The 57,671-nt window shown below is 58.6% G+C and carries 55 protein-coding genes, 3 tRNA genes, 1 other RNA gene and 1 pseudogene (1 of these 60 running past the window's edge); 23 read left to right on the top strand and 37 right to left on the bottom strand.

Annotated features, from left to right (window positions below; translation table 11 throughout):
* Positions 1–490, top strand: partial view of a hypothetical protein gene (locus L3X40_RS10700; RefSeq protein WP_237365630.1) — the 3' portion only. The gene continues 185 nt to the left of window position 1, outside the view; the window shows 490 of its 675 coding nt (coding positions 186–675); its start codon lies beyond the left edge, outside the window; its stop codon occupies positions 488–490.
* Here the strand turns inward: L3X40_RS10700 and L3X40_RS10695 are convergent.
* The gene (locus L3X40_RS10695) at positions 487–1,047 is read right to left on the bottom strand and encodes a hypothetical protein (protein ID WP_237365629.1); all 561 of its coding nucleotides are present in this window, start codon (positions 1,045–1,047) and stop codon (positions 487–489) included. The two genes, L3X40_RS10700 and L3X40_RS10695, sit on opposite strands and share 4 nt — an antisense overlap.
* A 266-nt stretch (positions 1,048–1,313) precedes the next feature.
* Between L3X40_RS10695 and L3X40_RS10690 the strand changes: the two genes are divergently transcribed.
* Positions 1,314–1,712, top strand: coding sequence for a hypothetical protein (locus L3X40_RS10690; protein WP_237365628.1), 399 nt, complete (start codon positions 1,314–1,316; stop codon positions 1,710–1,712).
* Between the two features lie 148 nt (positions 1,713–1,860).
* Here the strand turns inward: L3X40_RS10690 and L3X40_RS10685 are convergent.
* The 4 genes from L3X40_RS10685 to L3X40_RS10670 form a co-directional block, all read right to left on the bottom strand.
* A tRNA-Arg gene (locus tag L3X40_RS10685) sits at positions 1,861–1,937 on the bottom strand.
* Positions 1,938–2,005: 68 nt separating this feature from the next.
* On the bottom strand, positions 2,006–4,672 hold the full coding sequence (gene ppdK, locus L3X40_RS10680) for a pyruvate, phosphate dikinase (RefSeq protein ID WP_237365627.1): 2,667 nt from the start codon (positions 4,670–4,672) through the stop codon (positions 2,006–2,008).
* 91 nt (positions 4,673–4,763) lie between these two features.
* A complete protein-coding gene (glyS, locus tag L3X40_RS10675; protein ID WP_237365626.1) occupies positions 4,764–7,094 on the bottom strand; it encodes a glycine--tRNA ligase subunit beta in 2,331 nt (776 codons plus the stop codon).
* 111 nt (positions 7,095–7,205) lie between these two features.
* Positions 7,206–8,096 (bottom strand): glycine--tRNA ligase subunit alpha, encoded by an 891-nt coding sequence (locus tag L3X40_RS10670; RefSeq protein ID WP_445177176.1) that lies wholly within the window; start codon positions 8,094–8,096, stop codon positions 7,206–7,208.
* A 156-nt stretch (positions 8,097–8,252) separates the two neighbouring features.
* Between L3X40_RS10670 and L3X40_RS10665 the strand changes: the two genes are divergently transcribed.
* From L3X40_RS10665 to L3X40_RS10640, 6 genes are all read left to right on the top strand, one after another.
* On the top strand, positions 8,253–9,164 hold the full coding sequence (locus L3X40_RS10665; protein WP_237365625.1) for a TraB/GumN family protein: 912 nt from the start codon (positions 8,253–8,255) through the stop codon (positions 9,162–9,164).
* Positions 9,165–9,236: 72 nt separating this feature from the next.
* Positions 9,237–10,124 (top strand): TraB/GumN family protein, encoded by an 888-nt coding sequence (locus L3X40_RS10660; protein WP_237365624.1) that lies wholly within the window; start codon positions 9,237–9,239, stop codon positions 10,122–10,124.
* A gap of 111 nt (positions 10,125–10,235) precedes the next feature.
* The gene (locus L3X40_RS10655; RefSeq protein ID WP_237365623.1) at positions 10,236–10,874 is read left to right on the top strand and encodes a 50S ribosomal protein L25/general stress protein Ctc; all 639 of its coding nucleotides are present in this window, start codon (positions 10,236–10,238) and stop codon (positions 10,872–10,874) included.
* A gap of 26 nt (positions 10,875–10,900) precedes the next feature.
* Positions 10,901–11,473, top strand: coding sequence for an aminoacyl-tRNA hydrolase (pth, locus tag L3X40_RS10650; protein WP_237365622.1), 573 nt, complete (start codon positions 10,901–10,903; stop codon positions 11,471–11,473).
* 131 nt (positions 11,474–11,604) lie between these two features.
* Positions 11,605–12,705 carry a redox-regulated ATPase YchF gene (gene ychF, locus L3X40_RS10645; RefSeq protein ID WP_237365621.1) on the top strand — a complete coding sequence of 367 codons (1,101 nt, stop codon included), beginning with the start codon at positions 11,605–11,607 and terminating at the stop codon, positions 12,703–12,705.
* Positions 12,706–12,744: 39 nt separating this feature from the next.
* Positions 12,745–13,194, top strand: a complete 450-nt coding sequence (locus tag L3X40_RS10640) for a MaoC family dehydratase (protein WP_237365620.1) — start codon at positions 12,745–12,747, stop codon at positions 13,192–13,194.
* 5 nt (positions 13,195–13,199) lie between these two features.
* On the opposite strand, the gene L3X40_RS10635 is transcribed toward L3X40_RS10640, so the two are convergent.
* From L3X40_RS10635 to L3X40_RS10505, 27 genes and pseudogenes are all read right to left on the bottom strand, one after another.
* Positions 13,200–13,472, bottom strand: coding sequence for a DUF1467 family protein (locus L3X40_RS10635; protein ID WP_237365619.1), 273 nt, complete (start codon positions 13,470–13,472; stop codon positions 13,200–13,202).
* A gap of 9 nt (positions 13,473–13,481) precedes the next feature.
* Complete coding sequence (locus tag L3X40_RS10630; protein WP_237365618.1) at positions 13,482–15,122, bottom strand: ribonuclease J; 1,641 nt, start codon at positions 15,120–15,122, stop codon at positions 13,482–13,484.
* A complete protein-coding gene (locus tag L3X40_RS10625) occupies positions 15,123–15,902 on the bottom strand; it encodes a type III pantothenate kinase (RefSeq protein WP_237365617.1) in 780 nt (259 codons plus the stop codon).
* 11 nt (positions 15,903–15,913) lie between these two features.
* A complete protein-coding gene (locus L3X40_RS10620; RefSeq protein WP_272907944.1) occupies positions 15,914–16,615 on the bottom strand; it encodes a biotin--[acetyl-CoA-carboxylase] ligase in 702 nt (233 codons plus the stop codon).
* 8 nt (positions 16,616–16,623) lie between these two features.
* Positions 16,624–18,057 carry an NADH-quinone oxidoreductase subunit NuoN gene (gene nuoN / locus L3X40_RS10615; RefSeq protein WP_237365616.1) on the bottom strand — a complete coding sequence of 478 codons (1,434 nt, stop codon included), beginning with the start codon at positions 18,055–18,057 and terminating at the stop codon, positions 16,624–16,626.
* Complete coding sequence (locus L3X40_RS10610; RefSeq protein ID WP_237365615.1) at positions 18,057–19,610, bottom strand: NADH-quinone oxidoreductase subunit M; 1,554 nt, start codon at positions 19,608–19,610, stop codon at positions 18,057–18,059. Before L3X40_RS10610 ends, nuoN begins: the two co-directional genes overlap by 1 nt.
* Before the next feature lies 1 nt (position 19,611).
* Entirely contained in the window at positions 19,612–21,645 is a 2,034-nt protein-coding gene (nuoL, locus tag L3X40_RS10605; protein WP_237365614.1) for an NADH-quinone oxidoreductase subunit L, read from the bottom strand.
* Between the two features lie 8 nt (positions 21,646–21,653).
* Positions 21,654–21,959, bottom strand: coding sequence for an NADH-quinone oxidoreductase subunit NuoK (gene nuoK, locus L3X40_RS10600; protein ID WP_237365613.1), 306 nt, complete (start codon positions 21,957–21,959; stop codon positions 21,654–21,656).
* 109 nt (positions 21,960–22,068) lie between these two features.
* A complete protein-coding gene (locus tag L3X40_RS10595; protein WP_237365612.1) occupies positions 22,069–22,680 on the bottom strand; it encodes an NADH-quinone oxidoreductase subunit J in 612 nt (203 codons plus the stop codon).
* A gap of 124 nt (positions 22,681–22,804) precedes the next feature.
* Positions 22,805–23,290, bottom strand: coding sequence for an NADH-quinone oxidoreductase subunit NuoI (gene nuoI / locus L3X40_RS10590; protein WP_237365611.1), 486 nt, complete (start codon positions 23,288–23,290; stop codon positions 22,805–22,807).
* 3 nt (positions 23,291–23,293) lie between these two features.
* Positions 23,294–23,761 carry a hypothetical protein gene (locus L3X40_RS10585; protein ID WP_237365610.1) on the bottom strand — a complete coding sequence of 156 codons (468 nt, stop codon included), beginning with the start codon at positions 23,759–23,761 and terminating at the stop codon, positions 23,294–23,296.
* On the bottom strand, positions 23,758–24,801 hold the full coding sequence (gene nuoH, locus L3X40_RS10580) for an NADH-quinone oxidoreductase subunit NuoH (protein WP_237365609.1): 1,044 nt from the start codon (positions 24,799–24,801) through the stop codon (positions 23,758–23,760). The genes L3X40_RS10585 and nuoH overlap by 4 nt, the downstream gene beginning before the upstream one ends.
* Before the next feature lie 148 nt (positions 24,802–24,949).
* Positions 24,950–26,962, bottom strand: a complete 2,013-nt coding sequence (nuoG, locus tag L3X40_RS10575; protein WP_237365608.1) for an NADH-quinone oxidoreductase subunit NuoG — start codon at positions 26,960–26,962, stop codon at positions 24,950–24,952.
* Between the two features lie 130 nt (positions 26,963–27,092).
* Complete coding sequence (gene nuoF, locus L3X40_RS10570; protein ID WP_237365607.1) at positions 27,093–28,406, bottom strand: NADH-quinone oxidoreductase subunit NuoF; 1,314 nt, start codon at positions 28,404–28,406, stop codon at positions 27,093–27,095.
* Positions 28,407–28,578: 172 nt separating this feature from the next.
* Positions 28,579–29,244 carry a complex I 24 kDa subunit family protein gene (locus L3X40_RS10565; protein WP_237365606.1) on the bottom strand — a complete coding sequence of 222 codons (666 nt, stop codon included), beginning with the start codon at positions 29,242–29,244 and terminating at the stop codon, positions 28,579–28,581.
* Between the two features lie 125 nt (positions 29,245–29,369).
* The gene (locus L3X40_RS10560) at positions 29,370–30,587 is read right to left on the bottom strand and encodes an NADH-quinone oxidoreductase subunit D (RefSeq protein WP_237365605.1); all 1,218 of its coding nucleotides are present in this window, start codon (positions 30,585–30,587) and stop codon (positions 29,370–29,372) included.
* A 14-nt stretch (positions 30,588–30,601) separates the two neighbouring features.
* A pseudogene (locus tag L3X40_RS10555) lies at positions 30,602–31,246 on the bottom strand (NADH-quinone oxidoreductase subunit C); the annotation flags it as partial.
* 115 nt (positions 31,247–31,361) lie between these two features.
* A complete protein-coding gene (locus tag L3X40_RS10550; RefSeq protein WP_237365604.1) occupies positions 31,362–31,904 on the bottom strand; it encodes a NuoB/complex I 20 kDa subunit family protein in 543 nt (180 codons plus the stop codon).
* Complete coding sequence (locus tag L3X40_RS10545) at positions 31,895–32,269, bottom strand: NADH-quinone oxidoreductase subunit A (RefSeq protein ID WP_237365640.1); 375 nt, start codon at positions 32,267–32,269, stop codon at positions 31,895–31,897. Before L3X40_RS10545 ends, L3X40_RS10550 begins: the two co-directional genes overlap by 10 nt.
* Before the next feature lie 107 nt (positions 32,270–32,376).
* Complete coding sequence (locus L3X40_RS10540) at positions 32,377–33,192, bottom strand: inositol monophosphatase family protein (protein WP_237365603.1); 816 nt, start codon at positions 33,190–33,192, stop codon at positions 32,377–32,379.
* 110 nt (positions 33,193–33,302) lie between these two features.
* Complete coding sequence (gene efp, locus L3X40_RS10535; RefSeq protein ID WP_237365602.1) at positions 33,303–33,866, bottom strand: elongation factor P; 564 nt, start codon at positions 33,864–33,866, stop codon at positions 33,303–33,305.
* Between the two features lie 48 nt (positions 33,867–33,914).
* Positions 33,915–34,631, bottom strand: coding sequence for a thiamine phosphate synthase (thiE, locus tag L3X40_RS10530; RefSeq protein ID WP_237365601.1), 717 nt, complete (start codon positions 34,629–34,631; stop codon positions 33,915–33,917).
* Positions 34,632–34,758: 127 nt separating this feature from the next.
* The gene (locus L3X40_RS10525) at positions 34,759–35,655 is read right to left on the bottom strand and encodes a fructose bisphosphate aldolase (RefSeq protein WP_237365600.1); all 897 of its coding nucleotides are present in this window, start codon (positions 35,653–35,655) and stop codon (positions 34,759–34,761) included.
* A 60-nt stretch (positions 35,656–35,715) separates the two neighbouring features.
* Positions 35,716–36,873 carry a phosphoglycerate kinase gene (locus L3X40_RS10520; RefSeq protein WP_237365639.1) on the bottom strand — a complete coding sequence of 386 codons (1,158 nt, stop codon included), beginning with the start codon at positions 36,871–36,873 and terminating at the stop codon, positions 35,716–35,718.
* 47 nt (positions 36,874–36,920) lie between these two features.
* Positions 36,921–37,931: a type I glyceraldehyde-3-phosphate dehydrogenase gene (gap, locus tag L3X40_RS10515; RefSeq protein ID WP_237365599.1), complete on the bottom strand. Its 1,011-nt coding sequence runs from the start codon at positions 37,929–37,931 to the stop codon at positions 36,921–36,923.
* Positions 37,932–37,944: 13 nt separating this feature from the next.
* Complete coding sequence (tkt, locus tag L3X40_RS10510) at positions 37,945–39,912, bottom strand: transketolase (RefSeq protein ID WP_237365598.1); 1,968 nt, start codon at positions 39,910–39,912, stop codon at positions 37,945–37,947.
* A 155-nt stretch (positions 39,913–40,067) separates the two neighbouring features.
* Entirely contained in the window at positions 40,068–40,256 is a 189-nt protein-coding gene (locus tag L3X40_RS10505) for a hypothetical protein (protein WP_237365597.1), read from the bottom strand.
* Between L3X40_RS10505 and L3X40_RS10500 the strand changes: the two genes are divergently transcribed.
* From L3X40_RS10500 to L3X40_RS10480, 5 genes are all read left to right on the top strand, one after another.
* Positions 40,255–40,590, top strand: coding sequence for a cell division protein ZapA (locus tag L3X40_RS10500; RefSeq protein ID WP_237365596.1), 336 nt, complete (start codon positions 40,255–40,257; stop codon positions 40,588–40,590). The two genes, L3X40_RS10505 and L3X40_RS10500, sit on opposite strands and share 2 nt — an antisense overlap.
* 11 nt (positions 40,591–40,601) lie before the next feature.
* Positions 40,602–40,757, top strand: a non-coding RNA gene (gene ssrS / locus L3X40_RS10495) — 6S RNA.
* Between the two features lie 102 nt (positions 40,758–40,859).
* Entirely contained in the window at positions 40,860–41,582 is a 723-nt protein-coding gene (locus L3X40_RS10490; RefSeq protein WP_237365595.1) for a cation diffusion facilitator family transporter, read from the top strand.
* Between the two features lie 322 nt (positions 41,583–41,904).
* Positions 41,905–42,483, top strand: a complete 579-nt coding sequence (locus L3X40_RS10485; RefSeq protein ID WP_237365594.1) for a 5-formyltetrahydrofolate cyclo-ligase — start codon at positions 41,905–41,907, stop codon at positions 42,481–42,483.
* Positions 42,480–42,689 (top strand): DUF2842 domain-containing protein, encoded by a 210-nt coding sequence (locus L3X40_RS10480; protein ID WP_237365593.1) that lies wholly within the window; start codon positions 42,480–42,482, stop codon positions 42,687–42,689. Before L3X40_RS10485 ends, L3X40_RS10480 begins: the two co-directional genes overlap by 4 nt.
* Here L3X40_RS10480 and L3X40_RS10475 read toward each other — a convergent pair.
* Positions 42,678–42,754: transfer RNA gene (locus tag L3X40_RS10475), tRNA-Asp, on the bottom strand. The genes L3X40_RS10480 and L3X40_RS10475 overlap by 12 nt on opposite strands.
* 44 nt (positions 42,755–42,798) lie before the next feature.
* Complete coding sequence (locus L3X40_RS10470) at positions 42,799–43,953, bottom strand: AI-2E family transporter (protein WP_237365592.1); 1,155 nt, start codon at positions 43,951–43,953, stop codon at positions 42,799–42,801.
* Positions 43,954–44,104: 151 nt separating this feature from the next.
* On the opposite strand from L3X40_RS10470, the gene L3X40_RS10465 reads away from it, so the two are divergent.
* Complete coding sequence (locus tag L3X40_RS10465) at positions 44,105–45,586, top strand: FGGY family carbohydrate kinase (RefSeq protein WP_237365591.1); 1,482 nt, start codon at positions 44,105–44,107, stop codon at positions 45,584–45,586.
* 5 nt (positions 45,587–45,591) lie between these two features.
* Here L3X40_RS10465 and mutL read toward each other — a convergent pair whose 3' ends face one another.
* Positions 45,592–47,358, bottom strand: coding sequence for a DNA mismatch repair endonuclease MutL (gene mutL / locus L3X40_RS10460; RefSeq protein ID WP_237365590.1), 1,767 nt, complete (start codon positions 47,356–47,358; stop codon positions 45,592–45,594).
* Positions 47,359–47,509: 151 nt separating this feature from the next.
* On the opposite strand from mutL, the gene L3X40_RS10455 reads away from it, so the two are divergent.
* The 7 genes from L3X40_RS10455 to L3X40_RS10425 all read left to right on the top strand — a co-directional run bounded on the left by L3X40_RS10455 (position 47,510) and on the right by L3X40_RS10425 (position 53,861).
* On the top strand, positions 47,510–48,550 hold the full coding sequence (locus tag L3X40_RS10455) for a rod shape-determining protein (RefSeq protein ID WP_237365589.1): 1,041 nt from the start codon (positions 47,510–47,512) through the stop codon (positions 48,548–48,550).
* A 15-nt stretch (positions 48,551–48,565) separates the two neighbouring features.
* On the top strand, positions 48,566–49,480 hold the full coding sequence (gene mreC, locus L3X40_RS10450) for a rod shape-determining protein MreC (RefSeq protein ID WP_237365588.1): 915 nt from the start codon (positions 48,566–48,568) through the stop codon (positions 49,478–49,480).
* Positions 49,480–49,989: a rod shape-determining protein MreD gene (gene mreD / locus L3X40_RS10445; protein WP_237365587.1), complete on the top strand. Its 510-nt coding sequence runs from the start codon at positions 49,480–49,482 to the stop codon at positions 49,987–49,989. Before mreC ends, mreD begins: the two co-directional genes overlap by 1 nt.
* A complete protein-coding gene (gene mrdA, locus L3X40_RS10440) occupies positions 49,989–51,986 on the top strand; it encodes a penicillin-binding protein 2 (protein ID WP_237365586.1) in 1,998 nt (665 codons plus the stop codon). The genes mreD and mrdA overlap by 1 nt, the downstream gene beginning before the upstream one ends.
* On the top strand, positions 51,983–53,098 hold the full coding sequence (rodA, locus tag L3X40_RS10435) for a rod shape-determining protein RodA (RefSeq protein WP_237365585.1): 1,116 nt from the start codon (positions 51,983–51,985) through the stop codon (positions 53,096–53,098). Before mrdA ends, rodA begins: the two co-directional genes overlap by 4 nt.
* 125 nt (positions 53,099–53,223) lie before the next feature.
* A tRNA-Lys gene (locus tag L3X40_RS10430) sits at positions 53,224–53,299 on the top strand.
* Positions 53,300–53,432: 133 nt separating this feature from the next.
* Positions 53,433–53,861 (top strand): very short patch repair endonuclease, encoded by a 429-nt coding sequence (locus L3X40_RS10425; RefSeq protein WP_272907942.1) that lies wholly within the window; start codon positions 53,433–53,435, stop codon positions 53,859–53,861.
* Here L3X40_RS10425 and L3X40_RS10420 read toward each other — a convergent pair.
* Complete coding sequence (locus tag L3X40_RS10420) at positions 53,812–55,074, bottom strand: DNA cytosine methyltransferase (RefSeq protein ID WP_237365583.1); 1,263 nt, start codon at positions 55,072–55,074, stop codon at positions 53,812–53,814. The genes L3X40_RS10425 and L3X40_RS10420 overlap by 50 nt on opposite strands.
* Positions 55,071–55,259 carry a MerR family transcriptional regulator gene (locus tag L3X40_RS10415; RefSeq protein ID WP_237365582.1) on the bottom strand — a complete coding sequence of 63 codons (189 nt, stop codon included), beginning with the start codon at positions 55,257–55,259 and terminating at the stop codon, positions 55,071–55,073. Before L3X40_RS10415 ends, L3X40_RS10420 begins: the two co-directional genes overlap by 4 nt.
* Before the next feature lie 208 nt (positions 55,260–55,467).
* Here L3X40_RS10415 and L3X40_RS10410 point away from each other — a divergent pair, with 208 nt between their 5' ends.
* Positions 55,468–55,701 carry a hypothetical protein gene (locus L3X40_RS10410; RefSeq protein ID WP_237365581.1) on the top strand — a complete coding sequence of 78 codons (234 nt, stop codon included), beginning with the start codon at positions 55,468–55,470 and terminating at the stop codon, positions 55,699–55,701.
* A gap of 15 nt (positions 55,702–55,716) precedes the next feature.
* Positions 55,717–57,671: hypothetical protein (locus L3X40_RS10405; RefSeq protein WP_237365580.1), on the top strand; the 1,955-nt coding region annotated here is incomplete at its 3' end.

Below are 57,671 nucleotides of genomic sequence, written 5' to 3'. Positions count from 1 at the left end.
ATGGCCTGATCGTAAAGGCTGGAGTCAGATTGAAATGCTGGCCCGGCTGCCCGGCATCGTGAAGGACGCTTATGCGTCTTCAGGGTTGGATAATTCGGAAAGGTGGTCCCGGTTCGTCATCGGCTTCTATTCGCACAAGCTCCAGCGGGCGCTGGGAATGACCTTTTTCACGGCTGATTCTGGCGGCCCGAGCGACAAGAAGCCCTGGGTTCTCTATCCTGCCCCGGTGGTCCTGATGCCGCTCCTGGCGATGGGGGAGGTGTATGATGGACCGGTCAATCTGGCCGATCCGTCGTTCTTCGATCCGCACCGGGATGTCATGCCCATGGTGGAGGCTCAGCGCCGCAAATGCGGGGGCTGGGGCGGTATCGCGGAAGGATGCAGCGCCGTCGCTGGCGAGATCGTTCTTACTGCCGTGACCCGCGATGGGATCACACACACGGTTCTGCATGAATATCCCGATCAGGTCGGGCAGAAGGCGGCGGCTTAAGGCTCCTGAATGTAGCGTGGTAGTTTCTTCAATTCTGGGGGCCATTTTGGTTTTTCCAAAGAGCCTGAATAGGTGCTGACAAGGCTCTCAATGCCATCGCCTTGCGCCCCTAATTCCTTCTGGAGCGCCGCGCCGTAGGCCATGAGCATGTGGAGATGCGACGACATTTCCGCCAGCTTTTCAATCGTGAGGGTATCCTGATGGTATTTTAACCGCCCGCCCTTGCCACTCAATGAGAGCAAGCCGCCTACGCCTGCCTTCACTCCGAAAATGCCGTGAACGTAATAGTTCCGATAATCCACCATGACCCGATAGCCCGTCACGAAATGATCGATGTGCTGTCGGATGTGCGAAAATTTCTTGTCGCGCCCCGCCGCGCGCAAAGCGTCACAGAGAGGCTGGTTTTTGATTTCAGCGGCAACAGCCATCGCAGTTTCGCCTTCACCAAGGAGCAACTGCAAGATTTGTCGTGCTGACAACTCGCAGTGATTCCAGAAGAGCATGAACTCGATGAACCGGACGGAGAATTTACCTAAACCAATGCCTTCTTGGTTCATGCGCCCAGTTTCTCTACCAATATCCGCCTGATTGCGTCCGGGCGAGATTTCGGCGGGTCGTCCTGATCCGAAGCCCATTCGTCCAGGGCTTTCAACTGATCGGGTTCTATGCGCAAATGGATAGACACCGCTCCTGTCGGCGGCCTTCCCTTTTTTCTCGTACCAGTTATTGCTTGGGTCATTATTTTCTGGTACTCGAAAAAGCGAACCGAGGCAAGGAGGCTACCTTACCCCGGCTCTCACCACACAACCCCATGGAGGTTATAATGGCTACAGAAACTCTACACCCGGAATCCGATGAGGCAATGGCTGCCCGCATCGACGCAGTTCTCAAGCGGGTATTGCCGGATGACGGCCCCACCTATGTCATCACCGCGCCGCAACTGGAAACGATCAGGGAAGCGCTGGAGCATGGCGCGAAACTGGAAAAATTCGGGCACGCTGCCAACGCCACACTATACGCCATCGATGAGATGGAAGCCTTTCAGGGCCTGCCGGTCGTCGAGGATGATCGCATCAAGCAAGAGATGGGAAACTTCCTGCTCGACCGCCTGACCGCCGACGCACGGGCACTGGACCCGGGGCTGGAAAAATACGGCGACATATCCATGGCGCTGGACATGGTGGAGCGCCTCGCCGTCGAAGCGCAACCCGCCGCCGCCTAAAACTGCCCACCACCATCACCATGCGCCCTGGCTTCGGCTGGGGCGTTTTTTGTGAGCCGTCCATATCGGACATAGCGCGGACACGGATTCGCGGCGGACACAAGCACGCCCTAGAACTGTCGATAATCTCTTGATTTTAAAGGGAAAATGGTGCGCCCGGAGCGATTCGAACGCCCGACCCTCAGATTCGTAGTCTGATGCTCTATCCAGCTGAGCTACGGGCGCTTGGGAGTGCCGCAAATAGGCGGGGGCGCTGGTTCTGGCAACCCCCTTTTTGCCCATTTTCGTAATATTTATCCCCTGGCCTGCAATGCAGCCTGCGCTGCTGCGAGCCGTGCGATAGGTACGCGATAGGGAGATGCCGAGACGTAATCCAGGCCCGTTTTCTCGCAGAAAGCAATCGACGCCGGGTCGCCGCCATGCTCCCCGCAAATGCCCAGCTTGATGTCCGGGCGGGTCGCACGTCCGCGCTCCACCGCGAGTTCGATAAGCTGGCCGACGCCTTCAATATCCAGACTAACGAACGGGTCGCGGGGAAAGATGCCCTTGTCGACATATTGCGTCAGGAATCGGCCCGCATCGTCGCGGCTGATGCCGATGGTCGTCTGCGTCAGATCATTGGTGCCGAAGGAGAAGAACTCACCGACTTCCGCGATTTCTGCGGCTTTCAATGCCGCGCGAGGCAGCTCGATCATCGTGCCGACGAGATATTCTATGGTCCGGCCTTTTTCAGCAAACACCGCTTGCGCGGCATTGTCGACGACCGCCTTCATCAGTTCCAGTTCCTTGCGCGTGGCAACCAGCGGGATCATGACTTCAGGAATTGGCGCATCGCCCGATTCATTGGCAACATCAATCGCCGCTTCAAATATGGCGCGGGCCTGAATTTCATAGATTTCAGGATAAGTAACGCCCAGGCGACAGCCACGGTGGCCGAGCATGGGATTGAATTCATGCAGTTCGGCGGCGCGACGCTTCAAGGCGTCCACACCGATGCCTGCGGCTTCGGCCACTTCAGCGAACTCCGCCTCGCCATGGGGCAGGAATTCGTGCAACGGCGGATCGAGCAGGCGGATGGTAACAGGCAGGCCTGCCATCACACGGAAGATTTCGGTGAAGTCGCTGCGCTGTTCGGGCAGCAACTTGGCAAGTGCCTCCCGTCTGCCTTTCTCACTGTCCGCAAGGATCATCTGGCGGACAGCGGTGATGCGGGCGGCGTCAAAGAACATATGTTCCGTGCGGCACAGACCAACGCCCTCCGCGCCGAATTCGCGTGCGACCTGGCAATCCTGCGGCGTTTCGGCATTGGCACGCACCTTCAGGCGGCGGACCTTGTCGGCCCAGACCATCAGCGTCCCGAAGTCGCCAGCCAATTCAGGCTGCACGGTGGGAACTTCGCCCGCCATCACTTCGCCCGACGAACCGTCGATGGTGATGGTATCGCCTTCGACCAGCTTGCGGCCGCCGACATTAAGGACGCAGTTCTTCGCGTCGATGGACAGCCCGCCAGCGCCCGAAACGCAAGGACGGCCCATGCCGCGCGCCACCACGGCGGCATGTGACGTCATACCGCCACGCGCGGTCAGTATGCCCTTGGCCGCGTGCATGCCGTGAATGTCTTCCGGGCTGGTTTCGATGCGGACCAGGATGACCGCTTCGCCAAGTTCCGCCCGGCGCTCGGCAGCGTCTGCATCGAACACGATGATGCCGCTTGCCGCACCCGGAGAGGCGGGCAGCCCCTTGGTCAGCACATCGCGCGGCGCCTTGGGATCGAGCGTGGGATGAAGAAGCTGGTCGAGCGCGGCAGGGTCGACGCGGGCAATCGCCTCTTCTTCAGTTATCAGCCCCTCATTGGCCATATCGACAGCAATTTTCAGGGCCGCCTTTGCGGTGCGCTTGCCCGAACGCGTCTGGAGCATCCAGAGCTTGCCCTGCTGCACCGTGAACTCGATGTCCTGCATGTCGCGGTAATGGGTTTCGAGAATGTTGAAGACCTTCACCAGTTCGGCAAAGGTTTCGGGCATTGCCTCTTCCATCGACAGCGGCTTTGCCCCTGCCCGCTCCCGCGCCTGACGGGTCAGATATTGGGGTGTGCGGATGCCCGCGACGACATCTTCGCCCTGCGCGTTGATCAGGAACTCGCCATAATAGATGTTTTCGCCGGTCGCCGGATCGCGCGTGAAGGCAACGCCTGTGGCCGATGTGTCGCCCATATTGCCGAACACCATCGCCTGCACATTGACGGCCGTTCCCCAATCACCGGGAATGGAATTGATGCGGCGATACACTTTGGCGCGGTCGGCCTGCCAACTACCAAAAACCGCGCTGATCGCACCCCAAAGCTGATCATGTACATCAAGGGGAAAGGGTTTGCCCCATTCGTCCTGAACGATTTTCTTGTATTCCGCGACCAATGCCTTCCAGTCATCTGCGCTCATTTCGGTATCGAGCGCGTAGCCGTTGTTTTCCTTGGCAATCTCCAGCGCTTCTTCGAACGCACCATGGTCGAGGCCGAGGACGACGTCGGCATACATCTGAACAAAGCGACGATAGCTGTCCCAGGCAAAGCGTTCATCGCCACTGATGGCGGCAAGGCCCGCAACGGTTTCGTCATTCAGGCCAAGGTTAAGGACGGTGTCCATCATGCCCGGCATGGAAACGCGGGCACCCGAACGAACGGATACGAGCAACGGATCGGATGCATCGCCAAAACGCTTGCCGGTCACGCCCTCAATATGCGCGATGCCCGCCTTCACCTGTTCATAGAGGCTTTCGGGATAGGTTTCCCCTTCCTCGTAATAACGAGTGCACATCTCGGTGGTGATAGTGAAACCAGGAGGCACCGGCAGGCCGATGGAAGCCATGCCGTCCAGATTGGCGCCCTTGCCCCCAAGGAGGTTCTTATCGCCATTACCGCCGTCGGACACATTCCCACCGAAACGGTACACATATTTGGTCATCTAACTCTCATCCCTACATTGATGAAGTCAGGCCATGGGCCTGGAAGTTTAGGAAGTTTAGGGTTGTGACGCCCATGCGTTCGCCACCCAATCAACCTTCAATTCTTGAAAAATCAGCTACTTGATGGACGGCATTGCGAACACGTATGAGGATGCCCAATCTTGCCGTGCGTTTGTCCTTATCAGCGTCATTCACCGTCACCTTGTCAAAGAAGGCATCGATCGGCGCACGCAACAAAGCGAGCGCGGACATCGCGCCTTCGAAGTCCTCCGCCTTAACTGCATCCGCCGCCCGTGGTTCCGCCACGTCCAGCGCGGCGATAAGCGCAGCTTCTTCATTTTCCGGCGCATAGGGAAGGGAAATTGTGGGAGAGCCGTCGAATTGTTCCTTTTTCAGGATATTCGCGGCGCGGCGGTAGCCAGTGAGCAAGTTCGCGCCGTCCTCTGTCGCGACGAAGGATTGCAGCGCCTTCACGCGGGCGAGCAGGCGGACGAGGTCATCCTCTCCGCCGAGGGCGAATACGGCGTCGATGAGGTCGTGGCGGACTCCTGCTTCGCGTTGCTGGACTTTGAGGCGGTCGGCGAAGAAGTCGAGGAGTTCTTCCACGGCCGAATGATAGGCTTCAACAATTTGCTCATTTTCGGGCGTTAAATCTCGTCTCCGAAGAACTTCGAGCAAGATGCCGAGGTCAGGAGTCTTTCCTAGGGCATCGGATAGAGCAAGGTAGACGTCTTCTACAAAGTCAGTCTTGAGGGCTTTAACCTCTTGCTTATAATGTTGAAAGGAGGCGGCGATCAGAACGACCGTAAGATTTGCCCGTAACTCGTTAACTTGCAACAATTGTAGAATGGCTAGAGCTGCACGCCTCAGTGCAAATGGATCCTTCGAACCCGTGGGCGGCATTCCCTCACCAAAAAAGCCGACCAACGTATCCAGCTTATCCGCCAAGCTCACCGCCACTGTGACCGGATCGGTGGGCACGTCGTCGCCGTGCCCGACCGGCTTGTAATGGTCGCGGATGGCGTTGGCGACTTCCGCTGGCAATCCTTCGGCGCGGGCGTAATATCCGCCCATAAGACCTTGAAGTTCAGGGAATTCTCCGACCATTTCGGTGACGAGATCGGCCTTGCAGAGACGGGCTGCCTGTTCGGCCATGTTTGCCAGTTGCTCCCTCTCCCCTTCAGGGGAGAGGGTTGGGGTGTGGGGGCTGTCCTGCGAACTTGATGGAGCGCTGGAGGTGGGGACAGCCCCCTCTCCCAACCCTCTCCCCTGAAGGGGAGAGGGCTTTATGATGCCTTCTTCCACCAGCCATCGTGCCAATTTCGCTATGCGGTCGACCTTGTCCGCTACCGTACCCAGCTTTTCGTGGAAAACGATGCGGTCGAGTTTTTTCGCGTGGTCCGCCAGACTGGTCTTGCGGTCCTGTTCCCAGAAGAAACGGGCATCGGACAGGCGCGCGGCCAGCACTTTCTGGTTGCCTGCCACAATGGCTTTGCCGCCGTCATGCGCGTCAATGTTGGCGGTGCAGATGAAGGCGGGGGCGAGTTTGCCGTTTGCATCCTGCACCGCGAAATATTTCTGGTTGGTGCGCATGGTGAGCTGGATCACCTCTGGCGGGACTTCCAGAAATGCGGGGTCGAAATGGCCCAAAAGGGGCACCGGCCATTCGGTCAGACCCGCATTTTCGGCCACCAGTCCCTTGTCGTCCACCAGCGTCAGACCAGCGGCCTTGGCAGCAGCTTTTGCTTTTTCTTCAATAAGTTGCTGGCGTTCTTTCTGATCCACGATGACATGGCACAGACGCAGTTTTTCGGCATAATCATGGGCGTTGCCGATCGTGATCGCGCCCGGATGGTGAAAGCGATGGCCGACGGTAGCGCTGCCCGAACAGACGCCATCGATTTCGAAATCCACCACATCGTCGCCCAACAGCGCGATGATGCCCTGTAGCGGGCGGACCCAGCGGAGGCTTTCCGTAGTCTGGCTGGCCTTGCCCCAGCGCATCGATTTGGGCCAGGGGAAGGCGCGGACGATGGCGGGCACGATCTCCGCAATCACGTCCGCCGTGGCGCGACCCGGTTTTTCGATGACGGCAAAGAGGATCGCATTGCCCTTCGCATCCGCGCGCTCGACAAGCTGGTCACGGGTCAGGCCGGTGGACCGCAGGAAGCCTTCGAGTGCCTGCGCGGGTGCGTCGGCGCGGGGGCCTTTGCGTTCTTCCGTTACCGCTTGCGTTTCAAGCGGCAGGCCGTGTGCAATCAGCGCGAGGCGACGGGGCGTGACGTAACTCGTCAACCGCTCGGCCTTCAGCCCCGCTTCAGCCAGCTTTTCCGTGAACATGCGGGCAAGGTCATCCGACGCCTTCGCCTGCATGCGCGCGGGGATTTCTTCCGACAGGAGTTCGAGGAGGAAGTCAGTCATGACGGCCCCCACAGGCCGTCACCCCGGCGAAGGCCGGGGTCTCGTGCGGCAGGCTGTGTGCCATACTGCTGGAGATTCCGGCCTTCGCCGGAATGACGATGGAGATAATGGTCATTCCGCCCACCCGTTCTTGCGCATCCACGCCTCGCACGATCCTTTGGCCAGATCGCGGACCCGGCCCATATAGGCGGCGCGTTCGGCGACCGAAATCACGCCGCGAGCTTGCAGCAGGTTGAAGATGTGGCTGGCCTCGATCGCCTGATCATAGGCGGGGAGCGGCAGGTCCTGCGCTATGCAGCTCTTGCATTCGGCTTCGGCGTCGCGGAACCATTGGAAGAGCTTTTCGGTATCGGCGACCTCGAAATTCCATTGGGAGAATTGCTTCTCATTTTCGAGGAATACGTCGCCATAGGTGACGCCAGCATCATTGAATTTAAGGTCGTACACACTGTCGACGCCCTGAATATACATGGCGAGGCGTTCGAGGCCGTAGGTGAGTTCGCCCGCGACGGGCTTGCAGTCGAAACCGCCCATTTGCTGGAAATAAGTGAACTGTGTCACTTCCATGCCGTCGCACCATACTTCCCAGCCAAGGCCCCAGGCGCCGAGTGTCGGGCTTTCCCAGTCATCCTCGACAAAACGAATGTCGTGCAGCAGCGGGTCGATGCCGATTTCCTCAAGACTGCCCAGATACAGCGCCTGAAGGTCCGGCGGCGAGGGTTTCATGATTACCTGATACTGGTAGTAATGCTGCAAACGGTTGGGGTTTTCGCCATAGCGGCCATCCGTCGGGCGGCGGCTGGGCTGCACATAGGCGCAATTCCATGCGTCGGGGCCAAGCGCACGCAAAGTCGTGGCCGGGTGAAAAGTGCCCGCGCCCACGCGCATGTCATAAGGCTGAAGAATCACACAGCCCTGCCTGCTCCAATATGCATGGAGAGTCAGGATCAGGTCTTGAAAACTCAGGGGTTTCTTTTCGCCCACCTGCATTAGCCTTCGCATGTGCAACAGAAATGACTTTTCGCGCGCCGCTTTGGCGCATGGCGAGCGGCGGGTCAAGCCAAGCGAACAACTGGAGCGTCGTGAAAGTCCTTGATTGCTGGCGCGTCCGCGATAGACCCGGGCGACCGCATTTTCGCGCACAGGAGCCGATCCTTCATGAAATTTCCCGTTCCCGCCTTCATGCTGGCTTTTGCGCTTGCCCTGTCGGCCTGTGCAAGCGCCCCCGTCGCGCCGGTGCAAACGGTCGATCCCGCCAGCGCCGATCCAGCGCTGTGGGTGGTGAAGGATGAGGATACCAGCATCTATCTGTTCGGCACGGTCCATGTCCTGAAGCCCGGAACCGTGTGGTTTGACGATGAAATCGGCGAGGCATTCGACAAGTCGGACAAGCTGGTGACGGAAATTATCGAACCGGAGGCCGGATCGATGACCGCAAAGGTCGCATCGCTTGCGATCGATCTTGATGGGCCGCCGCTCAGTGAGAAACTGGATGCGGATGCCAAGGCCAAATATCTGGCGGCGATGACCACTGTCGGCATTCCTTATCAGGCGTTGGAGCGATACAAGCCGTGGATGGTCGGCATCACGCTGGCCATCGCGCCATTGGGCAAGCTGGGTTACGATGCGGAACTGGGCGCAGACAAGGTGCTGAACGCCGCGGCCAAGGCGGCAGGCAAATCCATAGGCGCCCTGGAAACACCCGAACAGCAGCTGGGCTTTTTCAACGGCCTGCCCGAAGACCAGCAAATCGCATTCCTGAATGCCACGGTCGATGGCCTGCCCGATGTAGACAAGGATTTTGGCGAGCTGGTCAATGACTGGAGTGCAGGCAACCCCGAAGGTCTTGCCGACAAAATGAATGAATCGCTGGAAGCAACGCCGGAACTGGCCGAAACATTGCTGTTCCAGCGCAATCAGAACTGGGCGGGACAGATCAAGACGATGCTGGATACGCCCGGCACGATATTCATCGCGGTCGGCGCGGGACATCTGGCGGGTGAAAAAAGCGTACAGGATTATTTGAAAGCGTTGGGGATACAGGCAACGCGGGTTCCTCACCACGAATGAACAGTGAGAAAGGCCTTCAATTGCTGTATGCCTGAACGTTGACCTCAGTTACTGGCGGCTTACATAGCAATAATGCGTCGTTATCTGCTTTTCTGGCTTGGGCTGGCCGCGTTTTTGGGCGCGTGCGGGACAGAGCCGAAGGATGGAACGGAAGCGCCCTCCCCCGCTTTGTGGACGATCGCAAAGGATGGCCACAAGGCATGGCTGTTCGGCACAGTCCATATGCTGCCGGAGGACGTAAGCTGGGAATCCCCCGCAATCACAAAGGCAGTGGCGCAATCCGACCTGTTGGTTCTGGAAGCGGCGGGACTGGAAAATGAAAAGCGCACGGCGGCGATATTCGAACAACTCGGCAGATCGCCCGACCTTCCCGGCATAGCGCAGCGCGTTCCGACAGAACGGCGCGCTGCGTTGCAAGCGCTGATGGCGCGGATGGGGGCCACAGAACAAACGCTTGCGCCCTATGAGAGCTGGGCGGCGGCCTTATTGTTGTCAGCAAGCGCGCAAGAGGATTTGAAATTGCGGGCGGGAGCGGGCGTCGAACGGTTGTTGAGCACCCGTTTTCTGGAAAAGGGCAAGCCTGTCATCGGCCTTGAAACGGTGGAAGGGCAGCTTGGTATATTCGACACTCTGCCTGAAGACGCGCAACGGGCGTTGTTGACACAGGTCGTTGAGGAGGCAGACAGCGCCACCGATCAATATCAGGCGATGCTGGCGGCCTGGCTGCGCGGTGATATTGAGCGGATCGGGGACACGTTCACCGCCGAATTCGGAAAAGCACCCGCGCTTGCCCATCCGCTGCTTTATGACCGCAACCGCAATTGGGCGCGACAGATAGACGCATTGATGAAGCGGCCCGGCACCCCCTTCATCGCTGTGGGCGCAGGACATCTGGTTGGCAAGAACAGCGTTCAGGCGATGTTGGTCAAGAAAGGGTTTGAGGTAAACCGCGTCGAATAGCTTGCTTTTTGATTGCTTTTCATGGGCAGCCTGCTAAACGCGCCGCTTCCTGTCATGGTCATCCCTGGAGGCGTGGCGGGTTTTGTTTATCTAGCTTTTGGAGACTAGCATATGAGCGATCAGCTTACGCTGTCGGCCGAGGCGCGCGAACGGGCTGGCAAGGGAGCCTCCCGTGCTCTGCGCCGCGAAGGTCGTGTGCCCGCCGTGATTTATGGCGACAATAAAGAACCTGTAATGGTCCATGTGGAGGAAAAGGCGCTTAACAAGCTGCTTGGAACCGGCCACTTCATGAATTCGGTCATCATGGTCGATGTCGGCGGCAAACCCGCCCGCACCCTGCCTAAGGATGTTGCGTTTCACCCGGTTACCGACCGTCCGCTGCATGTCGATTTCATGCGGATCGGCGCCCATTCCAGCGTGCATGTCGCAGTGCCCGTGCGTTTCGACAATGAAGAGGCGTCACCGGGCATCAAGCGCGGCGGCGTTCTGAACGTCGTTCGTCACGAGATCGAACTGGTCTGCGATGCAGGAAGCATTCCTGATGATGTCGTGGTCGACCTGACCGGCTATGAAGTCGGCGATTCGATCCATATCAGCACCGTCACGCTGCCTGCTGGCACGAAATCGGCGATCGAAGATCGCGATTTCACCATCGCCACCATCGTTGCTCCTTCCGCCCTGAAGAGGGCCGACAGCGAAGCCGGAGCGACTGAAGGCGAGAGCGAAGGCGAAGCGGAAGGCGGGGAATAACCTGCCCCTGACGGGGACGATAGGTCATGCAGTTATGGGCCGGCCTCGGCAATCCGGGCGCGCAATATGCGCTCAACCGGCATAATGTCGGGTTCATGGCCGCCGACGTCATTGCCGAAATGCATGGCTTTTCGCCGCCAAAGAAACAATTTCAGGGCTGGGTCGCCGAAGGGCGGCTTGGCCCTGAAAAAATCATATTGCTGAAACCTGCGACATATATGAACGAAAGCGGCCGCTCCATCGGCGCGGCCATGCGTTTCTATAAACTCGACGTACAGGACGTCACGGTATTTCATGACGAACTGGACCTTGCCCCCTATAAGGTGAAGGTGAAGCGTGGCGGAGGAACCGCGGGGCATAATGGCCTTCGATCCACCGAAGCGCATATCGGCAACGAGTTTCGCCGCGTGCGGATCGGCATCGGCCATCCGGGCGACAAGGCGAAAGTTCACAACTATGTGCTGGGCAACTATGCCAAGATCGAGATCGATGAACTATCCGACATGCTGGGCGCGATCGGTGCGGAAGCGGAATGGCTGGCACGCGGAGACGATGCGCGGTTCATGAATGACGTAGCGTTGCGGTTGCAGCAGGATTAAAGCCCTCTCTCCTTCAGGGGAGAGGGTTGGGAGAGGGGGCACAAGTCTCCTCATTGGTTGTAGCAAAGGGTCGGGATCGGGACTCCCCCATTCCCCGACCCTCTCCCCTGAAGGGGAGAGGGAGACGTAATATGGGTTTTCGTTGTGGCATCGTTGGCCTTCCCAATGTCGGAAAATCGACGCTTTTCAATGCACTGACCGAGACGCAGGCGGCGCAGGCGGCCAATTACCCTTTTTGCACAATCGAACCCAATGTCGGGCAGGTAGCAGTTCCCGATCCCCGGCTTGACCAGATTGCAAAGATCGGCGGCAGTGCGAAGATCATTGAGACGCAGCTTGCTTTTGTCGATATTGCCGGCCTTGTGCGCGGCGCATCGCGCGGCGAGGGATTGGGCAACCAGTTTCTGGCCAATATCCGTGAAGTCGACGCCATCGTCCATGTGCTGCGCTGCTTCGTCGATGATGACGTCACCCATGTGGAGGGCAAGATCGATCCCATCGCGGATGCAGAGACGGTCGAAACCGAATTGATGCTGGCCGACCTTGAAAGCTTGGAAAAGCGAGTTCCCAACCTGATCAAGAAGGGACAGCAGGGCGACAAGGAAGCGAAAGCCGCCGCGTCCGTTCTGGGGCAGGCGCTGGAATTGCTGCGCGAGGGCAAGCCTGCGCGGCTGACCAATCCAAAAGATGTCGAGGAAGAACGGTTGTTCGCACAGGCGCAATTGCTGACGGCAAAGCCTGTGCTTTATGTCTGCAATGTCGATGAGGGCAGCGCCGCCACTGGCAACGAGCATAGCGCGCGCGTCTTTGAAAAGGCGAAAGCCGAAGGCGCAGGCGCTGTGATCGTTTCAGCCGCAATCGAAGCCGAGATCGTAACTATGCCGCCAGAGGAACGAGCAGAATTTCTGACGGACCTTGGCCTTGCGGAAACAGGCCTGTCGCGTATCATTCGGGCGGGATACGAACTGCTCGACCTGATCACATTCTTCACCGTGGGGCCAAAGGAAGCGCGGGCATGGACCGTGCATAAGGGGTCGAAAGCCCCACAGGCCGCCGGCGCAATCCACAGCGATTTCGAAAAGGGCTTCATCCGGGCCGAAACCATGGCCTTTGACGATTATGTTCGCTGCAATGGTGAAGCAGGGGCACGCGACGCGGGCAAGTTGCGTGCTGAGGGCAAGGAATATGTGACACAGGATGGCGACATCATGTTGTTCCGGTTCAACGTATGAGCTTCACATCTGGCTCTTGCATGCTTAAACACTGACTTCATGCAATATTTCGAGGACATTGAAGTCGGGACGCGGGCAAGTTTTGGCGGTTATTCGGTCACTCGCAAAGAAGTGCTGGATTTTGCCGAACGATATGACCCGCAGCCTTTTCACCTGTCCGATGAAGAAGCCGCAAAAACTCATTTCGGACGTATCGCGGCAAGTGGGTGGCATACATGCGCAATGATGATGGCCATGTATGTCACGCATATGAAGCAGGATGAACACGCCGGCCTTGGTGCTGCGGGCGTTGACGAAGTGCGCTGGCTGAAACCTGTTTATCCGGGGGACACACTCCGCTGCGAAACGGAGGTCCTCGAAAAGACTGCATCACGCAGCCGCCCCGAAATGGGTAGTTTCCGCAGCAGAATGACGGTTTTCAATCAGCACGATATGCCGGTGCTGACGTTCATATCCATAGGTCTGATCAAGCGCCGACCGATGGAATAACTTCTTTATTCAGGCGGTGGCCCGAATATATTGAGATCCTGCGTTTCCACCCAGCCATTCACATAATTGACGTAGAAAAGTCCAAATATCACCGCCGCCAATATAGTAGCGCGCAACATGATCTTGCGCGGCTGGAAATTGGTCGGCGCACTGTCGGCGTGGCCAGGTAAGACCCCTTCACCATTATCATCAGGCGTGCGTAGACCAAAGGGCATCACCAGGAATGCCGACATCACCCAGATGAGCGCATAAATGGCGATGACCGATGTGATCTGCATGGATTTCGTCTATTGCCGGATCAACAGAACGTCAACAATAGGCTTCTTGCCGGTCCATCGCGTCGCCACCCTTCGCACCGTCAGACGTATCTTTTCACGCAGTTTTTCAATGTCATCGGGTCCGTCATTCACAGATTCCAGCACAGCATCGACCGCTTCGGCGAGAAAGGCTTCGCGATCTTCCTCGACCGGCACGCCCTGCAACCTGATTTCTGGTTGGCCAATCGGATTGCCCTGTCGGCCAAGCGCGACGGCGACACTGATCTGGCCGTTTGCCGCAATCTTGCGCCGTTCGTTCATTGTCGCGCCGTCGGCAGGCAGGATAACGTCGCCATCGAGGATCAGACGCCCCGTCGATTCATGACCTATAATTTCGGGCTTTCCGGGAGCCAGTCGGACAAGATCGCCGTTATTCTGAAATACCGCATCGGGGATTCCTGATTCCAGCCCCAGTCGCGCCTGTTCGGCCATATGGCGCAATTCGCCATGAACGGGAACCAGCATTTTGGGACGGATCCAGCCATACATGGCGACCAGTTCCGGTCGTCCGGGATGGCCAGACACATGAACATGCGCCTGCCGGTCGGTGGTCATGTCCACGCGCTTGGCGGCAAGGGCATTCTGGATCTTGCCAATGGCGATTTCATTGCCCGGAATCTGCTTGGACGAAAAGACGACAAGATCGCCGTCTTCCAGCTTGATGGGATGCGTGTTGCCCGCGACGCGCGCCAAAGCGGCGCGGGATTCGCCCTGACCACCCGTTGCGATGATCAGGACTTTACTGCGTGGCATGGTCATGGCTTCATCGAAATTCACCAGTTTCGGGAAATCCTTCAAATAGCCCGCCGCCTTGGCATGCATGATGATCCGGTCGAGCGAGCGTCCGGCAACACACAAGGCGCGCCCGGTTTCATTCGCCACCTGCCCCAAGGTTTGAAGTCGCGCGGCATTGGAGGCAAAGGTGGTTACCAGGACGCGGTTTTTCGCGCCGGAAATGACATCGAGCAGCCCGGCATGCACATCGCCTTCCGAACCGCTGGATTCGGGATTGAAAACGTTCGTGCTGTCGCACACCAGCGCCAGCACCCCTTCATCGCCAATGGCCGTCAGCTGTTCAGGCGTGGAGGGCACCCCCAGTAACGGGCGGTCATCCAGTTTCCAGTCGCCGGTGTGGAAAACATTACCATAGGGCGTTTCGATGATGAGCGCATTGCCCTCCGGTATTGAATGGGCAAGCGGGACGTACCGGAAACCAAAGGGGCCGAGGGCGAGGCTGCCTTCATTATCAATGATGTTGAGCTTGACCTTGTTGACCAGTCCTTCTTCCTCCAGCTTGCCGCGGATCAGCGCAGCCGTGAACGGCGTTGCGTAAAGAGGAACGCCAAGATCGGCGGCAAGATAGGGTATGGCGCCGATATGATCCTCATGCCCGTGGGTGAGCACGATGCCCAGCAGGTCGTCACGCCGCTGTTCGATAAAGCTCAGGTCGGGCAAGATCAGGTCCACGCCGGGATAGCCCGCATCGGAAAATGTCAGGCCAAGGTCCACCATGACCCATTTGCCCTGACACCCGTAAAGATTGACGTTCATGCCAATTTCTCCCGACCCGCCAAGAGCCAGGAAGAGAAGTTCGTCACCAGGTTTTGTCATTTAATTATTCAAGCTCCGCTCATGCAACAGCGCCAATCCCTGAATGGTGAGATCGGGCGCAATCGCATCGAAAATATCGGTGTGCTGATCGAACAGGACGGCAAGCCCCCCTGTCGAAAGCACTTCGGCCGAACGGCCAATTTCGGTCTTTAATCGGGAGACCAATCCCTCCATCATCGCTACATAGCCCCAGAAAACACCAACGTGCATCTGGTCTTCAGTTGTTCGGCCAATGACCGACTTGCTTTCCGGCGCCTCGATCGCAATGCGCGGCAACTTCGCCGCCGCCATCACCAGCGCGTCCAGTGACAGATTGATGCCGGGCGCGATAATGCCGCCCTTGTACGCGCCATTATAATCAATGACGTCGAATGTCGTCGCCGTCCCGAAATCAATGACGATCAGGTCGCCAGGATGCAGATGGTGCGCGGCGATGGCATTTACAACCCGGTCCGCACCGACCGAACCGGGCTCCTCGACATCAAGGGTGATACCCCACTCCACAGGCGCCTCACCGGCGATCAGCGCCTCCACCTTGAAATATTTGCTCGCCAGCACTTGCAGGTTATGGAGCGCACGCGGGACCACAGTGGCGATGATGACGTCGCTTACGTCGCCAATCGAATACCCTTCCAGGGTGAGAAGTTGATTCAGCCACACCGCATATTCGTCCGCCGTCCGCCGGGAATCGGTCGCGATCCGCCAGCGCGCGCGAATTTTGCCGTTATCGACCAGGGCGAAAACGACATTGGTATTCCCTGCATCGATGGCGAGCAGCATGTCCCTTGTCCTCAGATCAGAAAAATATCACCGGCATGAATGACATGACTGGTTCCATTCGCCAAGCGAAGGATCAGCGCGCCATCCGCATCGATGCCGGAAAAAAAGCCTTCGACAACCGTGCCGTCCGGAAGGTTTGCCCGCAATGCCGTCCCCTCACCATGGGCATATTTCAACCATTGCGCGCGAATGGGAGCAAGGCCCTGTACCCGCCAGATTTCCAGCCAGCGAGCGAATATATCGGCAAGTGTTTCAAGAAAATAGGCTGGCTCTATTGTACCTGCCCCGCTGGCGGCCAAGCTGGTGGCCGGACGATCCAGTCCCTCAGGATGGCAGGCGATGTTGAGGCCTATGCCTATCACGATGGCGTCACCCGTGCGTTCCAACAACATCCCACATAGTTTTGCTCCGTCCACCAACAGGTCATTGGGCCATTTAATGACAACCCGTTCAGGAGGCAGGTAAAGACAGACCGCTTCATGCACAGCCACTGCCGCGACAAACGCCAGCGTGCCGGCTGACGGATCATGTGGGCGCAGGCGGACGAGCGTGGAACAATATAGATTGCCTTGCGGGCTTTCCCAGTGTCGAGAGAGCCGCCCCCGACCAGTGCTCTGCTGCTCAGCCCGCAACCAGAACCCCTCTGCAACGCCCTGCTTCGTCAGAGCGAGCAGGTCGGCATTGGTGGAGCCGGTCTGCTTTATGGTGCGAATATCGGCCGTCAGAACAACGCCTGCGCAGCGGCTGCCGTCGCGCTGTCCAGCACGGGGTTGAGCAGGTAACCAAGAACGATGATCAGGGCGCAAACGGTGATGATGCCGTTTTCAATCACGCTGCCGCCGCGCCCATATTCGGGGGCGGGATCATCGAAATACATCGTCTTGATGATTTTCAGATAATAGAAGGCGCCGATGACCGATGCCGCAATGCCGATGACGGCAAGCGGAACGAGACCCGCGCCGACGGCGGCGTCGAACACCAGAAATTTCGCCCAAAAGCCAAAGAGCGGCGGAATACCGGCCAGGCTGAACATGAAAATGGCAAAGGCCGCCGCCAAACCCTTGCGCGATTGCGACAGACCCGAAAGGCTGGCGATATCCTCAACCGGATTGCCGTCGGCGTCGCGCATTTGCAGGACGCAGACGAAGCTGCCCAGCGTCATCACGACATATATGGCCAGATAGCTCATCACCGCCGCAATGCCTTCTTCCGTGCCCGCGGCCAGGCCGATCAGCGCGAAACCGATATTGTTGATCGAACTATAGGCCAGCAGGCGCTTGATATTCGTCTGCCCGATCGCCGCAACGCCGCCCAGCACGATGGATGCCAGCGCAAGGAAGATGATGATCTGTTGCCAGGCGCTGCTGCCCGGTCCCATGGCTTCGATGGCTACGCGGACGGTCAGCCCCATGGCTGCGACCTTTGGCGCACTGGCGAAGAATGCGGTGACCGGTGTCGGGGAACCTTCGTAAACGTCTGGTGTCCACATATGGAAAGGCACGGCGCTGATTTTGAAGGCCAAACCTGCCAGAACGAAAACGAGGCCGAAGAGTTCGCCGTTTGAAATGCCGCCCTGCATCGCCGCTGCGATACCGTCGAATCCGGTGGTTCCGGTAAAACCATAGAGCAGCGACATGCCGTAAAGCAGAATACCGCTCGCCAAGGCGCCAAGGACGAAATATTTCAGGCCCGCTTCGGCCGAACGGTTGTCCTTGCGCATGAAGCTGGCAAGCACATAGGCGGCAAGGCTGTTGAGCTCGAGTCCGACATAAAGCGTCAAAAGATCCCCCGCCGATACCATCATGCCCATGCCGATGGATGCGAACAGGATCAATACAGGATATTCCGCCCGCAAAGCGCCGCCCTGAGCAAAGAAACGCGGCGCGACCATGATGCAGACCGCAGCCGACACATAGATCAGCAGCTTGGCGAATGCCGCAAAGGCATCGGCGCGGAACAGGCCGTCAAAAGCAATGCCATGCGTCGTCGGGCACAGTAGCGCGACGCCCGCAGCGGCCAGCGCCAGCACGGAAAGCCAGCTGATCGCTTGCGTCGCCCGGTCCCCGACATAGGCGGCAACCATCAACAGGAGCAGCGCTGCCCCCGTCAGGATGAGTTCCGGCATCACCATCAGCAAAGAGGATGCTTCAAACATTAATGTGCTTCCCCTTCAGCGCCATGATGCGCCATTGGTTCGGCAGTCTTGGCCTCCCCCATCTTGAAATGCGCGTCACCAGCAGGCTTGGCCGATCCGGTTTGCGCAACCAGTGTCAGTACATCCTGCCGCATCGGCGCAAGGAAACTTTCGGGGTAAACGCCCATCCAGAGCACCACGGCAGCAATCGGCGCCAGCAGCCACATCTCCCGCATCGAGAGATCCGGCATGGCCGCTGCGTCCGCGTTCACCTGCTCTCCATAACATACGCGGCGATAGAGATAGAGCATATAGGCTGCACCCAGAATGACCCCGGTGCCACAGATCAGCGCAACCCAGCTGCTCGCTTTATAAATGCCAATCAGCGAGAGCAGTTCGCCGACAAAATTGCTGGTGCCGGGTAGTCCAACAGACGCCATGGTGAACAGCATGAAGAGAACGGCGTAGCGCGGCATATTGATCGACAAGCCGCCATAACGCGCAATTTCCCGCGTATGCAGCCGGTCGTAAATAACGCCAACGCACAGGAACAGTGCGCCCGAGACAAGACCATGGCCAAGCATGACCATGATCGCGCCTTCTATGCCCTGCTGGTTGAAGGCGAAGAGACCCGCAGTCACGATCGCCATGTGCGCGACGGATGAATAGGCGATGAGCTTTTTCATGTCGCTTTGCACCAGAGCCACAAGCGAGGTGTAGATGACAGCAACCATGGAAAGGCCAAAGACCAGCCAGACAAGCTGCGCCGACGCGTCAGGAAACATGGGGAGCGAGAATCGGATGAAGCCGTAACCACCCATTTTCAGCAGTACGCCCGCCAGAATGACAGAGCCAGCAGTTGGTGCCTGAACGTGTGCATCGGGAAGCCATGTGTGAACGGGCCACATAGGCATCTTCACCGCGAAACTGGCGAAGAAGGCGAGCCAGAGCCATGTCTGCGCCTGAGCTGGGAAGTCATATTCCAGCAGGACCGGGATCGATGTCGTGCCTGCCTCTCGCACCATCCACAGCATTGCGATCAGCATCAGGACGGAACCGAGCAGCGTGTAGAGGAAGAATTTATAACTGGCGTAAATCCGGTTCGCGCCGCCCCATATGCCGATGATGAGATACATCGGGATCAAACCGGCTTCGAAGAAAATGTAGAACAGAAAAATGTCCTGCGCGGTAAAGACGCCGATCATCAGCGTTTCCATCAGCAGGAACGCCGCCATATATTCGCCAACACGCTTGTCGATGCTGACCCAGCTTGCACCGATACAGATGGGCATCAGGAACAGCGTCAGCATGATCAGCATCAACGAAATTCCATCGATGCCCATAGCCCACGCGAAACGGCCGAAAATCGGCGCATATTCAGTAAATTGCCATTGCGGCGCATCAACAACCGTCTGGAAATTTGCCCAAAGGACAACACCCAGCGCGAGGTCAACCAGCGTTGCAGTCAGGGCAATCCACCGGGCCAGCTTCGCTTCAACGAAAAGGCAGGCGATCGCTGCCGCCATCGGAATGGCGAGCATCAGGGAAAGGATCGGAAAATCGAGCTGGTTCATGTCAGCGCACCATCGCCCAGGTTACTGCTGCGGAGAGGCCGATGAGCATCACCAATGCATAAGTGTAAAGATAGCCGGACTGTAGCTTTCGCGTATATTTGCCGCCAAAGACGACCGCAGCCGCCAGTCCGTCGGGACCGAAACGGTCGATCGTGCCTTCATCGCCCCGCTTCCACAGGACACGGCCAATGGCGAAGGCCGGCCTGACGAAAAGCACGTTGTACAGCTCGTCGAAATACCATTTGTTGAGCAGGAACAAATAGAGCAGGCGGAATTGGCTGATGAACCGTTCAGGCCAGCGATACGGCCGCATATAGGCCATGAAAGCAATGAAGAGGCCGATCAGCATAACCCCGCCGGGAGCGAGTTTCACCCACAGCGGCACGCCATGCATGGCGTGCATCAGATGTTCGTTAAAGGCGATACTGCCCTTCCAGAATTCCATGCCATGTTCGGCATCGACAAATGGCAGGTGGAAAATGAAGCCGGAGAAAATCGCGCCCAGTGCCAACACGCCAAGCGGGATCAGCATGCTCCACGGGCTTTCATGGGGGTGATAGCCGCCGGTGCCGTCTGGCGCGGCATGGTCGTGATGTTCATGCGCGGGGGCTTCGTCCTCGGGTTCCTCATGCTGACCATGGACAGCATGCTGGATATGCTCTGACGCGGCCCATCGCGCCTTTCCGAAAAAGGTCAGGAAGATGAGCCGCCAGCTATAGAAACTGGTGAGGAGTGCCGCGAATGCCCCGACATAGAAGGCGCCGATACCGCCACCGCCGGATGCATAGGCCGCTTCAAGGATCGCATCCTTCGAATAGAAGCCCGCAAAGCCAAAGACGTTGATGATTCCGACGCCCGTAATCGCCAGCGTGCCAGCCATCATGGCCCAGAAAGTGAGCGGGATTTCCTTACGCAATGCGCCATAATAGCGCATGTCCTGTTCATGATGCATCGCATGGATCACCGAACCCGCGCCAAGGAACAGCAGCGCCTTGAAAAAGGCGTGTGTGAACAGGTGGAACATCGCCGCGCCGTAAGCGCCGACGCCCGCGGCAAAGAACATGTAGCCAAGCTGACTACAGGTCGAATAGGCGATGACCCGCTTGATATCGTTCTGACATGTACCGACCGTCGCCGCGAACAGGCAGGTGGCCGCGCCTACAACAGTGACGACACCCAATGCCACGTCGCTGGTTTCGAACATGGGCGATAGACGGCACACCATGAACACGCCCGCCGTCACCATCGTCGCAGCATGAATGAGCGCGGACACGGGCGTTGGCCCCTCCATCGCATCGGGCAACCATGTGTGCAGACCAAGCTGCGCCGACTTGCCCATCGCGCCGATGAACAGCAGCAGGCACAGGATCGTCATTGTGTCCCAGCGATGACCAAGGAAGGTTATGGTCGATCCGGCCATGGCGGGGGCGGCGTTCAGAATTTCAGGGATGGAGACCGTCTGGAACACCAGGAACGTTCCGAAAATGCCCAGCATGAAGCCAAGGTCACCGACACGGTTGACAACGAATGCCTTGATCGCAGCAGCATTGGCGCTCGGCTTTTTGAACCAGAAACCAATGAGCAGATAGGATGCGAGACCGACGCCTTCCCATCCAAAGAACATCTGGATCAGGTTGTTGGCCGTCACCAGCATCAGCATGGCAAAGGTGAAGAGCGAGAGATAGGCGAAGAAACGCGGCTGATCCGGGTCTTCCTCCATATAGCCCCAACTATACAGATGGACGACCGAGGACACCGTCGTCACCACGACCAACATCACGGCGGTCAGCGTATCGACGCGCAGCGCCCAGGCAACATCAAGATCGCCAGATTTCAGGAATGTCAGCACCGGCTGTACATAAGCCTCTGTTCCGCCCGTCAGGAAGGACAGGAAGATCGGCCAGCTTAGCGCACAAGAGATGAACAGCGCGCCGGTCGTCAGTAGCTTGGCAGGCACATTGCCGATGGCCCGGTTGCCGAACCCCGCGATGATAGCCGCCAGCAACGGGAGAAAGACGATAAGCTCGATTGTCATGGGATAGCTCAGCCCTTCATCCGGTTGACGTCATCGACGGCGATGGTGCCCCGGCCACGGAAGTAGATCACGAGGATGGCAAGCCCGATGGCTGCTTCACCCGCAGCGACGGTCAGGATGAACATGGAGAAGACCTGCCCTACCAGATCACCCAGATAGGCGCTGAACGCGACGAAATTGATATTGACGCTAAGCAGGATCAGCTCGATCGCCATCAGGATGATGATCACGTTCTTGCGATTGATGAAGATGCCCAGCACGCCCATCACGAACAAAATGGCGCTGACCACCAGATAATGCTGGATACCGATCATGGTCGCATCCCCATAAAAGAGGCCGTCAGCCCAGCGAAGGCTGGGGTCTCAGGCCGTTGCGCGCTGAGGCATGAGATGCCAGCCTTCGCTGGCATGACGGAGTAGAGGTTCACAGCTCCACCCCCTGCCCTATCGGCTGATTGACGTTGCGCGTGGCGTCCTGGGGACGGCGACGCACTTGCTTGCCGATATTCTGAGCGCGCACTCCGCCGCGCACGCGGTGGGTGAGGACAATCGCACCAATCATGGCGACCAGCAGGATCAGGCCGGCCGCTTCGAAAAGGAAGATGTACCGGGTGTAGAGAAGCTCACCGATTGCCTGAATATTCGGGGTCTGCGCCGCGATAGGTGCCACACGCCCGCCAAGGTCGATCGCGCCCACTTTCCATGCACCAATGCCCAGCACCATCTCAGCGGCAAGAATGATCGCCATCAGCGTACCAAAAGGCAGATACTCGACAAACCCGGCGCGCAGTTCGGCAAAGTCGATGTTCAGCATCATGACGACGAAGAGGAACAACACCGCAACCGCGCCGACGTAAACGATGACCAGTAGCATCGCGATGAATTCCGCCTGCAAAAGCACCATGAGGCCCGCCGCGTTAAAGAATGCCATGATGAGCCACAGCACGCTATGCACCGGATTGCGGGCGAATATCGTCATCGCGCCGCTGGCGATGACCAGCGCGGCGAACAGATAAAAGGCGATGGCGTGAATCACAGAAACTCAACCCCCGTTCGTGTCGAGCGCAGTCGAGACACGCTGCGCTTGCTTTCCCTTGCCTTGCGTCCCTCGACTGCGCTCGGGACGAACGGATTCGAGGGTGTGATATGATGCGTGCCCATTAACGATAGGGCGCATCGGCGGCAAGGTTCGCGGCAATCGCCCGCTCCCACTTGTCGCCGTTTTCAAGCAGTTTCGACTTGTCGTAGATCAGCTCTTCGCGCGTCTCGGTCGCATATTCGAAATTCGGCCCCTCAACGATGGCGTCGACCGGGCAGGCCTCCTGACAGAAACCGCAATAGATGCACTTGGTCATGTCGATGTCGTAGCGGGTTGTCCGGCGGCTGCCGTCTTCGCGCGGTTCGGCCTCGATGGTGATTGCTTGGGCCGGACACACCGCCTCGCACAGCTTGCACGCGATGCAGCGTTCCTCGCCATTGGGGTAGCGGCGCAATGCATGCTCACCGCGAAAACGTGGGGACAGCGGGTTCTTCTCGAAGGGATAGTTGATCGTGGCCTTTGGCTTGAAGAAATATTTCAACGTCAGCCAATGGGCCTTCACAAACTCCCAGAGGGTGAAGGATTTGATGATGTGTCCGACGCTCATTTCTCAATCCACCCTCATCGTGGTGATCCTAGTTAGACGCACGGGACGGTCCAAGCGCCCGCGAACGTCAGCAATGCATGTTCCGACCACATTCAATTCATCGCTCGAACTTGGTATGGAGAACTCCATCCACATACGGTCATCAAGTGCACGTTTAATCGAGCTAAACTTGCCGATAACTTGCCCCCCGGGCTGTCCATGAATGGTGATTGATCGATCGGCGTTAAATTCCATGCCGCTGATCGACTTTCCATCCACCGGTAGCTGAATCATCCGAACCTGCGGCTTTTCAGCATCTCCAACGACCAAGGGCATAATGCCTTCAAAAGCGATTCCTGCCTCATTGAATTGAACCGAGCCAGCTTCTGCCTTCTCCCCAGCTCCAAAAAGGCATTCGATCCGGCCAACGACCGGCCCAGAAGGCGGTAGAGGAGGTGTCATTAGCATTGAGAAGATTACTGCTGGCGTCATCCCCCATACCTCGTCAGCATGAGGAAGCCCGAGACCAGGAAGACCCAGAAGAGCGACAACGGCAGGAATATCTTCCAGCCAAGACGCATGAGCTGGTCATAGCGGTAGCGGGGCACGGTCGCCTTCACCCAGGAGAAGACGAAGAAGAAGAACAATATCTTGGCGAAGAGCCAGATGATACCCGGCACCATGTAGAGCGGCGCCCAGTCGAAGGGCGGCAGGTAGCCGCCCCAGAACAGGATGGCATTGAGCGCGCACATCAGGATGACGTTGGCATATTCGCCGAGCCAGTAGAGAGCGAAGCTCATCGAGCTGTATTCGGTCTGATAGCCCGCGACGAGTTCGCTTTCCGCTTCGGTCAGGTCGAAGGGCGCGCGCGCGGTTTCGGCCATGGCGGAGATCAGGAACACCACCGCCATCGGGAAGAGCAGCGGGTTGAAGCCATGGCCGTTGATGAAGCCGTAATAGCCCTTCTGACTCTCAATGATGGTCGAAAGGTTGAACGACCCGGCCCACAGGACCACCGAAATCAGTACGAAGCCGATGGAGACTTCGTAGCTGATCATCTGCGCCGAGGCGCGCATCGCCGAATAGAAGGGATATTTGGAATTGGACGCCCAGCCCGCGATCACCACGCCGTAAACACCCAGCGAACTGATCGCGAGGATGTAGAGCAGGCCCACATTGATGTCGGCCAGCACCACGCCGACATCGAACGGTATGACCGCCCACGCCATCAGCGCCACGGTGAAGGTGATGATCGGCGCAATCAGGAACAAGGCGCGGTTCGCGGCAGACGGGATGATGGTTTCTTGCAGGAAGACCTTCAGGCCATCGGCAAAGCTTTGCAGCAGACCAAAGGGGCCGACCACGTTCGGCCCGCGCCGCAACGCCATCGCCGCCCAGATCTTGCGGTCGGCATAGATGATCATCGCGACCGCCAGCATCAGCGGCAGGGCAATAAGCAGAATGCCGATGATCGTGGCGAGCAGCCAGGCGCCTTCGAAGGGCAGGCCCAGGGTTTGGAAGAAAGCGGTCATAGCGCGAGCCGTCCATCAAAGCCCTCTTCCTTGAGGGAGAGGGTTGGGTGAGGGTGTGCGGCGATGAGGAAAGAACCGAAACGTCGACCCCCCTCACCCCGACCCTCTCCCCGCCGGGGAGAGGGAGAATAAAGTGCAGCGTTTTTCATCATTCCGCTGCCTCCGCAAATTCTTCGCCGTGCAGCAGTTCGGCCGAGCAGCGCTGCATGGTGGGACTCGCGCGGCAGATGCTGTTGGTGAGGTAGAAGTCCTTGATCGGATAGGCAAATTCACCCTCCGGTTTGATGGGCAGCTTGGGCGGCGCCCATTCATAACGCGCCAATCCTTCGAACCCCAATGCCGGGACAGCTTTGACCATTTCGGCGCGCAATCCCTCGAACGTGTCGAACGGCAGCGGACAGCCAAGCTTGTCAGACAGCGCGCGCAGGATCGTCCAATCCTCGCGGGCATCGCCCGGAGCGAAGACCGCCTTGTCGCCGCGTTGGACCCGGCCCTCCAGGTTTACATAGGTGCCAGCCTTTTCGGCATAGCTTGCGCCGGGCAGAATGACATCGGCGGCATGTGTGCCCTTATCACCATGATGACCGATATAGACTTTGAAGCTGCCTTCGAACGCCGAATAATCGACCTCATCCGCGCCAAGCGAGAACAGCAGCTTTGGCTTGGCGGCGGCCATAGCCTTGATGCCGCCGTCCATCGCATAGCCAAGCATCAGCCCGCCCATGCGTGCGGCGGCGAAATGCAGGACGTTAAAGCCGTTCCAGCCGTCCTTGACCAGTTTGAACTTGTCGGCCAGCGCCAGCGCCGCGCCGTGCGCGCCGTCCTTGGCAAGCACGCCGCCGCCAACGATCATCGCCGGACGCTGCGCACTCTTGAGCGCATCGCTCACTGCCTTGGGCAGCTTCGTCAGCAGGCTGGCGTCGTTGCCGAGCCATTCGATCTTGTAGGTAAGGTCGATTTCCGGGCCGATGGCGTAAACCTTCGCACCCTTCTTGATCGCCTTGCGGACACGCGTGTTGACCAGCGGCGCTTCCCAGCGGAGGTTGGTGCCAACGAGCAGGATCACGTCCGCCGTCTCCAGACCCGCGATGGTGGTGTTGAAATTGACCGCGGCAAGGTTCGACACATCATAGGCGAGGCCCGTCTGACGCCCTTCGAACATCGTGCCGCCCAGCCCCTTCACCAGTTCACGCGCGGCGAACATCGTCTCGCAATCGAGCATGTCGCCCGCGACTGCCGCGACGCTCTTGCCCGCGCTCTTGGCGGCCTTGGCGATGGCGGCGAAGGCGTCGTCCCAGCTTGCTTCGATCAGTTTCCCGCCCTTGCGGACATAGGGCTTGTCGAGGCGGCGGCGGACGAGGCCGTCCACGGCGTGGCGCGTCTTGTCCGACGCCCATTCCTCGTTCACATCCTCATTGATGCGCGGCAGCGCGCGCAGCACCTGACGGCCCCGGCTGTCGAGACGGATATTGGTGCCGAGCGCGTCCATGACGTCGATGGCGAGGGTTTTCTTGAGTTCCCAGGGCCGCGCTTCGAACGCATAGGGCTTGCTGGTCAGCGCGCCAACCGGGCACAGGTCCACCACATTGCCGGACAGTTCGCTGGTCACGGCATGTTCCAGATAGCTGGTGATCTGCATATTCTCACCGCGACCGATCGCACCGATTTCCTCGACCCCGGCCACTTCCTCGGCAAATCGGACGCAGCGGGTGCACTGGATGCAGCGGGTCATCACCGTCTTGACCAGCGGCCCCATATATTTCTCGGTCACCGCCCGCTTGTTCTCGTCATAGCGGCTATAGCCCTTGCCATAGGCGATGGACTGGTCTTGCAGGTCGCACTCGCCGCCCTGATCGCAGATCGGGCAGTCGAGCGGGTGGTTGATGAGCAGGAACTCCATCACCCCTTCGCGCGCCTTCTTCACCATCGGGCTGTCGGTGCGGATTTCCTGCCCCTCGGCGGCGGGCAGCGCGCAAGACGCCTGCGGCTTGGGCGGTCCGGGTTTCACCTCGACCAGACACATGCGGCAATTGCCCGCGATGGAGAGGCGCTCATGATAGCAGAAACGCGGGATTTCCTTGCCCGCAAGCTCGCATGCCTGCAACACGGTAGCGCCTGCGGGAACTTCGAGTTCTACGCCGTCGACGGTTAGTTTAGGCATTAGCTTGCCATCCCAGTAAATTCGTCATGCTGAACTTGTTTCAGCATCCATCCCGCAGTCAGAACCGAAGATGCGAGAGGAAGAATGGACCCTGAAACAAGTTCAGGGTGACGGAGGGGAAGAAAAATGGTCACTCCGCGGCCTCCATCATCGGGGCGCTGCCCTTATTCTCTTGAATCCGCCGTTCGATTTCGGGGCGGAAATGGCGGATGAGGCCTTGGATCGGCCAGGCGGCGGCGTCGCCCAGCGCGCAGATAGTGTGGCCTTCGACCTGCTTGGTGACTTCCTGCAAAATGTCGATCTCGCTGATGTCGGCGTCGCCTGTGCGCAGGCGCTCCATCACGCGCCACATCCAGCCTGTGCCCTCGCGGCAGGGGGTGCACTGGCCGCAGCTTTCATGCTTGTAGAAATAGCTGAGGCGCGAAATGGCGCGGACGATGTCGGTGGACTTGTCCATGACGATGACAGCGGCGGTGCCAAGGCCGGAGCCAAGTTCCTTGAGGCCGTCGAAGTCCATCGGCGCATCCATGATCTGCTTGGCCGGAACCAGCGGGACCGAGGAGCCGCCGGGGATGACGGTGAGCAGATTGTCCCAACCGCCTTTTATGCCGCCCGCATGACGGTCGATCAGTTCGCGGAAGGGGATGCTCATCGATTCCTCGACGACGCAGGGCTTGTTCACATGGCCGCTGATCTGGAAGAGCTTGGTGCCCTTGTTATTGTCCCGCCCGAAACTGGAGAACCAGGCCGCGCCGCGCCGTAATATGGTGGGCGCGACCGCAATGCTTTCCACATTGTTGACGGTGGTGGGGCAGCCATAAAGGCCCGCGCCCGCCGGGAATGGCGGTTTCAGGCGCGGTTGGCCTTTCTTGCCCTCAAGGCTTTCGATCTGCGCGGTTTCCTCGCCGCAGATATACGCGCCCGCGCCCCGGTGGACGAAGACGTCGAAATCATAGCCCGAACCGCAGGCGTTCTTGCCGATGAAGCCCTTGCCGTATGCTTCCTTGACAGCGGCGAAGAGGGTTTCAGCCTCCCGGATGAACTCACCACGAATATAGATGTAGGCGGCGCGGGCGCGCATGGCATAGCCCGCGACCAGCGCCCCTTCGATCAGCTTGTGCGGATCGTGGCGGATGATCTCGCGGTCCTTGCAGCTGCCGGGCTCGGATTCATCGGCGTTGATGACGAGGAAGCTCGGGCGGCCGTCCTTGCTTTCCTTCGGCATGAACGACCATTTGAGGCCGGTCGGGAAACCTGCACCGCCACGGCCGCGCAGACCGGACGCCTTCATGATCTCGATGATTTCTTCGGGCGTGTTTTCGAGCAGCTTCTTCGTATTGTCCCAATCGCCGCGCTTCATGGCAGCGTCGATATTCCATGGCTGGAAGCCATAGACATTGGTGAAGATGCGGTCCTTGTCGGAAAGGGGGGTGAAGTCGGTCATGCTCTCCCTCCCAAACCCTCTCCCTGAAGGGAGAGGGATATGAAGCCTTGCGGGCTTTGCCCGTTAGGCGAAGTTGGGTGAGGGTGTGCAAGGTTGAGGAAAGAGCCGAGGCGTCGAGCCCCCTCACCCCAACTCTCTCCCCGCAGGGGAGAGGGAGCATTAGTACACGCCATCACCACTGCCCCCTGTAATCGTGATTTTCCGTGACCATCTCTTTCAGGCAGGTCGGCCCGCCCTCAGGGCAGCTCGTCTGCCGCTCGATCTGCGGCCCGGCCTTCGGGCTTTCGCCCTTGGTCAGCGCGTCCAGTACGGCGTTCATGCTGTCGTAGGTCAGGTCTTCGAAATTATCGTCGTTGATCTGCACCATCGGCGCGTTGGCGCAAGCGCCAAGGCATTCGACTTCGGTCAGGGTGAACAGGCCGTCCGGCGTCGTCTTGCCTTTCACCAGCCCCTTGTTCTTGCAGGCCGCGAACACATCGTCGGAGCCGCGCAACATGCAGGGCGTGGTGCCGCAGACCTGCACATGATAGCGGCCGACAGGTGCGAGATTGTACATGGTGTAGAAGGTCGCGACTTCATAGACGCGGATATAGGCCATACCGAGCTGGCGGCCGATATATTCCATCACCGGCACGGGCAACCAGCCCTGCGTCTGCGTTTCCGCCCCCACCTGCCGCTGGGCAAGGTCGAGCAGCGGCATGACCGCCGACTGCTGGCGTCCCGGCGGATAGCGGGCGATGATCTCCGTCACCTTTTCGTCGTTCTCCGCCGTCCAGGCGAAATCGCCCCAGCGGGCGCGGACTTCGGCTTCGTCGGGGATTTGGGGTGCGTCAGCCATTCAGTTCACCGTCACCCCAGCGAAGGCTGGGGTCTCATGAGGTTGCGCGCCAATACCTGAGATGCCAGCCTGCGCTGGCATGACGCGGACGAAGGTGCGGGCTTGGGAGTCGCGTACGTCAGTCTTCACCGATCACACTCCCCGAACACGATGTCCATCGCGCCCAAAATGGCGGTCGCGTCGGCCAGCATATGGCCCTTGGTCATGAAATCCATCGCCTGCAAATGCGAGAAGGCGGTCGGGCGGATCTTGCAGCGATAGGGTTTGTTGGACCCGTCGCTGACCAGATAGACGCCGAATTCGCCCTTGGGGCTTTCGGTGGCGACATAGACTTCGCCGGCGGGGACGTGGAAGCCCTCGGTATAGAGCTTGAAATGGTGGATGAGCGCTTCCATCGAATGCTTCATCTCGCCGCGACGGGGCGGGACGACCTTGCGGTCCAGCGAGGCGATGGGGCCTTCGGGCATTTGTTGGAGGCACTGCTTCATGATCTTGGCGGACTGGCGCACTTCCTCAACGCGGACCATGAAGCGGTCGTAGCAGTCGCCATTGGTGCCGACCGGAATTTCGAAGTCCATACGGTCATAGACGTCATAGGGCTGCGACCGGCGCAAATCCCAGGGGATGCCGGAACCGCGGATCATCGGGCCGGAAAAGCCCCATGCGATCGCGTCGTCCTTGCTGACCACGGCGATGTCGACATTGCGCTGCTTGAAGATGCGGTTGTCGATGACCAGGCTCATCGCATCCTCGAACAAGCGAGGCAGACGGGTGTCCAGCCATTCGGCGATGTCGGTCAGCAGCTTGAGCGGTACATCCTGATGCACGCCGCCGGGCCGGTAATAGGCGCTATGCATGCGCGCGCCCGACGCGCGTTCGAAGAAGTTGAGGCAATCCTCGCGGATTTCGAACACCCACAGGTTCGGCGTCATCGCGCCCACGTCCATGACGTGCGACCCGATGTTGAGCATATGATTGCAGATGCGGGTCAGTTCCGCGAAAAACACGCGCAGATACTGGCCGCGCAACGGCACTTCCAGGCCCAACAGCTTTTCAATGGCAAGCACATAGCTGTGCTCCATGGCGAGCGGTGAGCAGTAATCGAGCCGGTCGAAATAGGGCAGCGCCTGCAAATAGGTCTTGTACTCGATCAGCTTTTCAGTGCCGCGATGGAGCAGGCCGACATGGGGATCGATGCGCTCGACGATTTCGCCGTCCAGTTCCATCACCATGCGGAGCACGCCGTGCGCGGCGGGATGCTGCGGACCGAAGTTGATGGTGTAATTCTGGATCTGCGTTTCGCCCGCAGCGTCGTGCGGCAGCGTTTCGGTTATGGAGGTCACTTCTTCTCCCCTCCTGCCTTGACCGGTGAGGGTGCGCCGGGCGCTTCGGGTTTCGCCTTTTCATCGCCGGGCAGCACATATTGCGCGCCTTCCCATGGCGACATGAAATCGAAGGTGCGGAAATCCTGTGCCAGCTTGACGGGTTCATAGACGACCCGCTTGGCTTCTTCCGAATAGCGCAGCTCGACATAGCCAGTGAGGGGAAAATCCTTGCGCTGCGGATGTCCCTTGAAGCCGTAATCGGTAAGGATACGGCGCAAATCGCGGTTACCGGAGAAGATCACGCCATACATGTCGAAAACTTCGCGTTCCAGCCAGCCAGCGACCGGCCAGATGTCCGTGATGCTGGGGACCGGCGTGTCCTCGTCGGTCGTCACCTTGACACGGATACGGTGATTTTTCGTGAGGCTGAGCAAATGATAACAGACCTCGAACCGCTCCGGTCGATCAGGATAATCCACGCCCGCGATTTCCATGAGCTGTTGATAGGCAAGGTCATCGCGCAGCTTCACCATCGCATCGGGCAGCGCGTCGCGGGTGACGGTGACGCTGATTTCGTCCACGGCATCAACCAGATCGACAATCGTACCGCCCAGCGCCGTGCGGATCGCGTCGGCCACGCCTTCATTGCTCGCATATTTGGGTGCGGGGTGGTTCATTTTTGAGACCCGATCACAACCCGTTCGTCCCGAGCGAAGTCGAGGGACGCTGGCTTGGCGCAAACGTGTCTCGACTTCGCTCGACACGAACGGAGGTTGGAACTTGCGAAACGGATCACCGTTCAATCGTCCCGATACGGCGGATTTTCCGCTGAAGCTGCATCACGCCATAGAGCAGCGCTTCGGCGGTCGGCGGGCATCCGGGGACGTAGATGTCCACAGGCACGATCCGGTCGCAACCGCGCACAACGCTATAGCTATAATGATAATAGCCGCCACCATTGGCGCAGCTTCCCATGGAAATGACGTATTTCGGCTCGCTCATCTGGTCATAGACCTTGCGCAGCGCGGGGGCCATCTTGTTGCAGAGCGTGCCCGCGACGATCATGACGTCCGACTGGCGCGGGGATGCGCGCGGGGCGACGCCGAAACGCTCCATGTCGTAACGCGGCATGTTGACGTGGATCATCTCCACCGCGCAGCACGCCAGGCCGAACGTCATCCACCAGAGCGAGCCGGTGCGGGCCCAGTTGAACAGATCCTCGGTCGAGGTGACGAGAAAGCCCTTGTCGTTCACTTCGCCTGTGAGCGACTGGAAATAGTCCTGATCCGGCAACGTGCCTGTTGGCGGCGGCGTGTGTGTGAGTTCTACTCCCAATCGAGCGCTCCTTTTTTCCACGCATAGACAAGGCCAAGCACCAGCTCTAATATGAAGATCATCATCGTCACCCAGCCTGCCCAGCCGATTTCCTCAAGGCTGACTGCCCAGGGAAAGAGAAACGCCGCTTCAAGATCAAAAACAATGAAGAGAATGGCGACGAGATAGAAACGTACGTCGAACTGGCTGCGCGGGTCCTCGAACGCCGGAAATCCGCATTCATATTCGGCCAGCTTGTCCGGGCTCGGCTTATGCGTGCCCGTGAGGCGCGATACTGCCATCGGCAAAAATACAAACAGGCTCGACAGCGCCAAAGCAACGCCAAGAAACAGCAGAATCGGCAGATATTGCGATAGATCGACCAAAGAGACTCTCACTTGCAGGATGTCTTGGGCGCGCTTTTAGGCAGATGAGCCACGAGGGGCAAGCCTGCCGCAGTGCAAAAAATGCGGAATATCGTGTATAGCTGCTTCTATCGCAAAGCCGAGGCAACAAGCTTGTGGAGTTTGCTGTGGATTACGTCATTCCCGGCAATAAATTCGCGCCGTTCGATACAGCGGTCACCGCCCCGGAAATCGGTCACGAACCCGCCTGCTTCTCGCACAAGCAACATACCCGCCGCCACGTCCCAGGGCGACAGGTCGCTTTCCCAGAATCCATCATACCGACCCGCCGCGACATGGGCGAGATCGAGAGAAGCCGCGCCGAAACGCCGGACGCCAGCAACTTCAGGAGCAACAGCACCAAAAATCCGCGTCCATTGCGACAAATCACCATGGCCCAGATAGGGAATGCCGGTCGCAATCAGCGAATCTGCCAGATCGCGGCGGGCAGACACTCTTAGACGCCGGTCCTGCTGCCAGGCCCCGCGATTTTTTTCCGCCCAATAGCTTTCATCGGTCAACGGCTGATAGACAAGGCCGGTCGTGATTTCGCCCCAGCCGCCGCCAAGCTTTGGTTCCTGCACACCAATGGAGATGGCGAAATGCGGGACGCCGTGCAGAAAATTGCTTGTGCCATCGAGCGGATCGATGATCCAGCGCGGCTTATCGGGATCACCCACGATCTCACCGCCCTCTTCCATCAGGAACCCCCAGTCGGGTCGGGCTTTCAGGAGTTCATCGTACAGGGTGCGCTCGGCACGCTGATCGGCCATAGACACAAAATCCGCCGGTCCCTTGCGGGAAACCTGCAGATGCTGAACCTCGCCAAAGTCGCGGCGCAGGCGTGGGGCGGCCTTGCGCGCGGCGCGTTCCATGACGGTGAGAAGGCCTGAATGGGATACCATATTAATCTCCCCCCTCCCGCTTGCGGGAGGGGTTGGGAGGGAATGTTACAGGAGAGCCATCCAACAGGCCCTCCCCTTGATCCCCTCCCGCAAGCGGAAGGGGAGACGGATCACTCCGCGCGCTTCACATATTCGCGTTCGTAGACATCGACCACGATTCTGGTGCCCGTTGTGATGTGCGGGGGAACCATGACACGCACGCCGTTATCGAGGATCGCGGGCTTGTATGATGCAGACGCTGTCTGCCCCTTCACAACCGCATCGGCTTCCACCACCGTTGCTTCGATGGTTTCGGGAAGCTGCACCGAAATCGGGCGTTCGTCGTACATTTCCAGCGTCACATCCATGCCGTCCTGCAAAAATGCCGCGGCATCGCCCAGCATGTCGAGCGGCAGGTTGATCTGCTCATAAGTATCCTTGTCCATGAAGACGAGCATGTCGCCTTCCGCATAAAGATACTGAAAATCCTTTGTATCGAGCCGGATGCGCTCAACCGTTTCGGCGGAACGAAAGCGCACATTATTCTTGCGTCCGTCGATCAGGTTTTTCAGCTCCACCTGCATATAGGCGCCGCCCTTGCCCGGCTGGGTATGCTGAATCTTCACGGCGCGCCACAGGCCGCCTTCATATTCGATATTATTGCCGGGACGAATGTCCACGCCGCTGATCTTCATCGCGCATCTCGCTTTTCAAGGATGTTAAAGAGCCGTTGGGCTGCGCCTCTATCCTTTAGGCGCGCGAGTGGCAAGGGGGAGGACCGCCCCAAAAGCCCGAACACCGGCAGCCGCCCCTTCTTCATGGTTCCACACCGCGCTGCTGACGGCGATGAAATCTGCCCCTGCATCGACCAGCGGCTTTGCATTGTCCGCCGTGATCCCGCCAATCGCCACGCAGGGGAGGCCGAACACGGTAGTCCACCATGAGAGAATCGACGGATCGGGGCGATGCGTGGTTTCCTTTGTCGTCGTGGGATAGAAAGCCCCGAAAGCCACATAATCGGCGCCCGCTTCGCCCGCTTCCATGGCGAGATGGCGGCTGTCATGACAGGTGACACCGATTTGCGCCGAAGGACCAAGCAGTTTTCGCGCCTCGCGCGCGTCGCCATCCCCCTGCCCCAGATGTACGCCATCCGCGCCGCATTCCTGGGCCAGGTCCATCCTGTCGTTGAGGATGAAAGCCACATCGCGCACGGCGCAGATGGGGATCAGCGTTTCGGCAGCCTTTAAAATGGCCTCGTCAGAGACGCCCTTGAGGCGCAACTGAAACGCCGCGACTTTCCCAGCATCCAGCGCCGCCGCCAACTTGTCCGCGAAAACAGCGTCAATGACAGGCGGCGAAATCAGGTAAAGCTGACAGGCGGGCCGCCGGTCCTTCGTGTCGAACCGCGTGGCGAAAGATGGGTCGAGCGGGATGTCATCGTCAAGGATTTCAGAGGTCATTGTGCCCGACTACCCTTTTCGTCATTCCCGCGAAAGCGGGAATCCATCTCCCTATGCGACGTTTCTGGATAAGGCCAAAGGAGATGGATTCCCGCTTTCGCGGGGATGACGAAATAATAATTATTCCTCAGGCGACCTTTTTCGTCGAAGCGGTGTAGATTTCGTCGATCGCGGCACCCAGTGACTCGTCAAACGCGGCGGCGCTCATCTGATGGCGCAGATCCTGCAGCAAGGCCCGGCTGAAGCTGGCGATCATGCCGCGATTCTTTGCAAGCTCCACGCAGGCCTCCGGACGACTATATCCGCCTGAGAGCGCGACCACCCGCAGCACGCGAGGATGATCCACCAATGGTCCAAACAGGCCAGCTTTGGCGGGGATCGAAAGCTTCAGCATCACCTTGTCATCGCCCGGCATCGCGTCAAGCGCCTTCAACAATTCTTCGAGCAGTATCTGATCGGCATCGGCCCGTTCCGGGCTTTTGATGTTCACTTCCGGTTCGAGGATAGGCATCAGACCGGCGGCAAGAACCTGTCTGCCAACTTCGAATTGTTGCTTCACGATTGCGGCAATGCCCTCACGATTGGCGAGATTGATGACCGACCGTTCCTTTGTGCCGAACATGCCCAGCCCCTTGGCCCGCCTCAGCAGCACATCGAGATCAGGCATCGGCTTCATGAGCTGAACGCCATTTTCCTCCGCTTCCAGTCCCTTGTCGATCTTGATGAAGGGAACCACGCCGCGTTCTTTCAGGAGAGCGGGAACAGGCTTGCCGTCCGCCTGGCCGTCCATGGTGCGTTCGAACAGGATTGCCCCGATCACCTTTTCGCCTGTGAAAACCGGCGAAGTGATGATCCGCGAACGCATCTGGTGGATCAGGCCGAACATTTCCTCCTCGGAGGACCATGCATCATCTTCAATGCCATAGCCTTTCAAGGCCTTGGGCGTCGAACCTCCGCTTTGGTCGAGCGCAGCGATAAAGCCGTTACCGCCTGCAATCTTGTTCATCATGTCCTGTTCGCGCATCTGTACACACCCTTTTGCTGTATTCGCATCGCCTCCCGACGACGGAAGTAAATAAAATTATCAGCCCATAAGCGCTTTGACGCCAGGAAGTTCCTTACCTTCCATCCATTCAAGAAAAGCGCCGCCTGCGGTGGACACAAAGCTGAAATCGCCTGCGACACCGGCATGGTTCAATGCCGCAACGGTATCGCCACCGCCCGCTACAGAAACAAGCGAACCTTCGCGGGTCAGTGCCGCGGCGGTTTTGGCGAGCGCTACGGTCGCTGCGTCGAAGGGCGGAATTTCAAACGCACCCATGGGACCATTCCACACCAGCGTCCTGCATATCTTCAACACGTCGGCCAGCGCCTCCACGGCAGCGGGACCGACGTCCAGGATCATTTCATCAGCGGCCACTTCGTGGACGTTGACTGTGCGGGTCGGCGGGTTGGCGGCGAACTCTTTCGCCACCACTACGTCATAGGGCAGATGTACGGTGCAATTCGCCGCAGCCGCAGCCTCAAGGATTGCCTCGGCAGTGTCCGTCAGATCATGTTCGCACAGCGACTTGCCGACGTCCACACCGCGCGCGGCGAGGAAAGTGTTGGCCATGCCGCCGCCAATGATCAGATGATCGACCTTGGTCACAAGATGCGTCAGCACGTCCAGCTTGGACGAGACTTTGGCGCCGCCAACAACCGCCGCGACGGGATGTTCGGGTGCTCCCAGCGCTTTTTGAAGGGCATCGAGTTCTGCCTCCATGGCGCGACCGGCAAAGGCGGGAAGCACATGGGCAATGCCCTCGGTAGAGGCATGGGCACGATGTGCAGCGGAAAAGGCGTCGTTGACATACAGATCGCCAACCGCCGCAAAGCGCTTCACCACTGCCGGATCGTTTTTTTCTTCACCACCGAAGAAGCGGGTATTTTCCAGCACGGCAATGTCGCCAGGCCGAAGTGTCGCCACCGCCTCCTTGTCGCCTTCCCAGTCAATATACCGCACGGGCCTGCCAAGCACCTGTGAAAGCGGTTCGGCAATTTGCGCGAGCGAAAATTCGGGAGTCGGTGCCTTGGGCCGACCGAAATGCGACAGGACAAGCACCTTCGCACCCCGGTCGGACAGTTCATTAATAGTGGGAACGGCTGCGCGGAGACGGGTATCGTCGCTCACCACGCCATCCTTCATCGGCACATTCAGATCTTCGCGGACGAGCACGGCCTTACCGACAATGTCGCCCATATCATCAAGTGTTTTGAATGACTTCACAGCCGTTTCTTCATCCCTACTTAAAGAAGGCCAGCAACCACATTGGTCGTATCGACCATGCGGTTGGAGAAGCCCCATTCATTGTCATACCAGCTGAGCACGCGCACCAGCTTGCCGTCGATCACCGCCGTTTCCAGGCTGTCTACCGTAGAGCTGGCCGGCCAGTGATTGAAGTCGATGGATACCAGCGGCTCGTCGGTATAGGCGAGCACACCCTTGAGCGGGCCGGATTCCGACGCGGCCTTCAGGAAGCCATTCACTTCCTCAATAGTCGTGTCGCGTTTGGGCGTGAAGGTCAGGTCAACCACCGATACGTTCGGCGTGGGCACGCGAATAGACGATCCATCGAGCTTGCCTTTAAGTTCGGGCAGCACTTCGCCCACGGCGCGGGCGGCGCCGGTGGTGGTCGGGATCATCGACATGGCGGCAGCGCGTGCGCGGCGTTTGTCGGGATGAATCTGATCCAGGATCTTCTGATCGTTGGTATAGGCGTGGATCGTGGTCATCAGGCCGCGCTCAATGCCGATCGTGTCATTCAAAACCTTGGCAATGGGCGCAAGGCAGTTGGTCGTGCAGCTTGCGTTCGAAATGACGATGTCGTCGGCGGTCAGGTCGCCATGGTTGACGCCAAAAACAACCGTGCGGTCGACGCCCTTGGCCGGAGCCGAAATGACCACCCGCTTTGCGCCTGCTGTCAGATGCTTGCCTGCTGAAGCCTTGTCAGCAAAAAAGCCGGTGCATTCGAGCGCGATGTCAACGCCGTTGGCCGCATGGGGCAGATTGGCCGGATCGCGCTCGGCGGTCACGATGATGCGCTTGCCATTGATGATGATGTCGTTGCCGTCAACTTCCACCGAACCGGGGAATGGACCGTGAACGCTGTCCCGCTTGAACAGCAGGGCGTTGGATTTGGCATCGGCCAGGTCATTGATGCTGACCAGTTCCAGATCGTGATCGGTACGTTCCAATATTGCGCGGGCCACAAGGCGGCCGATCCGGCCAAAACCGTTGATCGCAACTTTAACTGCCATCTCTTATTGCTCCTTATTGTCCAAGCGCCGAAACTATCTGTGGCGCAATCTTTGCGGCCGTGAGGCCAAAATAGTCGAACAGTGCTTCCGCCGGGGCGGATGCACCAAAACTGTCAATGCCGAAGCTGATGCCGTCAGGCCCGACATAGCGTTCCCAGCCAAAGGTCACGCCCGCTTCGATCGATACCTTCAATGCATCGGCGGGCAGCAGGTCGGCCTTATAGGCCGCGCTCTGTGCGTCGAACAGCGACCAGCACGGCATGGAAACGACGTCCGCGCCGATTCCCTTTTCCTCCAGCGCGGCGGCCACGTCGCATGCGGTTTCTACTTCTGATCCGCTGGCAAGCAACACCACGCGGCGCGGGGCGGTTGCCGCACGCAGACGGTAGGCTCCTTTAGCGCAGAGATTGTCGCTTTTTTCCAGCCGAAGCTGCGGCAAATTCTGGCGGGTCAGCGCCAGCAATCCCGGCCCGTCCTGCCGTTGCAGCGCCAGTTCCCAGCATTCAGCGGTTTCGACCGTATCGGCAGGACGATAGACGTCGAGGTTCGGAATCATCCGCAGGCTCATGACATGCTCGACAGGTTGATGCGTCGGGCCGTCTTCGCCAAGCCCGATGCTGTCATGGGTCATGACATAAACAACGCGCGTCTTTTGCAAGGCAGAAAGCCGGATTGCAGGACGGCAATAATCGGAAAAAACCAGAAAAGTACCACCATAAGGAATAACGCCGCCGTGCAGCGCCATGCCGTTCATCGCGGCCGACATGCCAAATTCCCGGATGCCGTAATAGACATAGCGGCCCGAATAATCGTCCTTGGTGAAAGGCGTCGTGGTTTTCGTCTTGGTATTGTTGGAACCGGTCAGGTCGGCCGAACCGCCCATGGTTTCGGGCAGCAAGACGTTGATCGCTTCCAGCGCCATTTCGCTCGCCTTGCGGGTCGCGACCTTCTTCGGCTCGGCCAGCAATGTGTCGATATAATGGGTAAGCGAAAATCCGGCGGGCAGCTCACCCGCCATGCGACGCTGGAATTCCTCACCTTTTAAATGGTCTGCAAGCCGTCCCCGCCATGCTTCATGCGCAGCAACGGAACGCTCGCCTGCCCGCTTCCATTCAGCCGCGACCTCTTCGGGGATCATAAAAGGCTCATGCGGCCAGTCCAGATAATCACGAGCCGCAGCGATTTCCTCGGCGCCCAGCGGCGAACCGTGAACGCTGTGCGAACCGGCCTTGTTGGGCGCGCCAAAGCCAATGGTGGTGTCGCAGGCAACAAGCGAAGGCCGGGGATCGGCCACGGCTTCGTTCAATGCGCGACGCACATCGTCGGGACTGTGCCCGTCGCATGAAACGACGTGCCAGCCGCTTGCAGTGTAACGGGCGCGAATATCCTCACTGGTCGACAGGCTGGTGGCGCCATCGATGGTGATCTTGTTGTCGTCCCACAACACGATCAGGCGCCCAAGACCCATATGCCCGGCAAGGCCGATCGCCTCATGGTTGATGCCTTCCATCAGGCAGCCATCGCCTGCGATTACCCAGGTGCGATGATCGACCAGATCATCACCGAATGTCGCGTTGAGGTGCCGTTCGGCCATGGCCATGCCGACAGCAGTGGCAAGCCCCTGCCCCAGCGGTCCCGTGGTCGTTTCAACGCCAGCCAGTTCGAAATTTTCAGGATGCCCCGCACATGGGCTGTGCAGCTGACGAAAATTGCGGATGTCGTCCAGCGTCGGTCGGGCATAGCCGGTCAGGTGCAGCAGCGAATAGATCAGCATTGATCCGTGACCTGCGGACAGCACGAAACGATCGCGGTCTGCCCAATGCGGCGTTTTCGGATCGAACTTCAGATATTCACGGAACAACACGGTGGCAACGTCCGCCATGCCCATCGGCATCCCCGGATGGCCGCTGTTTGCAGCTTGTACCGCATCCATCGACAGCGCCCGGATGGCATTGGCGAGTGTTTTTTCCGTGACGGTCATGTGGTGTCTGACTTCCTGATCTGTGAACGGCAAGAAACGGGCAGAGCCGAGTCGCTAAAAATCGCCTCCATTTGTCCGCTGGAACACAAGGCGTCAACCGCGCCGCGCAATAGGGTTTTTGCAAGACCCGCAAGCCATGCTATTCAGAGGCTATGTCAGACGACCGAATAATCATCGCCATTGGCCGTATAGAGCGCGCGCTTAGCCGCATTGAGTCGCTTCAACCCCCTTCTGATGGCGCACTTAGAGCCATGGAAGAAAAACATACGCAATTGCGAAACGAAACCAGCGCCGCCCTGGCCGATCTCAATCAGCTGATCGGACGCATTCAGGAGGGCAATCATGGCTGATATTTCCCTGAACGTCGGCGGACGGCAATATGATATTACCTGCCGCGACGGCGACGAACCGCGGCTGGAACAACTGGCCGAGATGATCGATGCCAAGGTGCAGGACGCTCGCCACTCGATTCCGGGCATCAATGAAGTGCGGCAATTGCTGTTCGCCGCATTGTTTCTGGCAGACGAACTCAACGACATAAAAGCGGCGGAGGAAACGAGCGAACGACCAGTTTCCGCGCCGGCGACAGACCCGCGTCTGGCCGATGCGCTCGAAAGTCTTGCCAACCGGGTGGAATCTCTTGCGTCAAGGCTTGCCGCAATGCCGGAGAACGCCTAGATTGGGGATGGCGGGCACTGCCTGGTACGAGCTTTAGCGAACATCCCTGAGGCGATATAACATCCTAGGGAGCTGTCCCTGCCCGGACCCTGGTCCGGATCACACGGCGCCCACCTGACGTGAAGGCGTCAGAGGATATTCCAGCAAACGGCCAATGCGGTCCCGCCACCCCTGCTGGGGGTTGGCGGGAGTGAGTCATTGCAGCTATTCGATCAAAGCAATGTGAATGACTTTCATGTTGCCATTTCCGGATAGGCGGGTCTTAGGGCGTGACGAGGCGAAGCAGCCCTACATTCATCGAAATCGACAGATGGCTCGCACCAGCAATTGCGGACATTCGGCATCACTGCCATATTGCCTGCATGGCCGACCAGTGTTGCTCCGCGAAAGGTAAGGAACTTGAGCTGCTTGCCAAGCAAGTGGATCAGCGGCGCGTGCTCGTGATCGTTCTGCTCATCAACGCCGTGATGTTCGTCGTGGAGTTCGGGGCAGGCATCGTTGCGGGCTCCACGGCCTTGATGGCGGACGCGACCGACATGCTCGGTGACGCACTCGTTTACGGGGTGAGCCTCTACGCGATCTCTCGCAGTAACCGCTGGAAGGCGGGCGCGGCGGCCTTCAAAGGAATGTTCATCCTGCTCCTTGGGTTGGGCATAGTTGTAAATGTTGCCGTGAAGTTGAGTAGCGGTGTCCCTCCCTCTTCGACCCTCATGCTCCTGTTTGGTGGAGCAGCCCTCGTCGCCAATCTTATTTGCCTGTCGTTGCTGTGGCGCTTCAGAAAACAGGACGTGAACATGGCGAGTACGTTCGAGTGCTCGCGCAACGACGTGATCGCGAACTGCGGCGTGCTGGTCGCCGCCGTAGCCGTCGCGGTGCTGTCGTCTCCGTGGCCTGACATTATTGTTGGTGTTGCGATGGCGGCCGTGGTGTTGCGTTCCGCCATCCGTGTCCTTGGGGATGCGCTGCCGCAGCTTAGGCCGGAACGCGCTTAGGTCTGCTTTCCTAGCTTTTCTGCTGTTCCCCGATCAGCCAAGCCTCGATAAACTGACGGTCCGGAATCAGAAGGTTAGTTGCGGTACGGCAATGGCAGAAATGTTGCGCGGAAACAGGCATTTCCTTAACAATCGTCATCCCAGCGAAGGCTGGGATCCATCTCTTTATCCACAAGCGATGATTTCCAGAGAATAGAGACATGGATCCCAGCCTTCGCTGGGATGACGGATGATTGGTGGGATGACGGATAATCAATGGTTCAATGGAGCCATTCCACCTACCCCATTGCGAATAGCGCCACGAGCGCGATACTCATCCCTCATGGAAACGCCTTCGAAACAGCAAATCCGTCAGGACGCCCGCCGCCGCCGGTCGTGCTTTGTCGAATCGCTGCCGCCCGTTGCGCTGCGGCTTGCCTTTCACGCGCCGCCCGCGCCGTTGATGCGGCTGATCGCGCCTGCTTCCTGCGTTGCGCTTTATATGCCGGTGGGCAGCGAGGCGCCTGCCGATAATTTTGCCGCGCCACTGGCGGATGCCGGGAAATCGCTGTGCCTGCCATGCATAGAAGACAATATGAAGGATATGCTGTTCCGGCAATGGACGCCCGGCGAAGAGCTGGTGCTTGGCCAGATGGGGGTCAGCGAACCGCCGCCCACCGGGCCGGCTGTCATTCCCGATGCGATCTTTGCGCCGTTGGTGGCGTTCGACCGCGCTCTCAATCGGTTGGGTCAGGGCGGCGGCCATTATGACCGGGTGTTCGTCCGCTTTTCCCATGCGCTGCGCATCGGCATCGCATGGTCGGCGCAGGAGCGGGACGATCTTGTGCTTGACCCGTGGGACGTGCCGCTGCACGCCATTGTCACCGAACGGGAATATATGGAAGGACAAACGGACCAATGAACCCAAGCTGGCGTAAACCCGCGGGTATGTTCCTGATATTGGGGATCATCGCCGTGTGGGCGGTGATCGTGGCCAGCATGGTGCACTATATTTCCATGCTGCCCGGCATCGTGCAGATGGTCGTTTACGCGGTGGCGGGGATCGTCTGGATCTTGCCGCTAAAGCCACTTCTCGCCTGGATGGAAACAGGGAAATGGCGCGAGTGACGGGACTTGAACCCGCGACCTCCGGCGTGACAGGCCGGCGCTCTAACCAACTGAGCTACACCCGCGTTCTGCGGTGAGGAGGCGCAGTTAGAAGAGGCTGTCACCCCTGTCAACCATCCTGACTGCTCTTGACCGAATTATCTGAAAATTCCTCCCGCGGGCGAGGCATCAATGTGCCGTGTTCGAACAGGAATCCAGCGATGTCAGGCTTGCCCGCCGCCGCAATCACGGTTTGCAAGATGATGAGCAGCGGCACAGCCAGCAATGCACCGGGCGTTCCCCATACCCAGCCCCAGAAGCTGAGCGACACGAGGATCAGCAACGGATTCATGGTCAACCGCCGCCCCAGCACCAGCGGCGTGATGGCATTGGCCTCCACCACATGAAAGCTGACCTGAATGAGCGCAGGCAGCAATGCCAGCCAGACATCGTCGAATACCATCAACCCGCCAAGGCCCATCAACACCGCTGCCAATATGGGGCCGAAATAGGGAATGAAGTTGAACAGCGCGACAATACCGCCCCACATCAGCGGCGATGGCATGTCGATCAGATACAGCGCCAGCGCCACGGCAAGCCCCAGGCTTAGATTGATAACGGCGATGGTGGTGACATAGGCTGACGTCGCATCCACAACATTCTGGATCACGCGGGCAACGGTCAACGCCCCATCGAAGCTGCCCCGGCTGCTGATTGTCTGATTACGCAGGTTCGTCCAGCCTGCGAGAAAGAAATAGATCACCAATATTGCAAACAACATCTGGACAATGACGGATGGCGCCGATGTTGCCGCCAGTTCGAGGAGGGAACGCGGCGCTTCGACAGCCGCCGTTTGCGCGGCGGCAATCGTTCCACTTGCCAACATTTGCACGGTTTGATCAACAAAGCGTTGAAGTTGCGAATAAAAATCTATGATCGGAGCCAGATTGGATTGAATCTGTTCGATCCGGTCAGGCAAGGCGCTGAACCAATCGGTCGCAGGCACGATGATGAGCACCAGCGCGACATTGGCAACCATGAGAAAGGAAATCACCGCGATAAGCGCAGCCAGCTTCGATGGCACCCCGCGCCGCTCCATCCATTCCAGAAAGGGCACGAGGGCAATCGCTATCACCAGCGCGGCCGTCAACGGCAGGAAGAACGCCGATCCCGCCTTAAGCGCGAAAGGCAATGCCAGAACAAGCCCGACGCCCCCGATAAGTGCAAGCGCGGCCAATAGCCGATCCCTGCGGCGTTCCATTTCGGCCTGATCCCGTGTTCTCATTCCACACCGCCTGCTGGCGGCCCGCAAGACGCAGGCACGCATGGCAATGCAGATAGTCGTTCTCTCGTCCGGCGTAAATCGCCTGAGAGGGCTTTTGATGACAGTCTTTTTGGGCCTATGTTCGACAGCGGGAGAAGGAGAGCGGACACCAATGGAAAACCGGCTGATTCTGGTCATTGACGCGGGCACGACATCGACCCGCGCGTTGATATTCACGCGGGCCGGGCACTGCCTGGCCATGGCGCAGGAGGAAATCGACCAGCATTACCCCCAACCCGGCTGGGTAGAACATGACGCGGCCCAGATCTGGGATCGGACGCTTGCCTGTATCCAGACTGTTGTCGGACAGGTTGAAGACACCAGCCTGCTGTCCGCCATCGGCATCACCAACCAGCGTGAAACAGTGGTTTTCTGGGATCGGCGGACAGGAGAGCCGCTGGCCCCCGCCATCGTTTGGCAGGACCGGCGCACAGCCGACATATGCGCCCGGATGAAGGCAGCCGGGCATGAGGCCATGGTGACCAAAAAGACGGGGCTGTTGCTCGATCCCTATTTTTCGGCATCCAAGATCGCCTGGGCGCTGGAAAACTGGCCCGATCTGCGGGCTGCCGGGGATGCGTTGGCCGTGGGGACAGTCGAAAGCTATCTGATATTCCGGCTGACCGGCGGGCTGCATATCAGCGATGCCAGCAATGCGTCGCGAACCAGCCTGATGGACATAGAGCAGGGCTGTTGGGATGATGAACTACTGGCCCTGTTTGACGTCAAGCCGTCAACATTGCCACGGGTCGTGGACAATATCGGTCATCTTGCCACATGTGATCCGGCGCTGTTCGGACTGGCGCTGCCCATTTGCGGGCTTGCCGGGGACCAGCAGGCGGCCACCATCGGGCAAGGATGCCTTGAGCCGGGACAATGCAAGGCAACATATGGCACAGGCGCCTTCATCCTGTCGGTGACTGGAACGCAGCGGCGGCACAGCGCACATCGGTTGCTGTCGACGATTGGCTGGCAACAGGACGGCGTGCGGCATTATGCGCTGGAAGGATCGATCTTCGTCGCCGGCAGCCTGATCAAATGGTTGCGCGACACACTGGGCTTGATTGCAAGCGCTGCGGAAAGTGAGGCGTTGGCGCGAGAGGTCGAGGATAATGGAGGCGTCTATCTGGTCCCGGCCCATAGCGGTCTTGGCGCGCCCCATTGGAACCCGCATGCGCGCGGGCAGATTTCCGGGCTTGGCCTCGGATCGGCCAAAGCGCATATCGTGCGTGCCGCACTGGAAGCCATGGCCTATCAGACGCACGATCTGCAAGCCGCCTTTGCCGCCGATGGTGCGCCGTGGAGCGAATTGCGTATCGACGGCGGAATGAGCGTCAACGACTGGATGGCGCAGGATTTGGCCGATATCTTGCAAGTGCCCGTCATCCGTCCTGATTTCGTGGAAACTACCGCAAAAGGTGCGGCGATACTGGCGGCGGTGGGATGCGGGATGTACCCGTCCTTACGGGAGGCGGCGGCAGGAATGATTGGGCAATGCCGCACATTTGCCCCGGTAATAAGTACCAGTGACAGGAGCAACAGGTTGGCGGGCTGGCGGGCCGCATTGGCAGGCGTGTTGATGGGAAGGGAATGAAAGGCTTACTTCCGTCCGAACAATTTCTCTATGTCTCCATGACCCAATTTCACCCAGGTCGGGCGACCATGATTGCACTGCCCTGAATGCGGGGTGACTTCCATTTCGCGCAGAAGCGCGTTCATTTCGGCAACTGACAGCACCCGCCCTGCCCTGACCGACCCGTGGCATGCCATGGTGGCAGCGACGTGATCGAGCCGTTCTTTTAGCGATAGCGCCTCATCATAGGCGGTCAGTTCGTCGGCAAGGTCGGCGATCAGGCCCTTGACGTCCCCACTGCCCAGCATCGCAGGCGTGGCGCGGACCAGCATGGCAGCGGGACCGAAACGTTCCAGATCCAGCCCGAATTCAGTCAGTTCACCAATACGCGCTTCCAGCCGGTCACAGGCTGCTTCATCCAGTTCCACAACCTCAGGAAGGAGCAGCGCCTGTGATGCAACACCACTGCCATCCATGGCCCGGCGCATGCGTTCAAGGACAAGCCGTTCATGAGCTGCGTGCTGGTCAACGATCACCAGCCCGTCTTCGGCCTCTGCAACGATATAGGTTTTTGCGACCTGCCCGCGCGCAACGCCAAGGGGGAAGTTCTGACTTTCCGGCGGCGGTGCATAGGCGGGTTCGGCGCGGGCCTGCGGCGGCGGTGTGGTAAAAGTTGAACGATGATCCGCAACACCTTGATAATAAGGCTGTTCGGTAAAAATCGGCATGGCTCCGATGGGGGTTGGCGATGCCATCGGTTCCTGCTGCCAATTGCCCAGCGCGCCAGTGGAAGGGCGCTGGACGGACCGGAATCCCGCCTCATCCAGCGCGCGCTTCAGGCCGCTGACGATCATGCCGCGGATCATGCCGGGTTCGCGGAACCGCACTTCGGTCTTGGCCGGGTGGACGTTGACATCGACTTCACCGGGCGGCAGTTCGATGAACAGCGCCACTACCGGATGCCGGTCGCGCGCCAGCAGATCCGCATAGGCTCCACGCACCGCCCCCACGAGCAAGCGATCCTTCACCGGACGCCCGTTGACGAACAGAAACTGATGGTCGGCAACACCGCGATGATAGGTTGGCAGGCCCGCAACCCCGCTGACCTGTACGCCTTCACGCTCTAACGTCACGATGACGTGGTTGTCGGCCAATTCACGGTCGGTCAGGGCCGCAACCCGCGCCTCTCGGCTTTCACCCGGCTGAACCGCGATATTGCGACGTCCATCATGTTCCAATGTAAAGCCGATGTCAGGCCGTGCCATCGCAAGGCGACGGACGATGTCGGCGCAGGCGGCATATTCCGCCCGGGCGCTACGCAGGAATTTCCGGCGTGCGGGTACTTTTCCGAAAAGCTGTTCGACGCGGATGCGCGTGCCGGGCGGAATGGCGGCAGGCCCCTCCTCGACCAACAGGCCATTATCGACGATCCGGGTCCAGCCGTCGGCACCTGCCTGCCGGCTTTCGAGGCTGAGGCGTGCCACACTGCCGATGGAGGGCAAGGCTTCCCCGCGAAAGCCCAGCGTCACGACATTTTCGATAGCGTCATCGGGCAATTTCGAGGTGGCGTGCCGTTCCAGCGCAAGGACCATATCGGACGACGACATGCCGCAACCATCGTCGCTGACCTCGATCATATCGAGTCCGCCCGAAACGAGACGCACATGGATTCGCGCCGCACCGGCATCAATGGCGTTTTCAACCAATTCTTTCAGCGCACTGGCAGGCCTTTCAACCACTTCGCCAGCGGCAATGCGATTGACCAGATGTTCGGGCAGGCGACGTATTGACATATGCACGTCACTAGCCCAAGCGAACGCATTCCGCGACCCGCTGCCTGAACATTTATGCAATACCTATTTGGCCGGCTTTGCGCCCGCGGGAATGAGGGACTATAGCGTAACGGCCCCGCCCATGGGCTGAACCGGCTGGACAGGAAAACAGATGATTTTTTCACGATTTTTCAAATTTTCCTCGCACGATATGGCGATCGATCTCGGCACCGCGAACACCGTCGTCTATGTGCGCGGCAAGGGAATCGTGCTGAACGAGCCGTCCGTCGTAGCCATTGAAACCATCAACGGCGTCAAGCGGGTGAAAGCCGTTGGCGACGACGCCAAACTGATGATGGGCAAGACACCCGCTTCCATCGAAGCGATTCGTCCTCTGCGCGACGGCGTTATTGCCGACATCGACATCGCCGAGCAGATGATCAAGCACTTCATTCACAAAGTGCATGGTCATCGCCGTTTCCCGAGTTGGCCCGAAATCGTGATCTGTGTGCCCAGTGGCTCCACCTCGGTTGAACGCCGCGCGATTCGCGATGCCGCCAGCAATGCCGGCGCAAGCCAGGTGTTCCTGATCGAAGAACCCATGGCCGCTGCAATCGGTGCCGACATGCCGGTCACTGAACCCATCGGTTCGATGGTCGTGGACATTGGCGGCGGCACGACGGAGGTGGCGGTGCTCTCGCTGCGGGGGCTTGCCTACACCACATCGGTCCGCGTGGGTGGGGACAAGATGGATGAAGCCATTGTTTCCTATGTGCGCCGCCACCACAACCTGCTGATCGGTGAAGCCACCGCCGAACGGATCAAGAAGGAATATGGCGTAGCGCAAACGCCGCCGGACGGCGTAGGCGAAACCATCCATATCAAGGGCCGGGACCTCGTGAACGGCGTGCCCAAGGAAATCACCATCAACCAAGGCCAGATCGCCGAAGCATTGTCCGAACCCATCGGCACGATAGTCGAAGGCGTGCGGATCGCGCTGGAAAACACCGCGCCGGAACTCGCCGCCGATATTGTCGATCAGGGCATTGTCCTGACCGGCGGCGGGGCGTTGCTGAAAGGGCTGGATGAAGAATTGCGCGATGAGACCGGATTGCCCGTTACGATTGCCGACGATCCACTGACCTGCGTTGCCATCGGAACAGGACGCGCGTTGGAAGATCCAATGTTCCGCGGCGTACTGCAAACGGCCTGACGGGGGAAAGCGCACATGGCGCCGCCCCCCAGCCGGCGCCCCGGTCATAACCGCAAGGCGCAATACGGACTGTTCGTGAGCTATGTGATAGCGGTCGCGGGGGCGCTGCTTGGTCTATTGCTCATCATCATCTCGGTCATCGATCCCACAGGCTTTGCAGTTATCCGGAACAGTGCGGCAGAGATTACCCGTCCCGTTTCCGCAACCTTGCGAACTCTGGTCAGCGGCATCGGCAGCGCCGACGAACAGATATTGGCCTATGTGCGGGCGGGATCGCAAAATGCCGCATTGCGACGCCAGGTCGATGCGAATCGCACACGGATCATTGAGGCCGCGGCGATTGAGCAGGAGAACCGCCAGCTTAAAAGGTTGCTGAAACTGACCGAATCGGAAAATGACAAAACGATTGCGGCGCATATGATCAGTTCAACTGCCAGCAGCACGCGCCGCTTTGCGCGATTGAGCGCTGGCCGCCGACAAGGCGTGATGCCGGGCCAACCGGTGCGGGCGGGCGAAGGCCTTATCGGACGAATTTACGAGGCCGGACCCAATACCGCCAATATCCTGCTTCTGACCGATCCTGAAAACATTGTGCCGATACGCCGCGCGCGAGACAATGTTGCGGGCATATCAACTGGCAGAGGCGACGGATCGGTAGAAATCAGGCCCATAAGCATGGCGAAGAACCCGTTCAGACCGGGCGACACCATGGTCACATCGGGAACAGGCGGATTGTACCGGCCCAACATTCCGGTAGCGATTATCTTGCGTATCGATGGCGACACCGCGATTGCAATTCCGCTCGCCAACCCTGCAAGAGTGGATACGGTCATTGTGCAGCAAATCTTTCAGCCCAGTATCATGGGCGATGTTGAAGACCCGTTGAATGAAGCAGATTTGCGGAACCAGTCGGGGCAAACCGAACCGTAATGCCACGCTCCCGCTCCACCATCGCGGAAGATCGATCGCGCTTGCGAACGCAAGGAACGCCTGTTGTCACGGTGATGCTGGGATCGGCGACGACGATATTGCCCCTGATTGCCGTTACGCCGACCATGCCGCCCTTTGGTCTGCTCATACTGTTGGCCTGGCGCCTGTTGCGCCCCGAACTGTGGCCGGTGTGGATTGCGGTGCCGCTTGGCTTGTTCGATGACATCATGAGCGGGCAGCCGTTAGGCAGCGCCATGTTCCTGTGGACGGTAACGCTGGTCGGCATTGAGATGCTGAGCAATAAACTTTTATGGCGGGATTACTGGCAGGACTGGCTAATTGCCGCTGTTTCGATTAGCTTTTGTCTGTTGGGTGGATTTTACTTTGCCCGCCTTTTGACGGGCGGAGGCTCGATCTTGGTTGTTTTGCCACAAATTGCTTTATCGATTTTGCTATTTCCCACCGCAGTACGGTTGTGCGCTTTGATCGACCGGTGGCGATTGCCCTGATGCCGGATTCCAACCGTATCGGTGGCCAGGGGCGTACCGCAACCGAAGCCAGTCAGTCCTTCACCTTTACCCGTCGCGCCATGGTATTGGGTGCAATGCAGGGCGGGATCGGTGTGTTGCTTGCCGCACGCATGACGTGGATCAGCGTCGCGGAAAACGAACATTATCAGCTCCTGTCCGAAAGCAATCGGGTCAACCTGACGCTTATCCCCCCGCGACGGGGCTGGATCATCGACCGTCATGGCAAGCCGCTGGCCAATAATCGCACCGATTTTCGCGTCGACATCATTCCCGATCGTCTGCACAATAAGGATGCGACGATCGCTTCGTTGGCCAACCTGCTCTCGCTCGACCCGGACGAAGTGGAGCGGATCAAGTCAGATCTGGATAAATCCGCTGGATTCCAGCCGGTGCAGGTGGCGGACAAGCTCGATTATGCGCAATATGCGGCGGTTTCCGTCCGCTTACCCGAACTGCCCGGAGTTGCGCCAGCCCGTGGATTCTCTCGCAATTACCCGGCGGGCGCTGCTGTCGGCCACCTGATTGGCTATGTTGGCACCGCGTCGGCCGAAGATTATGAGAAGAACAAGAATCCGCTGCTCATCACCCCCGGGTTCAAAGTCGGCAAGGATGGACTGGAGCGCGCCTTTGACAAGGAACTGACCGGCAAGCCAGGCGCCAAGCGCGTGGAGGTGACGGCACGCGGCAAGGTGGTGCGCGAACTGACGACCCGCCCTGACACGCCTGGCGATGTCGTCAAGCTCACCATTGATGCTGATCTACAAGCCTATGCTGCGCGCAGGCTGGGCCCGGAGTCCGGTTCGGTGGTCGTGGTGGACTGCCTGACGGGTGACACGCTGGCACTGGCGTCCATGCCGAGTTTCGATCCCAACAGCTTTTCGGACGGCATCAGCCATGCCGAATGGAACATGCTGGCGCAGGATGACCATGTTCCTCTGCGGAACAAGACGTTGCAGGGCCTTTACCCACCAGGATCGACGGTCAAGCCCATGGTTGCCCTGTCATTCCTGGAGGCGGGACTGGACCCCAATGCGACAACCGTCTGCACGGGCGCCTTGCGGGTAGGTAACGGGCTCTTCCACTGCTGGAAGCGCGGCGGGCATGGCACCGTCAACATGGCGAAGGGTATTTATCAGAGCTGCGACGTCTATTTTTATCATTTCGCCCAGCAGATCGGTATGCAGCAGATCGCCAGCATGGCGCGCCGCCTGGGATTGGGGCAGGAGTATCCCCTGCCCTTCCCTTCCCAGAGCTATGGCACCGTACCTGATCCCCGGTGGAAGATGAAGAAATACGGCACGTCATGGGAACGCTACGACACCGTAAACGCCACCATTGGCCAGGGCTATATGCTGGCCAATCCGACGCAGCTTGCGATCATGGCAGCGCGGATCGCATCGGGCCTGGAATTGATGCCGCGTTTTGTCCTGGACAAAAATCAGCCACGACCTCGCTCGCTGGGAATTTCGCCTGAACATCTGGATTATGTCCATCAGGCGATGAGCGATGTGGTAAACGGTCCCGGCACCGCCGGTCGCGCGCGCCTCCCCATTCCCGACATATTGATGGCCGGCAAGACCGGTACGGCGCAGGTGCGGCGTATTACCATGGCGGAACGGCGTGCCGGCGTACGGTCAAATCTCAGTCTCCCGTGGCAATTTCGCGACCATGGCCTGTTCATCTGCTATGCGCCGTTCGATAATCCGCGTTATGCCGCATCGGTGGTGATTGAACATGGCGGAGGATCAAGCGCCGCCTATCCCGTGGCGCGCGATGTGCTCACCTTCCTCTATGACCGGGAAAAGGCGATGGCCATGCTGGAACCGCTGGAAAAGGCCTGGGGCGGCACAATAAAAGAACGCATGGCCGTCAAGATGCAGCAATATAAGGCAAAGATCGCGATGGAGGAGGCGATCAAGCGCGGCGAAATCATATTGCCCCTGGAAAATGCCGTGGGCGAAGCAGGCACCCAATGACCCCGCTTGTCCCCGACGCAGTCGCCCGCCTTCCCTGGCGGTTACTGTTCCTGATCACAGCCATCGCCAGCTTTGGACTTATCGTACTTTACAGTGCGGCCGGGGGAAGTTTTACGCCATGGGCAGCGGCGCAAAGCCTGCGTTTCTGCGTCTTCATGGTCATGGCCATCATCGTGTCGCGCTTGCCGGTCAACATATTCAAACAACTTTCTTTTCCAATCTACGCCGGGATTTGCATATTGCTGGTCCTCGTCGAACTAATCGGCGCGGTGGGTGGCGGCAGCCAGCGATGGCTGAACCTGGGCTTCATGCAATTGCAGCCATCGGAGCTGATGAAACCAGCCATCGTTCTGGCGGTCGCGCGCTTCTATTCATTGCTGCCGGCCGGAGAAATACGCAAATGGACCGCCATCTGGCCGACACTGGTGCTGATCGGCATTCCGGCGAGCCTGATCCTGATTCAACCCGACCTTGGCACAGCGACGACCGTCGTTGTCGGGGGCGTGACAGTGGCATTCCTCGCGGGATTGCCACTGCGCCTGTTCATCGGATCGGGATTGGCAGGCGCAGCGATTGTGCCCCTCGCCTTCAGCTTTCTGCATGATTATCAGCAAAAACGCATTCTGATTTTCATGGACCCGGAGAGCGATCCGCTGGGTGCCGGGTATCATATCAGCCAGTCAAAAATCGCGATTGGTTCGGGTGGTATATTCGGCAAAGGCTTCCTCAACGGCACGCAGAGCCACCTCAATTACCTGCCCGAAGGTCATACCGACTTCGTCTTTGCCACCATGGCCGAAGAATGGGGGCTGGTCGGCGGCGTGGCATTGATCTTCGCCTTCATGCTGCTGCTACGCTGGGGCATCAAAGTGGCCCTGCGCAGCCAGGATAAATTCTCGCGCTTGGCCGCAGGTGGCCTGACGACCACAATCTTCTTCTATATCGCGGTCAACCTGATGATGGTCATGGGCCTTGCCCCCGTCGTGGGCATTCCATTGCCGCTCATGTCTTATGGAGGATCATCGATGCTGACAATCATGCTGTGCATCGGCATGATCATGGCAATCGACCGCCAACAGCAAAAAAGGGGCGGCGGACTGTATCAGAATTAGCATCTGGTGATTCCAAGGATTGAAAATTGCCGCATTTCATCGTTGCATGACCGAAAAACCCATGCTAACCGCCCCTCCTGACACGATGATTTCATGCTTCAACGCAATGAATTCCCGGCATCAGTGGACGCATAGCTCAGTTGGTAGAGCAGCTGACTCTTAATCAGCGGGTCCTAGGTTCGAGCCCTAGTGCGTCCACCACTTTTCAATAACTTAGATGTGATTTGCGATGTGGGTCCGCGCACGGGGCATCAATGGGGCATCAGATTCCGTCTAGCGCCATCAAATGCGCACCCGTTATCCTATTGGAAAAATGCGTTAAGCTCCCAGCGACATGGCAGACTCGCTTTCCGTTGAAGACCGAAGCAGATTGATGAGCCGCGTGCGGAGGAAGAATACCGCGCTAGAACTGGCCGTCAGGCGGGCGCTTCATGCCGCTGGCTATCGCTATCGCATCCACCGGAAGGACCTCACTGGCCGTCCTGACATCGTATTGCCGCGCTATCGTACTGTGGTGTTTGTGCATGGTTGCTTTTGGCACGGACACTCATGCAGACGTGGAAAATTGCCTCAGACAAACGAGACCTTTTGGGCAGATAAGATCGCCCGCAACCGCCAACGGGATGATGACGTAAGCAGTGCTCTGGAAAAGGACGGGTGGGAAGTGGTGACGGTTTGGCAATGCGACTTGACCGCAGGAATCAGCGAGTTGCTTAGCGGCCTTGACCGCGTGCGCGCGGCTGCTCGACTTGCAACGACGTAACCGCATAACCTGCAAAAAATTCGGCCAATTTAGGGGGCACCGCATTCCCTATCATTCGAGCGACTGGATCAACGCCATCGAGCGGATAGAACACATAATCATCAGAGAACGACTGCAAGATGGCAGCCTCGCGAAGCGAAATTCCACGATGCTGTTCGGTGTCGAAATGCCCAAACCGCCCATTTGAGATGCTGTGGCACTTTGTCGTAATGGTCGGCGATGGACGGTCCGGATGCATCCGCGTGTAAACGTCGGTGAAGCAGCGTGCTTTCAGACGCTCGTTCACCCGGCGATGGCAGGCAAGAGACAAGTCACCATGCTCTGTATCAGCCATGTAGCTGTTGGACTCGCCCGGCTTTGCTGAGCTGATCCGTTGAAGATTGAGTTCGGACAAAGACCGCGTCCGGTGATTGGGAATCTCATCGTTGAACTCACCGGCACCAATTGACGGGAGGTGCCCGATAGCTTCGGCGACGCTGACGGTACGCGAATCTGGATCGTAGTCCGGGACGAGCAATTCAGTTTGCAACACGTCTGCAAACCGCTCTGGCCTCACCATGTCGCTGCGGACCGCGACAAGTATGGACCGCTTACGGAATTGCGGCACACCGAATTTGGAGGTGCAGACGACCTTTGAGCCAGTCACATAGCCGAGGTCGGCGAGAGTCGCGCGAAACTCATCCCAAATGCCGCCATATCGCGCATCTTTGATCCCAGCCACGTTCTCCGAAAGAACCATTTCCGGCTTAAATCGGGCAACAAACTTCGCAGCTTCCAGCAATAAATTGCTGTCCCGTTCGCGGCCACGCTTTCGCTTATCGCTGAGTTCCTTCTTCGATAGGCGCGTGAATGGCTGACAAGGTGCGCAAATCGCAAACAGGACGGGAACGTCCTTTGCCTTGCTTTTGTAATAATCCAGCAGGCCATCGATTCTTTCGATCAACTCCGCTTGCTGCCCCGAAGGATATGCCTCCGTTGCGGGAAAGATATCCATATCGAGGAAGCGAACCGGGGCATAATCGACGGATTCGTTGATGTTGTTTTCAACGTAGGTCTTTTCGCAGCGGGAATCTTTGTCGATACCAGCAATTACATATCCGCCAGCATCGATGAGCCCACGAGTCGTCCCCCCTGCACCGCAGAAAAAATCGAGCGCAATGAATCTGGCTTTTCCAACTTCTGCGGGTGAAACTTTGGAGGTAGCGGCGGTCACAATCCGGCCACCTGTTGCTTGATAGATTCAACGTCGTTCTGGTTGAAAATACGCCAACCGTTACGGTCGCGTTTGGCAGGGTCACTGGCCCGCCCTTCGCGAAACCATCGCAAAAGCGTTTGCTTGGAAACGCCTAGTTTCTCAGCAGCTTGCTGGGTTCCGAAGTGAGGCGTGCCGTCATCCATGACTATATTTAAGTATAGTCAAGTCGGCCTTTCGGCAACTAGTTTATATACGCGTATATGGGCCGCTTTCGTTTATCTTTGCGGGGGGATTCCAGTCGCCCATGAGCGCAGCCTTCCCTGCCAGCCAAGTCTCGAACAATTATCCTTGCAGGCCCGTATATTTCCGATATATACGCGTTCATACCCCATATATTGAAAGGATACGGACATGGCTCGCACAGAGGATAGGGAAAAGTTCAAGAAGCTGGCTAGCAGTCGGGTTTCAAGCGCCCTGAAGGCCATCCAGCTCATCGGAAATCTCTCGAATCGTTCCAACTACGACTACTTGGACGACGATGTAGCGAAGATCTTTAAGGCGCTACAGGACGAGCTTTCCGCCTGCCGCAAGCGTTTTGAGCTTGCCTCTAAGAAGCAAGCATCCGCCCTGTTTACGCTCGATTGATTAGAAGGAAAACCAATGGCCTTTGATAGCAAAAGCACATGTCTTGCCCTTCTGCGTGCAGAATCGGAGGCCGACGTTCAAGCCATCATCGATGCGACGCCCGAAATGGCAGATCCCAACAATTGGGCGTTGCTCGATGATCGTGAGACCAACTTCAATGTGGTGTCCAACCAAGCATCAGACGGCGGCAAGGCGCTTACTGAGTTGATGACCAACATGGTTGATGCCGTCTTGACCCGGCATGCCTACCAGAAGGGCATTGATCCAAGAGGAAAGTCCGCGCCGACCCCGCAAAATATGTATGATGCCGTGCGCACTCTGGTTGCGCCGTCACTTCACGGCGGGAAATTGAGCGCGCTTGATCCGAAAGACCCTTGGCTCAAGGATTTTGCCATCAAAAATCTTGTGATCGGCGTTACCGGCTCGCGTCGGCAAGCCGACGGGCTTCCGTGCTACACATTCATCGATAACGGCGAAGGGCAACGCGCAGAGGATTTCACAAGCACGTTTCTTTCGCTCAGCGCGGGCAACAAGAAGTCGATCCCCTTCGTGCAAGGCAAATACAACATGGGATCATCCGGCGTGCTGCGCTATTGCGGCGAACGCTGGTTCAAGCTGATCGTGTCGCGCCGCTATGACGGCAAAGCGCCATGGGCGTGGACGATCATGCGACAGCGCCCCGACACCTCGGACATGATGCCGGTCGTGCAGTTCTTCACCTTGCCGGATGGTGCCATTCCCAGCTTCGACATGGATTATCTCTATCCGCTGAAAACGACGGCCGGAAACACCTATGACGGCGTGTTGCTGGAGACCGGCACCGTGGTCAAACTCTACGATTACAATGTGGGGCGTAGTTTTCTGAGCTTTCGCGGTGCACGTGAAGCACTCAACGAAAATCTCGTCGAGACGATTTTGCCGTTCCGCATTCTCGATCTTCGCCAAACGCCCGATAAGAAGCGGACAGGAGACCGCGCGCTCGGCGTCGATGCGCGCTCATTCTACGGCATGGAGTTTTTGTTGCTCCGCTCCCACAAGGAAACGGAGCTGGACGATGAGGATGACGTTGCGGCGGATGGTGACCAACCGATCTTCGTTGGCAGTCAGCAAGACCCCGAACTTGGGGAAATTGTGGTTTCCGCAATTCCGTTGAAATCGTCGGACCATCAACCGCAATGGTTGAAGGGGAGCAAGTTTCGCGTCTTCCACGCGGTAAACGGACAAGTGCAATATAAGGAGACGCGCGGTTATCTCGCGCAAACCTGTAAGCTGCCCGCCTTGAAAGATCGCGTTGTCGTGGTGGTTGATGCGAGCGGACTTACGTTCAAAGCGCACAACGCCATTTGGAAGGGCGACCGCGAGAATGTGAGCAACACGACCTGGGGCGAGCGTTATCGCAGTCTTGTCACCTCCATCATTCGGGATTCCGAGCCACTCCGCACGCTCCAAAACAAGATCGCGCAGCAAGAATTGGAGAATGCCACCAAGGCCCAGAACAATACATTGTTCGAGCGTCTACTGAAGCAGGATCGCAATCTCGCGGCTTTGCTGACCGGCAAGGTTCCTGAAATCAAAATGCCCGCCTCAGGCGGCAAAGATGGTGGCGAGGCGGGAACCGGAAAGCTTAACCTGCGTCACAACCCTACCTTCGTGCGGTTTGAGGAAAAGCCAATCAAAGTTGGATTGGAGATTCCGATCAATCGCACGAGGCCGGTCGCGTGTCGCACTGATGTCGAAAATGACTATTTGCGCCGCCCTGTCCATCGCGGCGAGATCATCTTGCCTGATGAAATCGCAGAAAAATTCTCTGTGCGCGAGCAGTTGAGCGACGGTCGGCTCACGCTGTTTTTCAATCCCGTAAATGGACGCGTGAATGTTGGCGACGTTTTCAATCTTAGACCCAATGACTGCCGGGAGCCATTTTGGCTCCGATCTGCGTTGCTCGCCTGGGGGTCAGAGCAAAGGAGATA

Source organism: Rhizorhapis sp. SPR117 (assembly GCF_021742065.1).
The sequence above is the reverse complement of the archived record's forward strand: the minus strand, read 5'-3'. Positions and strand labels throughout refer to the sequence as shown.

Bases quoted from the DNA above. Each gene is read 5' to 3' on its own strand.
- L3X40_RS10695 (WP_237365629.1), bottom strand. From the start codon at position 1,047: ATGAACCAAGAAGGCATTGGTTTAGGTAAATTCTCCGTCCGGTTCATC.
- L3X40_RS10690 (WP_237365628.1), top strand. From the start codon at position 1,314: ATGGCTACAGAAACTCTACACCCGGAATCCGATGAGGCAATGGCTGCC.
- ppdK (WP_237365627.1), bottom strand. From the start codon at position 4,672: ATGACCAAATATGTGTACCGTTTCGGTGGGAATGTGTCCGACGGCGGT.
- glyS (WP_237365626.1), bottom strand. From the start codon at position 7,094: ATGACTGACTTCCTCCTCGAACTCCTGTCGGAAGAAATCCCCGCGCGC.
- L3X40_RS10670 (WP_445177176.1), bottom strand. From the start codon at position 8,096: ATGCGAAGGCTAATGCAGGTGGGCGAAAAGAAACCCCTGAGTTTTCAA.
- L3X40_RS10665 (WP_237365625.1), top strand. From the start codon at position 8,253: ATGAAATTTCCCGTTCCCGCCTTCATGCTGGCTTTTGCGCTTGCCCTG.
- L3X40_RS10660 (WP_237365624.1), top strand. From the start codon at position 9,237: ATGCGTCGTTATCTGCTTTTCTGGCTTGGGCTGGCCGCGTTTTTGGGC.
- L3X40_RS10655 (WP_237365623.1), top strand. From the start codon at position 10,236: ATGAGCGATCAGCTTACGCTGTCGGCCGAGGCGCGCGAACGGGCTGGC.
- pth (WP_237365622.1), top strand. From the start codon at position 10,901: ATGCAGTTATGGGCCGGCCTCGGCAATCCGGGCGCGCAATATGCGCTC.
- ychF (WP_237365621.1), top strand. From the start codon at position 11,605: ATGGGTTTTCGTTGTGGCATCGTTGGCCTTCCCAATGTCGGAAAATCG.
- L3X40_RS10640 (WP_237365620.1), top strand. From the start codon at position 12,745: ATGCAATATTTCGAGGACATTGAAGTCGGGACGCGGGCAAGTTTTGGC.
- L3X40_RS10635 (WP_237365619.1), bottom strand. From the start codon at position 13,472: ATGCAGATCACATCGGTCATCGCCATTTATGCGCTCATCTGGGTGATG.
- L3X40_RS10630 (WP_237365618.1), bottom strand. From the start codon at position 15,122: ATGACAAAACCTGGTGACGAACTTCTCTTCCTGGCTCTTGGCGGGTCG.
- L3X40_RS10625 (WP_237365617.1), bottom strand. From the start codon at position 15,902: ATGCTGCTCGCCATCGATGCAGGGAATACCAATGTCGTTTTCGCCCTG.
- nuoN (WP_237365616.1), bottom strand. From the start codon at position 18,057: ATGTTTGAAGCATCCTCTTTGCTGATGGTGATGCCGGAACTCATCCTG.
- L3X40_RS10610 (WP_237365615.1), bottom strand. From the start codon at position 19,610: ATGAACCAGCTCGATTTTCCGATCCTTTCCCTGATGCTCGCCATTCCG.
- nuoL (WP_237365614.1), bottom strand. From the start codon at position 21,645: ATGACAATCGAGCTTATCGTCTTTCTCCCGTTGCTGGCGGCTATCATC.
- nuoK (WP_237365613.1), bottom strand. From the start codon at position 21,959: ATGATCGGTATCCAGCATTATCTGGTGGTCAGCGCCATTTTGTTCGTG.
- nuoI (WP_237365611.1), bottom strand. From the start codon at position 23,290: ATGAGCGTCGGACACATCATCAAATCCTTCACCCTCTGGGAGTTTGTG.
- L3X40_RS10585 (WP_237365610.1), bottom strand. From the start codon at position 23,761: ATGACGCCAGCAGTAATCTTCTCAATGCTAATGACACCTCCTCTACCG.
- nuoH (WP_237365609.1), bottom strand. From the start codon at position 24,801: ATGACCGCTTTCTTCCAAACCCTGGGCCTGCCCTTCGAAGGCGCCTGG.
- nuoG (WP_237365608.1), bottom strand. From the start codon at position 26,962: ATGCCTAAACTAACCGTCGACGGCGTAGAACTCGAAGTTCCCGCAGGC.
- nuoF (WP_237365607.1), bottom strand. From the start codon at position 28,406: ATGACCGACTTCACCCCCCTTTCCGACAAGGACCGCATCTTCACCAAT.
- L3X40_RS10565 (WP_237365606.1), bottom strand. From the start codon at position 29,244: ATGGCTGACGCACCCCAAATCCCCGACGAAGCCGAAGTCCGCGCCCGC.
- L3X40_RS10540 (WP_237365603.1), bottom strand. From the start codon at position 33,192: ATGGTATCCCATTCAGGCCTTCTCACCGTCATGGAACGCGCCGCGCGC.
- efp (WP_237365602.1), bottom strand. From the start codon at position 33,866: ATGAAGATCAGCGGCGTGGACATTCGTCCCGGCAATAATATCGAATAT.
- thiE (WP_237365601.1), bottom strand. From the start codon at position 34,631: ATGACCTCTGAAATCCTTGACGATGACATCCCGCTCGACCCATCTTTC.
- L3X40_RS10525 (WP_237365600.1), bottom strand. From the start codon at position 35,655: ATGCGCGAACAGGACATGATGAACAAGATTGCAGGCGGTAACGGCTTT.
- L3X40_RS10520 (WP_237365639.1), bottom strand. From the start codon at position 36,873: ATGGGCGACATTGTCGGTAAGGCCGTGCTCGTCCGCGAAGATCTGAAT.
- gap (WP_237365599.1), bottom strand. From the start codon at position 37,931: ATGGCAGTTAAAGTTGCGATCAACGGTTTTGGCCGGATCGGCCGCCTT.
- tkt (WP_237365598.1), bottom strand. From the start codon at position 39,912: ATGACCGTCACGGAAAAAACACTCGCCAATGCCATCCGGGCGCTGTCG.
- L3X40_RS10500 (WP_237365596.1), top strand. From the start codon at position 40,255: ATGGCTGATATTTCCCTGAACGTCGGCGGACGGCAATATGATATTACC.
- L3X40_RS10505 (WP_237365597.1), bottom strand. From the start codon at position 40,256: ATGATTGCCCTCCTGAATGCGTCCGATCAGCTGATTGAGATCGGCCAG.
- L3X40_RS10485 (WP_237365594.1), top strand. From the start codon at position 41,905: ATGGAAACGCCTTCGAAACAGCAAATCCGTCAGGACGCCCGCCGCCGC.
- L3X40_RS10480 (WP_237365593.1), top strand. From the start codon at position 42,480: ATGAACCCAAGCTGGCGTAAACCCGCGGGTATGTTCCTGATATTGGGG.
- L3X40_RS10470 (WP_237365592.1), bottom strand. From the start codon at position 43,953: ATGAGAACACGGGATCAGGCCGAAATGGAACGCCGCAGGGATCGGCTA.
- L3X40_RS10465 (WP_237365591.1), top strand. From the start codon at position 44,105: ATGGAAAACCGGCTGATTCTGGTCATTGACGCGGGCACGACATCGACC.
- mutL (WP_237365590.1), bottom strand. From the start codon at position 47,358: ATGTCAATACGTCGCCTGCCCGAACATCTGGTCAATCGCATTGCCGCT.
- L3X40_RS10455 (WP_237365589.1), top strand. From the start codon at position 47,510: ATGATTTTTTCACGATTTTTCAAATTTTCCTCGCACGATATGGCGATC.
- mreC (WP_237365588.1), top strand. From the start codon at position 48,566: ATGGCGCCGCCCCCCAGCCGGCGCCCCGGTCATAACCGCAAGGCGCAA.
- mreD (WP_237365587.1), top strand. From the start codon at position 49,480: ATGCCACGCTCCCGCTCCACCATCGCGGAAGATCGATCGCGCTTGCGA.
- mrdA (WP_237365586.1), top strand. From the start codon at position 49,989: ATGCCGGATTCCAACCGTATCGGTGGCCAGGGGCGTACCGCAACCGAA.
- rodA (WP_237365585.1), top strand. From the start codon at position 51,983: ATGACCCCGCTTGTCCCCGACGCAGTCGCCCGCCTTCCCTGGCGGTTA.
- L3X40_RS10425 (WP_272907942.1), top strand. From the start codon at position 53,433: ATGGCAGACTCGCTTTCCGTTGAAGACCGAAGCAGATTGATGAGCCGC.
- L3X40_RS10415 (WP_237365582.1), bottom strand. From the start codon at position 55,259: ATGGATGACGGCACGCCTCACTTCGGAACCCAGCAAGCTGCTGAGAAA.
- L3X40_RS10410 (WP_237365581.1), top strand. From the start codon at position 55,468: ATGGCTCGCACAGAGGATAGGGAAAAGTTCAAGAAGCTGGCTAGCAGT.